The organism is Youxingia wuxianensis, from assembly GCF_014385085.1.
GTDB lineage: Bacteria > Bacillota > Clostridia > Oscillospirales > Ruminococcaceae > Youxingia > Youxingia wuxianensis.
This window is the reverse complement of record NZ_JACRTD010000001.1, coordinates 342,517-400,187: the sequence shown is the minus strand read 5'-3', so window position 1 is coordinate 400,187 and position 57,671 is coordinate 342,517. Positions and strand designations below refer to the sequence as shown.

General features: G+C 44.3%; 62 protein-coding genes and 1 riboswitch (2 of these 63 only partly in view). Of the genes, 24 read left to right on the top strand and 38 right to left on the bottom strand.

Annotated features, from left to right (window positions below):
* The 13 genes from yhbY to H8705_RS02020 form a co-directional block, all read left to right on the top strand.
* Positions 1-200, top strand: partial view of a ribosome assembly RNA-binding protein YhbY gene (yhbY, locus tag H8705_RS02080; protein WP_262394196.1) — the 3' portion only. 91 nt of this gene lie to the left of the window's left edge; the window shows 200 of its 291 coding nt (coding positions 92-291); the start codon falls outside the window, past its left edge; the stop codon is at positions 198-200.
* Positions 200-820, top strand: a complete 621-nt coding sequence (gene nadD / locus H8705_RS02075; protein WP_262394195.1) for a nicotinate (nicotinamide) nucleotide adenylyltransferase — start codon at positions 200-202, stop codon at positions 818-820. The genes yhbY and nadD overlap by 1 nt, the downstream gene beginning before the upstream one ends.
* Positions 813-1,379, top strand: coding sequence for a bis(5'-nucleosyl)-tetraphosphatase (symmetrical) YqeK (gene yqeK, locus H8705_RS02070; RefSeq protein WP_262394194.1), 567 nt, complete (start codon positions 813-815; stop codon positions 1,377-1,379). Before nadD ends, yqeK begins: the two co-directional genes overlap by 8 nt.
* An 11-nt stretch (positions 1,380-1,390) precedes the next feature.
* Entirely contained in the window at positions 1,391-1,741 is a 351-nt protein-coding gene (gene rsfS / locus H8705_RS02065) for a ribosome silencing factor (RefSeq protein WP_262394193.1), read from the top strand.
* A gap of 32 nt (positions 1,742-1,773) precedes the next feature.
* Complete coding sequence (gene leuS, locus H8705_RS02060; RefSeq protein ID WP_262394192.1) at positions 1,774-4,179, top strand: leucine--tRNA ligase; 2,406 nt, start codon at positions 1,774-1,776, stop codon at positions 4,177-4,179.
* A 127-nt stretch (positions 4,180-4,306) separates the two neighbouring features.
* On the top strand, positions 4,307-4,483 hold the full coding sequence (gene rpsU / locus H8705_RS02055) for a 30S ribosomal protein S21 (RefSeq protein WP_006875892.1): 177 nt from the start codon (positions 4,307-4,309) through the stop codon (positions 4,481-4,483).
* 120 nt (positions 4,484-4,603) lie between these two features.
* Positions 4,604-5,092 carry a YqeG family HAD IIIA-type phosphatase gene (locus tag H8705_RS02050; RefSeq protein ID WP_262394191.1) on the top strand — a complete coding sequence of 163 codons (489 nt, stop codon included), beginning with the start codon at positions 4,604-4,606 and terminating at the stop codon, positions 5,090-5,092.
* 10 nt (positions 5,093-5,102) lie between these two features.
* Positions 5,103-5,972 (top strand): TIM barrel protein, encoded by an 870-nt coding sequence (locus H8705_RS02045; protein ID WP_262394190.1) that lies wholly within the window; start codon positions 5,103-5,105, stop codon positions 5,970-5,972.
* Complete coding sequence (aroQ, locus tag H8705_RS02040) at positions 5,969-6,400, top strand: type II 3-dehydroquinate dehydratase (RefSeq protein ID WP_262394189.1); 432 nt, start codon at positions 5,969-5,971, stop codon at positions 6,398-6,400. The genes H8705_RS02045 and aroQ overlap by 4 nt, the downstream gene beginning before the upstream one ends.
* 3 nt (positions 6,401-6,403) lie before the next feature.
* Positions 6,404-7,474 carry a M24 family metallopeptidase gene (locus H8705_RS02035; RefSeq protein ID WP_262394188.1) on the top strand — a complete coding sequence of 357 codons (1,071 nt, stop codon included), beginning with the start codon at positions 6,404-6,406 and terminating at the stop codon, positions 7,472-7,474.
* 145 nt (positions 7,475-7,619) lie between these two features.
* The gene (efp, locus tag H8705_RS02030; protein ID WP_262394187.1) at positions 7,620-8,177 is read left to right on the top strand and encodes an elongation factor P; all 558 of its coding nucleotides are present in this window, start codon (positions 7,620-7,622) and stop codon (positions 8,175-8,177) included.
* A 39-nt stretch (positions 8,178-8,216) separates the two neighbouring features.
* The gene (locus tag H8705_RS02025; protein WP_262394186.1) at positions 8,217-8,672 is read left to right on the top strand and encodes a CD1247 N-terminal domain-containing protein; all 456 of its coding nucleotides are present in this window, start codon (positions 8,217-8,219) and stop codon (positions 8,670-8,672) included.
* Between the two features lie 95 nt (positions 8,673-8,767).
* Positions 8,768-9,283 carry a Gx transporter family protein gene (locus H8705_RS02020; RefSeq protein ID WP_262394185.1) on the top strand — a complete coding sequence of 172 codons (516 nt, stop codon included), beginning with the start codon at positions 8,768-8,770 and terminating at the stop codon, positions 9,281-9,283.
* A 3-nt stretch (positions 9,284-9,286) separates the two neighbouring features.
* On the opposite strand, the gene H8705_RS02015 is transcribed toward H8705_RS02020, so the two are convergent.
* The 5 genes from H8705_RS02015 to asd form a co-directional block, all read right to left on the bottom strand.
* A complete protein-coding gene (locus H8705_RS02015; protein WP_262394184.1) occupies positions 9,287-10,057 on the bottom strand; it encodes a DeoR/GlpR family DNA-binding transcription regulator in 771 nt (256 codons plus the stop codon).
* A gap of 129 nt (positions 10,058-10,186) precedes the next feature.
* Entirely contained in the window at positions 10,187-10,660 is a 474-nt protein-coding gene (locus H8705_RS02010; protein WP_262394183.1) for an ACT domain-containing protein, read from the bottom strand.
* Between the two features lie 19 nt (positions 10,661-10,679).
* The gene (gene dapB, locus H8705_RS02005) at positions 10,680-11,429 is read right to left on the bottom strand and encodes a 4-hydroxy-tetrahydrodipicolinate reductase (protein ID WP_262394182.1); all 750 of its coding nucleotides are present in this window, start codon (positions 11,427-11,429) and stop codon (positions 10,680-10,682) included.
* 24 nt (positions 11,430-11,453) lie between these two features.
* Positions 11,454-12,341: a 4-hydroxy-tetrahydrodipicolinate synthase gene (dapA, locus tag H8705_RS02000; protein WP_262394181.1), complete on the bottom strand. Its 888-nt coding sequence runs from the start codon at positions 12,339-12,341 to the stop codon at positions 11,454-11,456.
* Between the two features lie 25 nt (positions 12,342-12,366).
* Positions 12,367-13,446, bottom strand: a complete 1,080-nt coding sequence (asd, locus tag H8705_RS01995; RefSeq protein ID WP_262394180.1) for an aspartate-semialdehyde dehydrogenase — start codon at positions 13,444-13,446, stop codon at positions 12,367-12,369.
* Between the two features lie 147 nt (positions 13,447-13,593).
* A riboswitch (Lysine riboswitch) is annotated at positions 13,594-13,773 on the bottom strand.
* A gap of 110 nt (positions 13,774-13,883) precedes the next feature.
* On the opposite strand from asd, the gene queA reads away from it, so the two are divergent.
* The 8 genes from queA (at position 13,884) to H8705_RS01955 (ending at position 20,153) form a co-directional block, all read left to right on the top strand.
* Positions 13,884-14,909 carry a tRNA preQ1(34) S-adenosylmethionine ribosyltransferase-isomerase QueA gene (gene queA / locus H8705_RS01990; protein WP_262394179.1) on the top strand — a complete coding sequence of 342 codons (1,026 nt, stop codon included), beginning with the start codon at positions 13,884-13,886 and terminating at the stop codon, positions 14,907-14,909.
* Positions 14,910-14,920: 11 nt separating this feature from the next.
* Complete coding sequence (gene tgt / locus H8705_RS01985; protein ID WP_262394178.1) at positions 14,921-16,051, top strand: tRNA guanosine(34) transglycosylase Tgt; 1,131 nt, start codon at positions 14,921-14,923, stop codon at positions 16,049-16,051.
* Between the two features lie 85 nt (positions 16,052-16,136).
* Positions 16,137-16,448, top strand: coding sequence for a preprotein translocase subunit YajC (gene yajC / locus H8705_RS01980; RefSeq protein WP_262394177.1), 312 nt, complete (start codon positions 16,137-16,139; stop codon positions 16,446-16,448).
* Positions 16,449-16,511: 63 nt separating this feature from the next.
* Positions 16,512-16,910: a TIGR04086 family membrane protein gene (locus tag H8705_RS01975; protein ID WP_262394176.1), complete on the top strand. Its 399-nt coding sequence runs from the start codon at positions 16,512-16,514 to the stop codon at positions 16,908-16,910.
* 69 nt (positions 16,911-16,979) lie between these two features.
* Positions 16,980-17,123, top strand: a complete 144-nt coding sequence (gene scfA / locus H8705_RS01970; RefSeq protein ID WP_262394175.1) for a six-cysteine ranthipeptide SCIFF — start codon at positions 16,980-16,982, stop codon at positions 17,121-17,123.
* Positions 17,124-17,224: 101 nt separating this feature from the next.
* Positions 17,225-18,592 carry a thioether cross-link-forming SCIFF peptide maturase gene (gene scfB / locus H8705_RS01965; RefSeq protein ID WP_262394174.1) on the top strand — a complete coding sequence of 456 codons (1,368 nt, stop codon included), beginning with the start codon at positions 17,225-17,227 and terminating at the stop codon, positions 18,590-18,592.
* A gap of 11 nt (positions 18,593-18,603) precedes the next feature.
* On the top strand, positions 18,604-19,407 hold the full coding sequence (gene proC, locus H8705_RS01960; RefSeq protein WP_262394173.1) for a pyrroline-5-carboxylate reductase: 804 nt from the start codon (positions 18,604-18,606) through the stop codon (positions 19,405-19,407).
* A gap of 71 nt (positions 19,408-19,478) precedes the next feature.
* Positions 19,479-20,153 carry a stage II sporulation protein M gene (locus H8705_RS01955; RefSeq protein ID WP_262394172.1) on the top strand — a complete coding sequence of 225 codons (675 nt, stop codon included), beginning with the start codon at positions 19,479-19,481 and terminating at the stop codon, positions 20,151-20,153.
* A 36-nt stretch (positions 20,154-20,189) separates the two neighbouring features.
* Here the strand turns inward: H8705_RS01955 and H8705_RS01950 are convergent, their stop codons facing one another.
* From H8705_RS01950 to H8705_RS01935, 4 genes are all read right to left on the bottom strand, one after another.
* Complete coding sequence (locus H8705_RS01950; RefSeq protein WP_262394171.1) at positions 20,190-21,185, bottom strand: tyrosine recombinase XerC; 996 nt, start codon at positions 21,183-21,185, stop codon at positions 20,190-20,192.
* A gap of 97 nt (positions 21,186-21,282) precedes the next feature.
* Entirely contained in the window at positions 21,283-22,044 is a 762-nt protein-coding gene (locus H8705_RS01945) for a DUF6873 family GME fold protein (RefSeq protein WP_262394170.1), read from the bottom strand.
* Positions 22,045-22,066: 22 nt separating this feature from the next.
* A complete protein-coding gene (locus H8705_RS01940; RefSeq protein ID WP_262394169.1) occupies positions 22,067-23,257 on the bottom strand; it encodes an ABC transporter permease in 1,191 nt (396 codons plus the stop codon).
* Between the two features lies 1 nt (position 23,258).
* Positions 23,259-24,338, bottom strand: a complete 1,080-nt coding sequence (locus H8705_RS01935; protein ID WP_262394168.1) for an efflux RND transporter periplasmic adaptor subunit — start codon at positions 24,336-24,338, stop codon at positions 23,259-23,261.
* A 149-nt stretch (positions 24,339-24,487) separates the two neighbouring features.
* Between H8705_RS01935 and H8705_RS01930 the strand changes: the two genes are divergently transcribed.
* Positions 24,488-24,655 (top strand): hypothetical protein, encoded by a 168-nt coding sequence (locus H8705_RS01930; protein ID WP_262394167.1) that lies wholly within the window; start codon positions 24,488-24,490, stop codon positions 24,653-24,655.
* Here the strand turns inward: H8705_RS01930 and radA are convergent.
* From radA to miaB, 17 genes are all read right to left on the bottom strand, one after another.
* Positions 24,629-26,008 (bottom strand): DNA repair protein RadA, encoded by a 1,380-nt coding sequence (gene radA / locus H8705_RS01925; RefSeq protein ID WP_262394166.1) that lies wholly within the window; start codon positions 26,006-26,008, stop codon positions 24,629-24,631. The two genes, H8705_RS01930 and radA, sit on opposite strands and share 27 nt — an antisense overlap.
* A 21-nt stretch (positions 26,009-26,029) precedes the next feature.
* Positions 26,030-26,800, bottom strand: coding sequence for an N-acetylmuramoyl-L-alanine amidase (locus tag H8705_RS01920; protein ID WP_262394165.1), 771 nt, complete (start codon positions 26,798-26,800; stop codon positions 26,030-26,032).
* A gap of 205 nt (positions 26,801-27,005) precedes the next feature.
* Entirely contained in the window at positions 27,006-27,830 is an 825-nt protein-coding gene (locus H8705_RS01915; protein ID WP_262394164.1) for an HAD family hydrolase, read from the bottom strand.
* 11 nt (positions 27,831-27,841) lie between these two features.
* A complete protein-coding gene (locus H8705_RS01910; RefSeq protein WP_262394163.1) occupies positions 27,842-28,759 on the bottom strand; it encodes an RluA family pseudouridine synthase in 918 nt (305 codons plus the stop codon).
* Entirely contained in the window at positions 28,752-29,261 is a 510-nt protein-coding gene (gene lspA, locus H8705_RS01905) for a signal peptidase II (RefSeq protein ID WP_262394162.1), read from the bottom strand. Before lspA ends, H8705_RS01910 begins: the two co-directional genes overlap by 8 nt.
* Positions 29,262-29,336: 75 nt before the next feature.
* Positions 29,337-32,138 carry an isoleucine--tRNA ligase gene (gene ileS, locus H8705_RS01900; protein WP_262394161.1) on the bottom strand — a complete coding sequence of 934 codons (2,802 nt, stop codon included), beginning with the start codon at positions 32,136-32,138 and terminating at the stop codon, positions 29,337-29,339.
* Between the two features lie 45 nt (positions 32,139-32,183).
* On the bottom strand, positions 32,184-32,930 hold the full coding sequence (locus H8705_RS01895) for a DivIVA domain-containing protein (protein ID WP_262394160.1): 747 nt from the start codon (positions 32,928-32,930) through the stop codon (positions 32,184-32,186).
* Positions 32,931-32,957: 27 nt separating this feature from the next.
* Complete coding sequence (locus tag H8705_RS01890) at positions 32,958-33,725, bottom strand: YlmH family RNA-binding protein (RefSeq protein WP_262394159.1); 768 nt, start codon at positions 33,723-33,725, stop codon at positions 32,958-32,960.
* Positions 33,725-34,174 (bottom strand): cell division protein SepF, encoded by a 450-nt coding sequence (locus tag H8705_RS01885; RefSeq protein WP_262394158.1) that lies wholly within the window; start codon positions 34,172-34,174, stop codon positions 33,725-33,727. Before H8705_RS01885 ends, H8705_RS01890 begins: the two co-directional genes overlap by 1 nt.
* 35 nt (positions 34,175-34,209) lie before the next feature.
* Positions 34,210-34,929, bottom strand: coding sequence for a YggS family pyridoxal phosphate-dependent enzyme (locus H8705_RS01880; protein ID WP_262394157.1), 720 nt, complete (start codon positions 34,927-34,929; stop codon positions 34,210-34,212).
* The gene (locus H8705_RS01875; protein ID WP_262394156.1) at positions 34,910-36,133 is read right to left on the bottom strand and encodes an HlyD family efflux transporter periplasmic adaptor subunit; all 1,224 of its coding nucleotides are present in this window, start codon (positions 36,131-36,133) and stop codon (positions 34,910-34,912) included. Before H8705_RS01875 ends, H8705_RS01880 begins: the two co-directional genes overlap by 20 nt.
* Positions 36,134-36,156: 23 nt before the next feature.
* Positions 36,157-36,405, bottom strand: coding sequence for an RNA chaperone Hfq (hfq, locus tag H8705_RS01870; protein ID WP_262394155.1), 249 nt, complete (start codon positions 36,403-36,405; stop codon positions 36,157-36,159).
* A 68-nt stretch (positions 36,406-36,473) separates the two neighbouring features.
* Positions 36,474-37,418, bottom strand: coding sequence for a tRNA (adenosine(37)-N6)-dimethylallyltransferase MiaA (miaA, locus tag H8705_RS01865; RefSeq protein WP_262394154.1), 945 nt, complete (start codon positions 37,416-37,418; stop codon positions 36,474-36,476).
* Entirely contained in the window at positions 37,418-39,349 is a 1,932-nt protein-coding gene (gene mutL / locus H8705_RS01860) for a DNA mismatch repair endonuclease MutL (protein WP_262394153.1), read from the bottom strand. The genes miaA and mutL overlap by 1 nt, the downstream gene beginning before the upstream one ends.
* Before the next feature lie 20 nt (positions 39,350-39,369).
* The gene (gene mutS / locus H8705_RS01855) at positions 39,370-41,973 is read right to left on the bottom strand and encodes a DNA mismatch repair protein MutS (protein ID WP_262394243.1); all 2,604 of its coding nucleotides are present in this window, start codon (positions 41,971-41,973) and stop codon (positions 39,370-39,372) included.
* A gap of 56 nt (positions 41,974-42,029) precedes the next feature.
* On the bottom strand, positions 42,030-42,434 hold the full coding sequence (locus H8705_RS01850; protein ID WP_262394152.1) for a YlbF family regulator: 405 nt from the start codon (positions 42,432-42,434) through the stop codon (positions 42,030-42,032).
* Positions 42,435-42,474: 40 nt separating this feature from the next.
* A complete protein-coding gene (gene miaB, locus H8705_RS01845) occupies positions 42,475-43,893 on the bottom strand; it encodes a tRNA (N6-isopentenyl adenosine(37)-C2)-methylthiotransferase MiaB (protein ID WP_262394151.1) in 1,419 nt (472 codons plus the stop codon).
* 142 nt (positions 43,894-44,035) lie between these two features.
* On the opposite strand from miaB, the gene H8705_RS01840 reads away from it, so the two are divergent.
* Positions 44,036-44,650 (top strand): GNAT family N-acetyltransferase, encoded by a 615-nt coding sequence (locus H8705_RS01840; protein ID WP_262394150.1) that lies wholly within the window; start codon positions 44,036-44,038, stop codon positions 44,648-44,650.
* A 63-nt stretch (positions 44,651-44,713) separates the two neighbouring features.
* Here H8705_RS01840 and H8705_RS01835 read toward each other — a convergent pair whose 3' ends face one another.
* The 7 genes from H8705_RS01835 to pyrE form a co-directional block, all read right to left on the bottom strand.
* Positions 44,714-45,916 (bottom strand): FprA family A-type flavoprotein, encoded by a 1,203-nt coding sequence (locus tag H8705_RS01835; RefSeq protein ID WP_262394149.1) that lies wholly within the window; start codon positions 45,914-45,916, stop codon positions 44,714-44,716.
* Between the two features lie 74 nt (positions 45,917-45,990).
* Positions 45,991-46,149, bottom strand: coding sequence for a rubredoxin (locus H8705_RS01830; protein WP_262394148.1), 159 nt, complete (start codon positions 46,147-46,149; stop codon positions 45,991-45,993).
* Positions 46,150-46,233: 84 nt separating this feature from the next.
* Positions 46,234-49,068 carry an excinuclease ABC subunit UvrA gene (gene uvrA / locus H8705_RS01825; RefSeq protein WP_262394147.1) on the bottom strand — a complete coding sequence of 945 codons (2,835 nt, stop codon included), beginning with the start codon at positions 49,066-49,068 and terminating at the stop codon, positions 46,234-46,236.
* An 18-nt stretch (positions 49,069-49,086) separates the two neighbouring features.
* Positions 49,087-51,057 carry an excinuclease ABC subunit UvrB gene (uvrB, locus tag H8705_RS01820; protein WP_262394146.1) on the bottom strand — a complete coding sequence of 657 codons (1,971 nt, stop codon included), beginning with the start codon at positions 51,055-51,057 and terminating at the stop codon, positions 49,087-49,089.
* Positions 51,058-51,343: 286 nt separating this feature from the next.
* Positions 51,344-52,060, bottom strand: a complete 717-nt coding sequence (locus H8705_RS01815; protein WP_262394145.1) for a hypothetical protein — start codon at positions 52,058-52,060, stop codon at positions 51,344-51,346.
* A 96-nt stretch (positions 52,061-52,156) separates the two neighbouring features.
* Positions 52,157-52,837, bottom strand: a complete 681-nt coding sequence (locus tag H8705_RS01810) for a JAB domain-containing protein (protein WP_262394144.1) — start codon at positions 52,835-52,837, stop codon at positions 52,157-52,159.
* 14 nt (positions 52,838-52,851) lie between these two features.
* Positions 52,852-53,442, bottom strand: a complete 591-nt coding sequence (pyrE, locus tag H8705_RS01805; protein WP_262394143.1) for an orotate phosphoribosyltransferase — start codon at positions 53,440-53,442, stop codon at positions 52,852-52,854.
* A gap of 139 nt (positions 53,443-53,581) precedes the next feature.
* Here pyrE and H8705_RS01800 point away from each other — a divergent pair, with 139 nt between their 5' ends.
* Positions 53,582-54,547: an RluA family pseudouridine synthase gene (locus H8705_RS01800; RefSeq protein WP_262394142.1), complete on the top strand. Its 966-nt coding sequence runs from the start codon at positions 53,582-53,584 to the stop codon at positions 54,545-54,547.
* A gap of 65 nt (positions 54,548-54,612) precedes the next feature.
* Here H8705_RS01800 and H8705_RS01795 read toward each other — a convergent pair whose 3' ends face one another.
* The 5 genes in view from H8705_RS01795 to H8705_RS01775 are tightly spaced (at most 28 nt apart) and all read right to left on the bottom strand, a layout consistent with a single transcriptional unit that may run on beyond the window.
* Entirely contained in the window at positions 54,613-55,299 is a 687-nt protein-coding gene (locus H8705_RS01795; protein ID WP_262394141.1) for a cyclase family protein, read from the bottom strand.
* Between the two features lie 15 nt (positions 55,300-55,314).
* Complete coding sequence (locus tag H8705_RS01790; RefSeq protein ID WP_262394140.1) at positions 55,315-56,232, bottom strand: ketopantoate reductase family protein; 918 nt, start codon at positions 56,230-56,232, stop codon at positions 55,315-55,317.
* 28 nt (positions 56,233-56,260) lie between these two features.
* Entirely contained in the window at positions 56,261-56,713 is a 453-nt protein-coding gene (locus H8705_RS01785) for a YhcH/YjgK/YiaL family protein (RefSeq protein ID WP_262394139.1), read from the bottom strand.
* Positions 56,714-56,728: 15 nt separating this feature from the next.
* The gene (locus tag H8705_RS01780; RefSeq protein WP_262394138.1) at positions 56,729-57,490 is read right to left on the bottom strand and encodes a hypothetical protein; all 762 of its coding nucleotides are present in this window, start codon (positions 57,488-57,490) and stop codon (positions 56,729-56,731) included.
* Between the two features lie 21 nt (positions 57,491-57,511).
* On the bottom strand, positions 57,512-57,671 hold the end of the coding sequence (locus H8705_RS01775) for a hydantoinase/oxoprolinase family protein (RefSeq protein WP_262394137.1). It continues 1,967 nt past the right edge of the window; 160 of the gene's 2,127 nt are visible here — the last part of the coding sequence; its start codon lies off the right edge, out of view; it ends in the stop codon at positions 57,512-57,514.

Sequence of the window (57,671 nt, the reverse complement as noted above, 5' to 3'; positions counted from 1 at the left end):
CTTTAGTAAAACAGGTAGACGATGCCCTCACCGCGCGGGAACTGATAAAGATGCGGGTATTGGAAACCGCGCCCCAGAGCAGCCGTGAAATTGCCGACGAGCTGGCTCAGGCTACCAACTCCCAGGTGGTCCAGGTGATTGGGACAAAGTTTGTCCTTTACCGGCGCAATACAAAAAAACCGATTATAGAGCTAAAGTAATGAAGATCGGTATCTTTGGGGGAACGTTTAATCCTGTACACAACGGACATATTAATCTTGCCCGCGCCTATTTAAAAGCATTATCTCTGGATAAACTTATTGTAATCCCGGATAATATCCCTCCTCATAAACCTTATACCGCACTCGTCAGCGGACAGGATCGGTATGAAATGTGCCGTCTGGCCTTTTTAGATATTCCTCTTTGCCAGGTAAGCCCTATGGAACTCAACCGTTCCCATAAAAGTTATACTGTGGATACGTTGGAGGAGCTTCATAAGATTTATCACAAAGATCAGTTATATTTCATTATGGGGGGAGACATGTTTCTTACCCTGCATCGATGGTATCGTCCCCAGCGGATTTTTGAGCTGGCGGTCATGTGCGCCGGGGCAAGGGAGCAAAACCAAAGAGAAGCGCTTTTAGCATACGCGGAAAAAATTCAGGCCATGGGGGCAACTTATAAAATTGTGGAGATTGAGCCTGTGGTAATTTCTTCAACTCAGGTGCGCGATGCAGTTTCAAAAGGAAAAGATATTTCCGCCTTGGTGCCGCGGTCGGTAGCGGGATATATCAAAGATCACAATCTATACCAAAAGCAGGTGGACAGCCTTGATGCATGATCTTGACAAGCTGGATAAGCTGGTAAAGGAAACCTTGTCGGAATATCGGTATTATCATACGGTATGTGTAGTAAAGCAGGCAAGAAAGCTGGCAAAACAATATGGCTGTGATGTACAAAAAGCAGCCGTCGCCGCTTATCTTCATGATATTTGCAAAGAGATGAACCCAGCAGAGCAGTTGCATTGGATAGCAAAGTTTGGTATAATCCTAGACGATATACTGCGGGATCAGGCAAAGACCTGGCATGGTATGGCGGCCTGCGGTTATATTAAGGAGACTTTGGATATCCAGGATATGGATATTTTAAACGCAGTGCGTTATCATACAATTGCCCGGGGAAAGATGAGCCTTTTGGAAGAGATTATCTATATGGCAGATCTGACCAGTGACGATCGGGATTACGAAGATGTAGAGCATTTTCGCTTATTAGCAAAAACCAACTTAAAGCAAGCGATGAAAGAAGCGCTGGCATACTCTGTGGAAAGCTTGGTTTCCATGGAACAGGGAATTTGCCAGGATACGATAGACGGATATAATTACTATATAAAACTAAAATAGGAGGCTGTATAATGACATCTTACGAGATGGTTTTAAAAGTAGCAAAGCTATTGGATGATAAAAAAGCAGTAGATATTAAAGCTTTGGAAATAAAGGATTTGACTACTATCGGCGATTATTTCGTAATTGCCTCTGGTACTTCCAATATTCAGGTCAAAGCCCTGGCGGACGAAGTAGAAGAAGGACTTTCTAAGCTGGGGTATGAACCCCGGCGGATTGAAGGATATCAAAGTGCTATGTGGGTTGTTTTGGATTATTATGACGTGATCGTTCATATTTTTTATGAGCAAACCAGAGAGTTTTATTCGCTGGAACGCTTGTGGGCGGATGCCCCCACGATCCAGCTGGACCTTGATAAATAATTTGGCGACTTAAAAAGCAGGGAGTGTACAAATTGAAGTACGATTTTGCAGCAATTGAGAAAAAATGGCAGGACATCTGGGATGAAAAAAATGTATTTGCGGCCCACAACGACTATTCTAAGCCTAAATACTATGCCTTGGTGGAATTTCCTTATCCTTCGGGACAGGGACTCCATGTAGGCCATCCCCGCTCTTATACCGCGTTGGATATTGTTTCCAGAAAACGCCGTTTGCAGGGGTATAATGTTCTTTATCCCATGGGGTGGGACGCTTTTGGCCTGCCTACGGAAAACTATGCGATCAAAAATCACATCCATCCGGAAATCGTTACTAAGCAAAATGTAGCCCGATTTAAGCAGCAGCTTAAATCCTTAGGATTGTCCTTTGACTGGACGAGGGAAATTAATACAACCGATCCCAGTTATTATAAATGGACTCAGTGGATTTTTTTACAGCTGTTTAAGCATGGCCTTGCTTATAAAAAAGAAATGTCGGTTAACTGGTGTACCGGCTGTAAAGTGGTTTTGGCCAATGAAGAGGTCGTGGGCGGCGTATGTGAACGCTGCGGAAGCGAAGTAGTTCATCGGGTCAAAAGCCAGTGGATGTTAAAGATTACTGAATATGCCCAGCGGTTGATTGACGATCTGGACACAGTAAATTATATCGATAGGGTAAAGGTCTCTCAGCGCAACTGGATAGGCCGTTCTACCGGCGCGCAGGTAGATTTTGGCACTACGGCAGGGGATTTGCTGACAGTGTTTACCACCCGCGCGGACACTCTGTATGGGGCTACCTATATGGTTATTTCCCCGGAGCATCCATATATTGATGCTTGGGCGGATAAAATCCAGAATATGGACGAGGTTCGCTCGTATCAAGAGCAGGCCGCTAAAAAGTCTGATTTTGAGCGTACTGAGATGGCCAAAGACAAGACCGGTGTGCGGCTTCAGGGCGTCAACGGAATTAATCCGGTTACCAACGAAGAAATTCCTATCTTTATCTCCGACTACGTACTTATGAGCTACGGTACCGGCGCTATTATGGCAGTACCGGCCCATGATACCCGCGACTGGGAATTTGCAAAAAAATTCGGTTTGCCAATCGTCGAAGTGGTCAAGGGCGGAAATGTAAATGAAGAAGCCTTTACAGACTGTGAAACTGGTATAATGGTCAATTCAGGCATGCTGGACGGACTTTCGGTAGAGCAGGCGAAGGAAAAAATTATCAAATGGCTGGCAGAAAACGGAAAAGGGGAGCCTAAGGTAAACTATAAGCTTCGCGACTGGGTATTCTCCCGCCAGAGATATTGGGGAGAACCGATTCCTATTGTTTACTGCGAACATTGCGGTTATGTGCCCATGGAGGAAAAGGATCTTCCTCTTACTCTTCCGGAAGTAGAAAGTTACGAGCCTACCGGCGACGGAGAATCTCCTCTGGCGGCGATTACCGACTGGGTAAACACTACCTGTCCTAAATGCGGCGGTCCGGCCAAACGGGAAACGGACACTATGCCTCAATGGGCAGGGTCCTCCTGGTATTTTATGCGTTACTGCGACCCGCACAACGACAGCGAACTGGCTTCCAAAGAAGCGCTGGATTATTGGCTGCCTGTAGACTGGTATAACGGCGGTATGGAGCATACCACCCTGCATTTGCTGTATTCCCGCTTCTGGCACAAATTTTTATATGATATCGGCATTGTCAGCACCCCGGAACCCTATGCTAAACGTACGAGCCATGGAATGATCCTTGGGGAAAATGGGGAAAAAATGAGTAAATCCAGAGGCAATGTTGTCAATCCGGATGAAATTATCAAGGAATACGGCGCGGATACGATGCGCTTGTATGAGATGTTTATCGGCGACTTTGAAAAAAGCGCGCCTTGGTCCCCAAGCTCTATTAAAGGCTGTAAGCGTTTTTTGGAAAGAATTTTCAACCTTTTGGATATTTTAAAGGATGGGGAAAGCTATTCCAAAGATTTGGAGAGCAGCATTCACAAAACCATTAAAAAAGTTTCAGAAGATATCGAAAATTTAAAATTTAATACTGCGATCGCCGCTATGATGACTTTGCTCAATGAAATTTCTGATCAGAAAGCGATCAATAAGGCGGAGTTAAAAACCTTGCTGATCCTTTTAAATCCCTTTGCCCCTCATTTAACAGAAGAAATGTGGGAAATCGGTGGATTCGGCGGAATGCTCAATGAACAGAAATGGCCTGTTTATGATGAAAGCAAATGCAATGACGCACAGATCGAAGTAGCAATCCAGGTGAATGGAAAAATCAAAGCTCGTATTCTGATGGATACAGACTGTACGCAGGAGCAGGCCCTTGCCTTGGCAAAGGAACAAGCGGCAGTCAAAGAGCTTTTGATTGGCAAAACTATTGTAAAAGAAATTTATGTCAAAGGTAAACTGGTTAACATTGTAGCAAAATAACTGAAAATCAGGTTATGACATCAAATAGCTTGACAAGTTACACAACTACATTGTATAATAAACTTTGTTATCCAAGAGTATTTTGGATAGTTACTCCAGCTTTTTGGCGTGGGGAGGGAATTAGTAAATGTCAGAAATCAGAATAAAAGACAATGAGTCTTTGGATAGTGCACTGCGTAGATTTAAACGCTCTTGCGCACGCTCCGGCGTACTTGCTGAGGTCCGTAAAAGAGAGCACTACGAGAAGCCGTCTGTAAAGCGCAAAAAGAAGTCTGAAGCTGCTCGTAAGCGCAAATTCAAATAATTTGTGACGGTAATGATTTAAGACAGGCAGGGAATGTTCCCTGCCTGTTTTTCATATTGTAAATACTGTCTTTTCGCGGTATAATTTATAAGTAATGTTTGATAGACAAAGGAGGCCTCCATGTCAATTTTCCATCCAAAATATGCCTTTCACCGGGTGTACGATATTCCCCCTCAATGGTTTTTAGACCATGGGATTTCGGTGGTGCTCCTGGATGTGGATAATACGCTGACTACCCACGACAACCCGGTTCCGGACGCTATGGTCCTGAATTGGATTGATCAGATGCAGCAAAAAAATATCCGTCTAATGGTGCTTTCTAATAATAGCGAAGCCCGGGTCGCCCCTTTTGCAAGCAGGCTGGGTATTGGATATATCGCCAATGCCGCAAAGCCTTTGGCCGGGGCTTTAAATCGCGCTCTGGCTCAGATGAAAGTGGAAAAAAACAAGGTGGCGCTGGTGGGGGATCAGATTTTTACCGATATTTTGTGCGGTAATTTTTCTAATGTGCTTTCTATTTTGGTGGAGCCCATAGAATTGGAAAGTTTTCCGTTTTTCAAGTTTAAAAGAAAAATGGAAAAGCTGGTACTAAAGAATTTCAAAAGATAGGGGACTGTGAATGTCAAATATCAGATTTGGGCCGGCGGGAAGTTCAGACAGCTTTTTCGCCATGGGATATAAACACACGCCGCAGATGCCGGAGTACTTGGAAAGAATGGGCCTCAACGCCTATGAATATCAGTGCGGGCGGGGAGTAAAAATTTCTCAAGAAAAAGCGGCTCAGCTAAAAGGGCTGTTTTCCGAAAAAGGGATTGCCCTGAGCGTACATGCGCCTTATTATATTTCCATGTCCAGCATGGAAGAGGAGAAGCGCATAGGCAGCGTTAATTATGTGCTTCAGAGCGCCCGGGCAGCAGCGGCAATGGGCGGGAGTCGTGTGATTATTCATACCGGCTCCTGTGGAAAAATCAGCCGGACAGAGGCCCTGGAATTGGCGCTTGACACTACAAAAAAATGTATAAAGGCTCTGGATGCAGAAGGACTATCCCACATTCGAATGTGCCCGGAAGTAATGGGCAAATTAAACCAACTTGGAACCTTAGAGGAAGTGCTGGAAATCTGCAAATTGGACGAGCGTATTTTGCCTTGCGTAGACTTTGGCCATCTTAACGCCAGAACCTACGGCGGCCTAAAAGGACCGGAGGATTTTGACGCGGTATTTCAAAAAATTGAAAAAGAAATCGGCGTCAGCCGGATGAAAGAAATTCATATTCACTTCAGCAAAATTCAATATACCATTCCAGGAGGAGAAAAGCTGCACCTGACTTTTGAGGACACCCAGTTTGGGCCCTCATTTGAGCCCCTTGCGGAGATATTGGTAAAAAAAGGATGCGTACCGACCATTATTTGCGAATCCGCAGGCACCCAAGCGGAGGACGCGGCAGCGATGAAACAAATGTATTTAAATGCAGGAGGGACCCTTATATGAAAAAAGTATTAGTCATTCACGGGCCAAATTTAAATTTGGTGGGGGTTCGCGAGCCGAATATCTATGGCAGCGAAGGTATTGAGTATATTAACGATTGTATTTTAGCACACGGAAAAGAACTGGGATTGGAATGTGATATTTTCCAATCCAATCAGGAAGGCGCAATTATCGATAAGCTGCACCAAGCAAGGGAAATATACGACGGTATTGTTTTGAACGCCGGCGCATATACCCACTACAGCTACGCTATCCGTGATGCTATTTCCGCTATCCGGCTTCCTGTGGTAGAGGTGCATCTTTCCAATATTCACGCAAGGGATGCGTTCCGCCATACGTCGGTCATTGCCCCCGTATGCGCGGGAGGGATTTACGGCTTTGGAAAAAACAGCTATCTTCTGGCGCTGGACGCTTTAAAGGAGCTGAAATAAGAAATGATCGGAAGAATAGAGCAATTAGTTAAAAATTTACCCCAGGAGATCGACGCAGTGCTGATTACTTCTGAGGTAAACCGGTTATATTATACAGGTCTGCAGTCTTCTGCAGGAACGCTTTTAATTACCAAAGATGGGCAGAGCTATTTTATTGTTGACTTTCGTTATATTGAAAAAGCCAAAGCAATAATCAAGAACTGCCAGGTAGAGCTGCAGAGTAAGCTGACTGGACAATTAAATCAATTAATCAGCAAACACAATATTAACAAAATTGCCCTGGAAACTGATTATCTCAGCGTCAGCGAATATCTGCGGATGAAAGAACAATTAAAGACACAGTTGGTATTGGACACCTATGTAAATCAGCAGATAAAATGCCAGCGGATGATCAAATCCCAAAAAGAAATTGACCTTATCCGGCAGGCTCAGAAGATTACCGACGACGCGTTCGCCTATATTTGCGGCTATATTAAGCCAGGAATGACCGACCGTCAGATTGCCGGAAAACTTCTGGATTTTTGCTACTGCCACGGGTCCCAGCGCCCGGCTTTTGATTTTATTGTGGTATCCGGGAAAAATTCTTCCATGCCTCATGGGGTCCCCACAGATAAGGTGGTAGAGGAAGGGGACTTTATTACCATGGACTACGGCTGTACCATCGACGGCTACTGTTCGGATATGACCCGCACCGTGGGGATAGGGAAGATAAGCGACGAACAGAAGCTTATATATGATACGGTGCTTGCGGCTCATAAAGCGGCTATTCTCGCTGCGAAGGCGGGAGTAAGCTGCCGACAGGTTGATAAAACTGCCAGGGATATTATCCAGCAGGCGGGCTATGGAGCCTGTTTTGGACATGGTACCGGCCATTCTTTAGGGATCGAAATTCATGAATCACCGGCCTTTTCCACCGCGGATGAAACTATATGTGAGCCGGGAATGGTCATGACGGTGGAACCAGGAATTTATGTGGAAGGAAAGTATGGCTGCCGTACGGAAAATATGATAGTAATTACCCCAGATGGATGCGAGAATTTGACAGCATCTCCCAGTGATTTGATACTTTTATAGGAAAAAGACTTGCAAATTTAGTCATTTTAATATAGAATTAGAGTGTTAAAATTTTATGCGAATTTTCCAACTGCGCTTTGTAAGCGCATAAAATTTATTATTCTATGCGCCGGACAATGGCGGTATATATTTTGGAGGTTAAACTATGATTTCAGCGGGCGATTTTAGAAATGGCGTTACATTTGATATGGACGGCAAAGTTGTACAGGTTATTGAGTTTCAGCATGTAAAACCAGGTAAAGGAGCCGCTTTTGTCAGAACCAAGATCAGAAACGTGATCAGCGGGGCGGTAACTGAAGTTACTTTCAGCCCTACCGACAAGTATCCCACCGCTTATGTGGAAAGAAAAGACATGCAGTATCTTTATAACGACGGAGACCTGTATTATTTTATGGACAACGAAACCTATGAAAATATTCCCATTAACAAAGATACTTTAGGGGATAATTTTAAATTTGTAAAAGAAAATATGGATGTAAAAGTACTTTCTTATAAAGGCAGTGTATTTGGTGTTGAGCCTCCGTTCTTTGTAGAACTGCAGGTCACCCAGACAGATCCTGGCTTTAAAGGAGATACCGCTACCAATGCTACTAAACCTGCTGTGCTGGAAACCGGCGCGGAAATCAAGGTTCCACTTTTCATTAATGAAGGAGATATGATTAAAGTGGATACCCGTACTGGCGAGTACATGGAAAGAGCATAATATTTCTTTTAATAAAACCAATATAAGGGAGGTACTATTATGACTATTACTGAAAGAGCCGCGTACATTAAGGGGTTGGCGGAAGGTCTTGGTATTGACGATTCTACAAAAGAGGGCAAGATCATCAACGCTCTTATTGGCGCGATTGATGATATGGCGCTTACCATCGCTGACCTGGAGGCCACTGTTGATCAAATGGCAGAACAGGTAGACACCATCGACGAGGATCTGGGAACTCTGGAAGAGGACTTCTATGAACTGGATGATGAGTGTGATTGCTGCTGTGATGACGATGAGGACGAGGACGAAGATTATTTCGGCGAAGATCTTTATGAAGTTTGTTGCCCTACCTGCGGCGATGTCGTTTGCATTGATTCCGATATGCTGGAGGAAGGACAGACAACCTGCCCGAACTGCGGTGAACTCTTAGAGTTTGATCTGGAAGACGACAACTGCAGCTGCTGTGACCACGATGGCTGCGACTGTGACAAATAAGAATTTTCAGCATCTAAGTACAATTGGAAAACACCTCGCAAATGTGCGGGGTGTTTTCAGTATTTCAGATTTTATAATGATAGGCGGAACATGCTATGGCATTTCTAAAAAAATACCGAGCTTCTAAAGCAGCTTTTTTAGGGCTGCTATTTGCTCTTTCCATGATACTCAGTCTGGTAGAGAGCAGTTTATCCTCTTTTATCCCTGTGCCTGGAATAAAGGTTGGACTTTCCAATATCGTCACTATGTACTGCCTTTTTTGCCTGGGAAAAGAGGAGGCCTTAACCATTACCGTCCTCAAATCGTTCTTTGTGCTTTTGACCAGGGGCGTTACCGGGGCTGCCATGAGTTTTTGCGGCGGGATGTTATCCCTTGGAGTGATGCTGGCGCTTTTATATGTCAAAAAGGCAAAATTAAGCTATCTGTTTATCAGCATCTGCGGCGGGGTGGCCCACAATGCCGGACAGCTTTTAATGGCTGGAGTGCTGCTTAAGAATACCTTAGTGGGGTATTATTTTCCCATCCTCGCTTTATCCGGTATTCTTATGGGGATCGTTACAGGCATTCTTTTGAGATATCTTATGCCCCATCTTAATAAGATACTGCGATAGCTTTTATATTGGTTCACAACATTCAAACAACTGGAACTGCCTGTCTTTAGACGCCTGTTTCCAGCGTTCAGGAAGGCGGATATCAGTTATCACCGCATCAACTTTATCCAGGCTGCCAATCGTATGAAAAGAAGTTCGATCAAATTTTGTGCTGTCCGCAATTAAAAAGGTGTTTTTGGAGTGATCCAGTACTGCGCTTCTCAGCTGGGCCGTGGTCTCGGAAGTATCCGTCAGCCCATGTACAATATCCAGGGAAGCACAGGAAAGAAACGCCGTGTCCAGATGGTAGTTGGAAAGTCCTGTCAGCGCTCCCCGGCCACAAAAGCATTGATATGCAGGGGAGTAGTTTCCTCCCAGGGAAACTAACCGAATATTTTGGAACGCGCAAAGGTAGTTTATGACTTTCAAGGAATTGGTAAGGACAGTAAGATGCATACTTTGAATCTGCTCGCAAAGAGAAATTGAAATATTGCTGGAATCTAAAAAGATACAATCTCCATTTTTAATAAACTGTGTGCATTTTTTGGCGATTCTCTGATATCCAGATAAATTAGAGGTTTGTTTTAACTCCTCCTCCAGTTGTGTGACTGAACCCTCCTCAATATATGCTCCTCCGTAAGTACGAGTTAGAAAGCCATTTTCCTCCAGCAGCTTTAAATCACGCCGAATTGTCTCTTCTGTTACTTCAAATTGTTGTGATAGTTCAGTCACGGTAATACTCTTTTGTGTTAAAAGTATATCTTTTATTTCATTTCTTCGCGTAATCGCAAGCATTTCTGTCATTACCTTTCGGAATTTCCAAATTTTACCTTTATTATACTGTAAAACATCTTTTTTATCAATATAACTAAAAAAAGGCACGGTATTTTTACCGTGCCTTTTCTGATAGTTTTTCCAAATGGATTATTCGGCTTTTACATGGAACATTTCTTCCAAAGATTTTACAGCCGCATTACAGTCCGCCTGCGTAACTAAAAGGGAAATATCCACTTCGCTGGTGGTAATCAGCGTGAGCCCCACCTGCGTGCTGGCAATGGCGGAAATCGCCGCTGCCGCAACCCCGTGCATCTCCCGCATTTCCTGTCCATACAGCTGAATTTTACAGTTTCCACTGCTGACCATGGGTTTTAACTGGGCATGGGTTTCGCGAAATTTATTTATCAGTTCCAGCACTTTGATCAACTGGTCGGCAGGCAGGGAAAAGGAGAGGTCAATATAATGACCCTGGGGAGCAGTTTGACTGATCATATCAATATTAATATCCGCCTTGGCAAAATCGGCAAAGATATCAGCGATCAATTTTAAATCAGCATACACTTTATTAAAGGTTACTAACGTAACATCTTCGGTAACTGTAATTTTTGATACTCCATTCATCAGAAAAGCCCCTTTCTATTTAAACAATATCCCCCATGTCATAAAGTCCCGCGGACTTTCCACAAAGGAATATCGCAGCGTTAATACTACCGGTAGCGAAAATTTCTTTGCTCATCGCCGTATGGGAAAGGGTAAGCATCTCATCATGCCCCGCAAAGAGGATTTCGTGCTCTCCGACAATCGTGCCGCCTCTTACCGCATGGATGCCAATTTCATTTTTAGAACGTTTCTTCCGTACTGCGTGACGGTCATACACATACTGCGGTTCTTCCTTCAACACAGAGGAAACCGCGTCCGCCAGCATTAATGCCGTACCGCTGGGCGCGTCAATTTTTTGATTGTGGTGTTTCTCGATAATTTCAATATCAAACTGGTCTCCCAATACCGCCGCCGCTTTTTTCGCCAGCTGGGCAAGCAAATTGACTCCCAAAGACATATTGAACGAAAAAAACAAAGGCACCTGTTTGGAGCATTCCTTGATTTGTTCTATCTGCTCATTGGATAAACCGGTAGTAGCGATAACCGCTGGAAGTTTTTTATCCACACAATAGGCAAGCAGGGAAGCCAGCGCGCTGGGGTGAGAAAAATCAATCAGAACATCCGCCTGCACCGGACATTCTGCCGGGGCAGCAAATACAGGAAATCCATCGAAAGATTCCGGGTTTTTATCAATCCCCGCCACTACCGTGCAATCGTTTCTTTCCCGGATACAGGAAGAGATTTTTTTCCCCATTTTCCCATTACAACCTGAAATTATGATCCTTTTCATTTAAACACCATTTTCTATGACAAATTAGATGACGCCAACAGCTTTCATCTGGTCTTTTAATTTCTCTTTTAGTTTATCATCCATATCCACCAAAGGCAAGCGGCATTTTCCCGCGCGATAACCTATAATATTTACCGCTTCTTTGACAGGGATCGGATTAACGTCGGAGAAAAGAGCGTTGATCAGCCCCATAAATTTAATCTGAAGAGCTTCGCTTTCTTTTACCTTTCCCTCAAAATACCACTGGCAGATATCGTGAGTTTGCCTGGGGGCCACGTTGGAAAGTACTGAAATGACTCCTTTGCCGCCTAAAGAAAGAATCGGCAGAATCTGATCGTCGTTACCGGAGTAAATATCCAAATTATCCCCGCACAAATATCGGGTAGTAGCAATTGCGGATAAATTTCCACTGGCTTCTTTGGTAGCTACAATATTCGGATGCTTAGAAAGTTCATAATAGGTTTGAGGAGTAATATTCAGTCCCGTGCGGCTGGGCACATTGTAGAGTACCACAGGCAGATCTGTAGCGTCCGCCAGGGTAGTAAAGTGCTTGATCAGTCCGGCCTGGGAAGTCTTATTGTAGTAAGGCGTTACATGAAGAAGGCCGTCTGCGCCGGCCTGCGCAGCCTGTTTTGACAGCCACAGGGCATAATCGGTATGGTTGCTGCCTGCACCCGCAATGACCGGTACACGGCCTGCCACGCGCTCTACCGTATAGCGAATTGTTTCCACATGTTCTTCATCCGTAAGGGTAGACGCTTCCCCTGTGGTGCCGGAGATGACAATACAATCGGTGCCGTTTTCAATCTGCCAGTCAATTAAAGTGCCCAGCATTTCCCAATTTACAGACAAATCGTCATTCATTGGGGTGATGATCGCAACGCCGGCTCCTGTAAAAATCGTTTTTTTCATAAGGGAACCTCATTTCTTCATAAAATTAATCCAAGTAACCTTTCGCGGCCAACAGCTCTGCCATCAATACGCCGCCGCCTGCCGCACCCCGCAAGGTATTGTGGGACAGGCAGACAAATTTATAGTCGTACTGAGAATCCTCGCGTAAACGTCCAATGGATACCGCCATTCCATTTTCCAGGTTGCGGTCCAATTTTGTCTGAGGTCTGTTGTCCTCCTCAAAATAATGGAGGAACTGTTTTGGGGCGCTGGGAAGGGAACAGCTTTGCGCTTCCCCGGAAAAGGACGCCCATTTTTCTTTTATTTGCTCAATCGTAGGTTTCTTCTCAAAACTTACGAAAACCGCCGCCATATGTCCGTCGGAAACAGGCACACGCAAACACTGGGCCGTAATGGAAGGAGATAAGGCCGGAACAATCTGTCCGTCCACAATATTTCCCCAGATTTTTAGCGGCTCTATTTCGCTTTTTTCTTCTTCGCCGCCGATATAAGGGATCACATTATCTATAATATCCGGGAAGGTTTCAAAGGTTTTTCCCGCACCGGAAATGGCCTGATAAGTACAAACCAGGCATTTACTTACTTTATATTCTTCCATCAGCGGATGAAGGGCAGGGACATAGCTCTGCAAAGAACAATTGGATTTTACAGCGATAAAGCCCCGTTTGGTACCCAAACGTTTTCTTTGGTGTTCAATTACCTGGGCGTGATGAGCGTTAATCTCCGGTATGATCATAGGTACGTCCGGAGTATGACGAAGGGCGGAGTTATTGGAAATTACCGGACATTCCGCTTTGGCGTAAGATTCTTCCAAAGCTTTAATCTCATCTTTCTTCATATCTACCGCGCAAAATATAAAATCAACCTTCGACGCTACCGTATTTACATCAGAAGCGTCCAGGACGATCATCTTTTTTACCTTTTGAGGCATAGGAACACTCATTGCCCAGCGATTTCCTACCGCTTCTTCATAAGTTTTTCCCGCGCTGCGGGGAGACGCTGCTAAAGCGGCAATATGAAACCAAGGGTGATTTTCCAACAACGTAACAAAACGCTGACCCACCATACCGGTAGCACCGACTACCGCTACATTATACTGTTTCATTTCACATAACATTCCTTTCACAAACCAAAATATAATAAAAAAACCGGTTGAAAACCGGCATGAATTGCAATATAATAGAGAAGATATTGTGACGGATAGCACAAAGGCGCATGGACAGACGGAGTCCATGACATTTCGTTCATTCCTGCCACCTATAGCTCTCCATCATTTTTGCAAAATGATGACAGTCATACGTCTTTTAAACGTATGCCCAGAAAACTGCTTGCCAGACAATTTTCTTCGGCGTCCAACCCTTTCACCAGTTATCAACGACCTTGGCAATCTCACTTCTGGCTACTTTTGTAAAGACGCTCCTCTACCGGTTTGGCTTACTTGATTATATTATCATCCGTATCCGCTTATGTCAACTAAAAAAGGGCAAACTTTCTGAAAATATCCTTTATTTTACCAGAGGTTACAAGTTCTAGGAGGCTATTGTGAAAAAATCCGACTTTTTTTATAATCTACCGGACGAGCTGATCGCTCAAACCCCCATTGAACCTCGGGATCACTCCCGAATGCTGTATATGAACCGAAAAACCGGGGAAGTTCAGCACGGTCACTTTTATGATATTATAGACTATCTTAATCCAGGAGATACTCTCGTAGTCAATAATTCCCGCGTTCTGCCTGCAAGGCTATATGGAATTAAGGAACATACGGGAGGGGCTATGCAGTTTTTGCTTTTAGAGCAGAAGGAGAAAGACGTCTGGGAAGTGATGGTAAGGCCGGGAAAAAAGGCCAAAACCGGCTCCCGGTTTCTATTCGGGGAGGGACTGCTCCTCGGGGAAATCCTGGGTACCACCGACGGCGGCAACCGCTTGGCTAAAATGTATTATGACGGCAATTTTTACGATATCTTGGAAAAAATCGGGAATATGCCCCTGCCGCCTTATATCACTGAAACCTTACAGGACAATGAGCGGTACCAGACGGTCTATTCCAAGCAGTTGGGATCTGCGGCGGCACCTACGGCGGGGCTGCATTTTACCACCCAGCTGATGGACAGGCTGAAGGAAAAGGGGATCGCTATCGCTGAGGTTACCCTGCATGTGGGAATCGGCACCTTCCGTCCGGTAAAAGTGGAGGAGATTACCCAGCATCATATGCATTCAGAGCATTATTTCCTTCCAAAAGAAACTGCGGATCTTATCAATGAAACCAAAGCGCGGGGAAACCGTGTCATTGCTGTTGGAACCACCAGCTGTCGTACTTTGGAATCTGTAGCGGCAAAGGAAGGCTGTATCTGCCAGTCGGAAGGATATACCGATATTTTTATCTACCCTGGATTTAAATTTCAAGTTCTGGATGGGCTGATCACTAACTTTCATCTTCCGGAAAGCACCTTAATTATGCTGGTCAGCGCTTTCGCCGGATATGAGCATACTATGCGCGCCTATGACGTGGCTGTGAAAGAAAAATACCGTTTCTTCAGCTTCGGCGACGCTATGCTGTTATTATAGGAGGAACCTTATTGTTTACACTGATTAAAAAAGAGGGCAGCGCCCGAAGAGGAAAAATGGATACCGTCCACGGGACAATACAAACTCCAGCATTTATGAATGTGGGTACTTCCGCGGCTATCAAAGGAGGAATTTCCTCCTTTGACCTGGTGGATTTAAAATGCCAAGTGGAACTGTGCAACACCTATCATCTCCATGTCCGTCCAGGGGACGATGTGATTCAGGCTATGGGCGGACTTCACAAGTTTATGGGCTGGAAAAAGCCTATTCTAACCGACAGCGGCGGATTTCAGGTGTTTTCTTTGGCAAAGCTTCGCAAAATTAAAGAGGAAGGGGTATTCTTTCAATCCCATGTGGATGGAAAACGGATTTTTATGGGTCCGGAGCAGAGTATGCAAATCCAGTCTCATCTGGCATCCACTATTGCTATGGCGTTTGATGAATGTATTGAAAATCCCGCCCCTTATGATTATACTTTAAAATCCATCCAGCGCACCACCCGGTGGCTGGCTCGCTGCAAGGCGGAAATGAACCGGCTCAACTCTCTGGAAGATACGATCAATCCCCACCAGCTGCTTTTTGGCATCAATCAAGGGTCCACATATAAGGACTTGCGTATCCAGCATATGCAGGAGATTGTTCAAATGGAGTTAGACGGCTATGCCATCGGCGGGTTGGCGGTAGGGGAAACTGCCGAGGAAATGTATGAGATTATCGAAGCGGTAGAGCCGTATGCGCCGGCGGATAAAATCCGCTATTTAATGGGAGTTGGGACCCCCGTCAATATCATTGAAGGGGTTTACCGGGGAATTGATCTGTTCGACTGTGTAATGCCCAGCCGGAACGCCCGTCATGGAACCTTATTCACCTGGTCGGGCATTATTAATATCAACAACGCCAAATACCTTACCGATTCATCGCCTCTGGACAGCCAGTGTGACTGCCCGGTATGTCAAAATCACAGCCGGGCATATCTGCGCCATCTGTTCCGTGCCAATGAGATGCTGGCTATGCGCCTTGGGGTAATGCATAATTTATATTTTTATAATACCCTGATGGAAAAAATCCGGGATGCTTTGGATAATAATACTTTTGAAGAATTTCGTCGTCATTGGGTACCCATCCTATCCAAACGTATTTAATGAACTTTTAATATGAAAATACTTGCAACAAACAGCCTTTAACGCTATAATAATACAAGTATCTAATTTTAACGGAGGTGCTCTTATGTCCCCAGAGACTACTGCCATGCTAGTGCAGTTTGGCCCCTTGGTATTAATTATCATTGTATTTTATTTTATGTTGATCCGTCCGCAGAAAAAGCGTGAAAAAGCGGTTCAGCAGATGCGTGCCAACCTGCAGGTGGGCGATGAAGTAATTACACAGGGCGGTATTATCGGTACTGTTGTTACTGTTCGCGATGATTTTGTTGTGATCGAAACCGCTTCGGACAGAAACAAAATCAGAATTGCTAAATGGGCTGTCCAGGCTAACAACACTGCTCATGAAGAGGCGGCCGCCGCGAAAAAAGAAAAATAATCCCTGTAATATTGAGATACTCCCTTGAATATTCTTTAGTAAGGATTGAAGGGGGAGTTTTCAATGAAACAGCCTGATGTTCATGGTGCAAAGCGTTTTATCCGTCCGATTACATATGGAATAATTGCAGGCGCAATCGCTTGTTTTTTGCTTCTTATTATCATGTCGGTGATTATGGGATTTAAAGATATGCCGCAGGCGGTAGTATCGGTGGTATCTCTCATCACCTTTATTTTCGGCGGTTTTACAGCAGGGTTTGTCAGCGCCGCTTATTCCCGAGAAAAAGGATTGCTGTTAGGACTTGTGTGCGGCGGGTGTCTATTCTGCATTTTAAGCCTTGCCAATCTCGCGTTTGACGGATCCGGATTTGGTATCATCGCTTTGAGTAAATTAGCGGCGGTACTGTTTGCATCCGCTTTAGGCGGAGTTGTCGGAGTAAATAAAAGAAAAAAATTCAAGTAATTGAATTTTTCTGCTGGCTATGTTATAATTTGCAGTAGAAATTAAGGATCAAAGAAAGAGGTTATACCAATGAAACATGTTAAAACATTAAACAACGCCAATTTGAAAGAATCCGCAGTAAAGGGTGGTTGCGGCGAATGCCAGGCTTCCTGTCAGTCCGCTTGCAAAACTTCCTGTACGGTGGCTAATCAAAAATGCGAGCATAAAAAATAAAAATGATAATGTAAGGCAGTGAAAACTGCCTTCTTTCATTTATTTTCATGTGAGGGTGGTTGAAAAACTGCCCTATTCTTTCGTTAGGAGTTTTATTGAGAATGATACATAAGTATACATCCAATGGATATTTTATAGTTTTAGACGTTAACAGCGGCGCTGTCCATGTAGTGGACGAACTGTTTTATGATATTCTGGATTATCTTTCTGAAGATAACCTGCCGCAGACCTGTCCAGCAGAGGCGTTGAGTGCCCTTCAGGAGAAATATCCCCAAAAAGAGATTATAGAAACCTATGAGGAAATTCTAGCTCTCCATGAAAAAGATTTGCTTTTTTCCAGCGATGATTATGAAAAGTTTGCCTCTATGATGACTCCTTCTCCGGTAAAGGCCATGTGCCTGCATATCGCCCATGACTGTAACCTGAGGTGCCAGTACTGTTTTGCGGATACCGGGGAATATATGGGACATCGCCAGTTGATGTCTTTCGAGGTAGGAAAGGCGGCGATTGATTATCTGATTAAATATTCTTATGGCCGCCACAATTTGGAGCTGGATTTCTTCGGCGGGGAACCGCTGATGAATTTTGATGTGGTCAAACAAGTAGTGCAGTATGCCCGTTCGCTGGAAAAGGAGCACAATAAGTTGTTCCGATTTACTATCACTACCAACGGACTCTTACTGGATGACGATAAGATTGATTTTATTAACAAAGAAATGTCCAACGTGGTCCTTTCCATCGATGGACGCAAAGAAGTAAACGACCGAGTTCGTGCCCGGGTAGACGGCAGGGGCTGCTATGACAGCATTATGCCTAAATTTCAACACCTGGTACAAAAGCGGGGACAGGATCAGTATTATGTTCGGGGAACCTTTACCAAATATAATAAAGATTTTGCCAATGATGTACTGCATCTCAACGAGATGGGATTTGATCAGATTTCAGTAGAACCGGTAGTAGCGGATCCAAAGATGCCCTACGCTCTTACCCAGGAGGATCTGCCGGAGGTATTCGCTGAATACGACCGTCTTTCCAAGATAATGATCGAGAAGGATAAAAAAGGGGAGGGGTTTAATTTCTTTCACTTTATGATCGATCTTGATCAGGGCCCTTGCGCCATTAAGCGTCTGAGGGGCTGCGGCTGTGGCAACGAATATGTTGCTATAACGCCCGATGGAGATGTTTATCCCTGCCATCAATTTGTAGGGCATGAAGAGTGGAAGATGGGAAATGTGTTTGATCAGTCCCTGGATTTTGAGCGTAAAGCTCAGTTTGCCAAAGCTACTGTTTATGGAAAAGAAGAGTGCAAAAACTGCTGGGCAAAATTTTATTGTTCCGGCGGATGTAATGCCAATAGTATGCAATATCAGGGGGATATTTTAAAGCCCCACAAACTTTCCTGTGAACTGGAGAAGAAGCGTGTGGAGTGCGCTATTATGATAAAGGCGGCGGAAGCCGACCTGGTTTAGGAGGGAAAAAGATGGAGTATACGATCGGTTTTATTGGGACTGGGAACATGGCAGGGGCAATTATCAACGGAATTGTTGCTTCCCACATGATTTCTCCTTCTCAGATAGCTTTATATGACATCAACAAAGAAAAACTAGAGAGTTACCGTTCTCAGGGATTTGCTGTCTGTAAATCCATTGAAGCTCTGGTTTCTCAGTGTAAAAATGTTGTTCTTTCTATAAAACCGCAAAACTTTACTGACGTGCTGGCACAGATACGTCCTGCGGTGAATAAAGAGACTGTCTTTATTTCTATCGCCGCCGGAATCAGCGCCCAATTTATCAAGGAAAATTTGGGATATGATGTAAAACTAGTCCGTGTGATGCCCAATACTCCGCTTCTTCTTGGCTGCGGTTCTTCCGCTATAAGTAAAATTGATCCGGTAACGGAAGAAGAATTTTCTTTTGTTAAAAAAATATTTGCTTGCGCTGGACAGGTAGAAACTATCGATTCAGAGAAAATGAACGAGGTAATTCCTCTTAACGGCAGCAGTCCCGCTTATATTTATCTGTTTGCTAAGGTATTTGTTGACCGGGCGGTTTCTTTGGGATTTGATGCAGATACTGCCAATCGACTGTTCTGCAATACCTTGATTGGTTCGGCAAAAATGATGCTCGAAAGCGGAAAAACCCATCAGGAATTGATCGATATGGTAACTTCCCCAGGCGGAACTACCTTCGCCGGCCTGAAAGCACTGGAAGAAAATAACTTTAACAAGGCGTTAATTCAGTGTTTTGACGATACGATCAAACGAACTTATGAGCTTGGACAATAAACGGGAATAAACCTACAACTTGTCTCATATCCTGTAAAGAAGAGAATTTTAAATTAAAGGATTTGAGTGCTGTGGGATTTCATGTAGTAGACTTAGAAAATTTAAAGACCGCTAAAAGGGCTGTGCCGGGGGATTTTCGGCAAGGCGTCTCTTCGCGGTCTTTTTTATTTTATTTTCGTTCCAATTTATGGATGATTATACTAGGAATATTATTTTTACTGGGAGTTTTTATCGGAACAATTCTATTAAGCAAATCGGATCTTTCCACCATTGAATCCCTCAAAATTATCCTGGGCGGATATGTTGAAAAACGCAGAGTGCAATCTTTTTCCTCCATCGCTTTATCCACATTTCTTTCTACTTTTTTATTGTTGGCTCTGCTGTTTTTTTGTGGTTTTTGTACCATCTCTCAGCTAATTATTGTCCTTGTTCCTCTATTCAAAGGGCTGGGATATGGATTTTCTATTGGAATGATCTATTTAGAGCATGGTGGGGAAGCCATGAAGTATGTAGCATTGCTCATTTTACCAACTATGTTCCTATCCACTGCATTGCTCCTCAGCGCCTGCAAAACTTCATTAAAACTATCCATACGCTTATTCCGAGCTTCCATTTCTAGTCAATCGGAAGAAGTGCGCACCAAAAAATATTGCGTAAAGTATTTTATCTTTACATTAATGTGTATCATCATAGCGCTGCTAGACGGGGCTATTACCACTAGCTTAAGCGGTTATTTAATTCTATAAATCCCCAATGGCGGCCAGGCGGCCGGACAGATCCTATCACTTTTTCTTTTTTGCCGGAGAAACCTTAGTCAGCGGTGATTTATTGGCTGCGTTTTCCATCTGTTTGTCTGAAATATGAGTATAAATCTCTGTGGTAGAAAGGCTCGTATGACCCAAAATTTCCTTTAATACCCGAATATCTACCTCTCCATGCTGATACATTAGGGTAGCGGCAGTATGCCGCAGCTTATGAGGAGAATACCCTTGACCGTCCAATCCAGCTTGTTTGAGGCAATAAGTAATGATCTGCTCCACCCGGCGAGGAGTGATACGCGTACCTCGGGAGGACAAAAACAGCGCATATTTATGTTCTGCGCTTTTAGGTTGGATGCGAACCGCTAAATAGGCGTCCAGCGCCTTTTGACATGCCTCATTAATATAAATCACACGTTCTTTGTTTCCTTTGCCCAGGAGCTTTATCGTATTCTCCCGAAGATCATAAGTATTAATCCCTACCAATTCAGAAAGCCGCATGCCACAATTTAAGAATAGGGTAGTGATGCAAAAATCCCGTTCATAGAATTTAGAACTTGAATCTATATGCGTAAGAAGATCCAAACTTTCTTCTAATGTTAAATATTTGGGTACCGATTTTTTCACTGATGGAACCTCCAGGTTTTTTACTGGATTTTCCGTCAGCTTATTTTCTTTTACTGTAAGATAATTAAAAAAAGATCGAATAGCGGATACTTTTCTAGAACGGGTTTTTGCATTATTTTGCCGTTCGCTCAAAGTATAATCTAAAAAGCGGTAGACGTCGGACAGGGTAACTGTGGAAATCGTATCCAGTCCCACGTCCTGGATAGAAATCTGATGAAAGTAATCCGGATCATTCACATTTCCATGATCAATTTTAACGGCTTTAATATAGCGCAGAAAAGTGCGCAGGTCAACATAATAAGCGTCAACCGTTTTTCTGGATCGGCCTTTAATCGTAAGCATATAAAATAGAAAATCTGAAAGTTCCTGGGGACAATCACTATAAGCGGCCATAACGCTTTCCTCCTGTTTTCTCTTCCCTTAATTTCGCTAAATTTTTATTTAGCGAAATTATCTCTATGTTTTATTGTATCCGATTTTTCTCTCCCCGTCAAGTCGTCCTCTCAACTTTTTCTTCCAGAGGCAGGATTGATCCTATATCCAACAGCGGCCCGTTGGTTAACTCAATAATATTCATGCGGCGGCGATGAATAAAGCTTTTTATTTTTTCTGCGTCCGGATGACTATTTAAAGAGCCGGTAAACGCTATTGTATTTTTTCCCAGCAGTCCGCTGCATCCTCCGATAAACCCCCAAGGATAGCCTGGTAATTGGATATGTCCTTCTGAAATCAGCAAAATATCCAATCCCAGCTTACTCAACACACGCTCTATTCCTTTATCGGACGTTATTCCTGAGCGTTCGTCTACAACGCACAGATTGCATTTGCTATACCCCTGGCTCACCTCTACGATCTCTATCCCCTGCTCCCTACAATGATTTGTTATTTTTTTGTCAATTATCTTGGAGTTACAAATACATTTTTTCCCCAGAAATACCGCGTTTAACTTTACATCCTGCGGATAATATTTTCCCGGCGGGTCCGAGTCCTCCGTTAAAAATCCCAAACCGGTAAGGGCTTCTCTTAGCTCTTCCCTTCCCGGAAGAAGTAACATCTTTCCTTGTCCCAAATAGCAAATTTGCATGTCCCCATGACCTTGTAAGGGCTCTGGCAAACGGATATCCGGCTTTATAGGGATCACCTGTATCCCCAAAGAGGTCAGGGCCTTTATTATCTCTATGTATTGTGCGCCTATTGCGCACGTGGTTACTTCATGCAAAGGTAGATTGCTTTTTTCTATCCATTGCTTCATAAATAAAGTCTCTCCATATTTTTTATTCTGTTCGAAATGCGTCTACCGGCCGCAGCTTTGCCGCTAAAGTGGCGGGATATACCCCAAAAATCACACCGATAGCTACTGACATTACTATACTGACGATCATCATTTGAAAATCTATGGTCATTGGGATAGATAGAAACATACAGCCGGCCCATACAAGTCCCATTCCAGTTCCAACTCCTATTATACTTCCAATAAGCGAGATGGTAAACGCCTCAATTAAAAATTCTGTCATAATAATTCCTTTGGTGGCTCCGATAGATTTTTTTATTCCTATTTCTTTCGTTCGCTCGTTGACCGATACTATCATTATGGTCATAATCCCCAGCCCGGCTACTACCAGAGAAACCGCCGCGATTGATGACAGTACCATTGTAATGATGTTTAGCATATTATTTAATGTATCCTTTTGTTTAGAAATATTATCCGTTTTAAATCCCCGCTCAATATTATATTTACGGTTCATAAAGGCAGTCAAATATTCCGAATCGCTTTCAATATGTTCCTTGTCCTTTAGGGTTACGGCTATCTGGCTGAAAGTATTGTCCCCCATATATCTTTGTACTGTAGTATATGGAACGTAAATAAATGATGGGATCATATCCCCCACCATGGTTTGTAAGATATTTCCCCCTGAGGCTGCGACTCCTACAATCTCCAAGGTTACATACTGCCCTCCCAGCATCAGCTCCAATTTTTTACCTACAATGTTATCCCTCTTATAGAATACCTGTGCCGTATTATAATCCACCACACAAACATCACTGCCGCTGGCAATATCATTTTTATTGATCATTCTGCCATACTTCTGTTCTAAAGAAATTACCTGATCCTCGGTATCGTCTACCCCCCAGACTACAGTATTGGCGATTAATCCCCTCATTTTTACATTGGTGTATTGCACTACGATTGGGACTGCCTCTTTTACCGGACCTGCCTCCCGCAGACTTTCCAAATCTTCCTCTGTCATTTTTATATCGGTAAATTTGCTGTCTGTACTAATGGTAAGGCTTCCCAGTCCCAGAGAACTTAGTTCCTTATTGATAGTTTCTTTCCCAATCGCTCCAATGGATCCTATAAGAACAACGGAAGCTACGCCGATGGAAATTCCAGATATGGTTAGAATACTGCGAAATTTTTTTCTCCCTAAATTTCGGAAACTGCAAATCAGACTATCCAACAACATCTTATCCACCCTTTAAACTGACCATTTGGCCTTCTTTTTCGATTTTACTGCTATCTGCAATAATAATGTCCTTTTCTTCCAATCCTTCTACTACCTCAACCCCATCGCTTAATTCCATTCCGGTAGTAATATCTCGCCGTACCGTTCGGGACCCTTGTACCGCGTATACATATTCGATGTCATTTTCGTCCTGCTGTACGGCTTCATAAGGAACCGTCAGAATATTTTTTTGCTGATCGGTAATAATTTCCGCTCGGGCGGAAAAACCGGATTTTAAGTCCCGGTCAGGGTTATCAATTTTAATTTCCACATCTACTACCGTCTCCTGCGATACGCTTCCTACCATTTTTCTGGCTACCGGATAAATCTTGGACACATAGCCGCTGTATTGTTTTCCTGAAAACCCGGTACCTTTAATGATACAGGGATCCCCCAGCTTAATGGAAGAAATATAGCTTTCCCCTACGGTGACTTTTGCAATATAGTTGTTTGCGTCTGCAATACTTATTACTGGCGTCGCTGTACGCGAGAGCACGTCAGTTTTAATAGAAAGCTGTGTTACTACTCCATCCATGGGGGCGGTAATCACTTCTGGAATATAAGCCAGCGTATTGGGAGTCAGCGTTTCCTGGGAAATCTCACTGGCGGAAGCATAAGCGGCGATCACCTCTTCCAAAGAACCCCCGGTCAGCCCAGAAGAAGAAAAAGCGGAATACAGATCAAGAAGCGAAGATACGTCTTCTGAAGGGATATTCTGCAAAATCATACTAGTGGGAATACTTTGTTCTACCACACTTTTCGTAAGTTTAGTATCAATAATTGCCAATACTTGGTCCTTTTGCACTTCATCCCCTACGCCTACATTAATATCACTGGCAATTACAGGGGTTTCCAGGTAGATTTCTTTTACATTTTGCGATTCAATCGTACCGTTGCAATTAACACGTTTTTCATAAAGAGAAAGCCTGGGCGTTACGTACTCTACCAACGGTATTTGAGCCGCTGTCATAACCGGCGCTGCAGTAATTGCGGCGGCAGACCCAATGCTTAATAAAAGTGCTAAAATTCGTTTTCCAATCAAAAAAAAACCCCCATACCAGGCAAAACTTCCTTCGTAATATCGAATTTAGTTTTTGCGGATGAGAGATTTTTATACTAATATTGGGGATTATGGTTATACTTTATTTTGCGGCATAAAGATAACAATTGTTTTTGAGGGAGTGTAAAGCTATGGAACCCAAAATGCATTTAATCCCCTGTGACAAAGAGTGTTACTATCAACAACAGGGCTATTGTACCTTAGACGACATTTCCTATCTTACCAACTGTGAAGACAGCGGCTGTGGATATTTTACCCGTACCGACCCATACTTAACGGATGACAGCGATCGCTTGTGACAAATTGGATACTCCAAACAGGTTGATATCCGGCATTTGACTGGTATCAACCTGTTTTAAATTTGATCTCGGCAAAATACAGCTTTTAAAGCCCAGGCGGTAAATTTCGCTTACCCGCTGCTGGACATTGGTAACCGAACGGATTTCCCCCGCCAGCCCAATCTCGCCAAAAGCGGCGATTTCATCATCCATACATTTATCCAGCAGATTGGAAACAAGCGCCAGCGCTACCGGCAAATCTGCTGCAGGCTCGTCCAAGCGCAAGCCGCCGACTACATTTACATAGGCGTCTAAATTTCCAAAGAAATAGCCGCACCGTTTTTCCAGCACCGCGATTAAAAGCGCGGCTCGGTTATAATCAAAGCCGGTAGACATCCTTCTGGGGGCGGGAAATCCAGTTTTGGATACCAGTGCCTGCACTTCTGTTAAGATAGGACGGGAACCTTCCATTACACAGGCTACACAGGTCCCAGAAACGTTTTCCGGCCGCCCGGAGAGTAACATCATAGAAGGATTGGGAACTTCCCTTAAGCCATCCTGTGCCATCTCAAATACGCCAATTTCATTGGTGGAGCCATAACGATTTTTGACCGCCCGTAAAATACGGTAACAATGGTTCCGATCCCCTTCAAAATACAACACTGCGTCCACCATATGTTCCAACACTTTGGGTCCCGCGATTGCGCCGTCCTTATTTACATGACCTACGATAAAGATGGGAATCTCCATAGATTTTGCGACGCCGATTAAAATCTGGGTGCATTCCCTTACCTGGGCGATACTGCCGGACGAAGAGGTTAACGCCGCTAAATTCATCGTCTGAATAGAATCGATCATCACTATATCCGGAGAAACGCTCCGAATCGTTTCCAAAATACTTTCAATATCCGTGGTCGCGGCAATATATAAATGATCACTGTTTACCTTCAGCCTATTTGCCCGCAGCTTTAATTGACGGGCGGATTCCTCCCCGGATACATATAAAATTTTCAGCCCCGCACATAGATATTCGCAGATCTGTAAAAGAAGCGTAGATTTTCCAATCCCCGGATCGCCGGATAAAAGCATCACTGATCCGGGTACAATTCCTCCGCCTAACACCCGATCCAATTCATCTACTCCGGTTTTATACCGCTGGCTGTCATCAGAAGAAATTTCCGAAAGCCTCGCCGCATGAACTGGTACCGCTGTCCCCGCAGCGGCTGCCTTAGCCTTATTGGAGCTTACCTGCTGACGCACCTGCTCTGTCAAGGTATTCCACGCCCCGCAATCAGGACATTTCCCATACCATTTGGAAGTTTCATAGCCACATTCGCTGCAGATAAATACGGTTTTATTTTTTGTAACTGCCATTTTAATCGTCCTTTATGTAAATTATTCTATTCTCTGTGCTTCTTCGCTTTCAGACGAAGTTTCCAGCGGCGCCTCATATTCCAGTCCTAAATACTCCATTGTCCCGGCAAAGATGGTGAAGGCTACCTTCTGCTGATATTCCGCATCGATCAGCTGATATGCTTCCTCCGGATTGGACAAAAAACCACATTCGACCAAAAGCGCCGGCATAGGAGCGTTATAAATTAAAAATACGCTGTCTCCGGTCTTTTTATATTTACGGGTATTCTCCGGCTGCAGCATTTCAATAAACCGCCTTTGCATAATCTCTGCAAAAGGCTCGCTCTTCTCATTTTTCGGACCGTAAAAAATCTGCGCCCCGTTGAATCGGGACTGAGTAAACTTATTTTGATGAATACTGAGCAGAATGGCATTTTCATAGGAACTGGCAATAGCCAATCGGTTATGCAGATCGGAGTTTTTCTTTTTGCGCAAGGTTGTATCCTCTTGACGATGAAGGGAGATATCACTATCTCTGGTCAGCACAGCATCAAATCCATTCACTGTAAACAGATCGTACAATTTTAACGCAATTGATAGGTTAATATCTTTTTCTACTATCCCATCAACCCCCACGGCTCCCCCGTCAAAACCACCATGGCCAGCGTCAATTACAATCGCGGGAAGCTCCTTCGCCCCTTCCTGCAAAATCACCGGTGAAACTGCTGTAATTGCGGCATAACTGCGACATACCCACCATCCAGTAAGCAGACATATAGCCGCCAATACAGCGGCGGTCAACGGCTTTTTCATCCATATCACCTCTCTGCTGAAAGCATATGAGGCGCGTCTGTTTTTTATAACCCCGCCAATGGTTTCAAAAGGCTTTCATACTTTCCTTTTGGGGCAACACCCTTAAACTAAATTTTGCTGCAGTAAAAGCAGTTTTTCTATTTTTTATTATACCATACTCCTTAAAAAACGCCCACTGTTTTTTACAGCAGGCGTCTTATTCTTTCTACTCCAAACAAGTATATTTCTTCTCCAAATATTCCACCAAATCCGCCAACGCCCCATCGTCACAGCTGCCTACCACCAACTGACAAATCTCTTTTATCTGCTGGGGCGCATTGGCCACCGTTACGGGGAACGCGCCGCATTTGAGCATAGGAACATCATTATAGTAGTCGCCGATCACCACTACATTTTCCAAAGGAACCTTACATTTCTCGCAAAATGCCAAAACACCATTTCCTTTGCTGGTGCCCTTTGGGATCATCTCCAAAAAGAACTCACTGCTGCTTACAAATTCCACATCTGTCCACCCTTGACTTGAAACAAACTGAAATACCTCCGGCATTTTTTGTGGCGGCATCGCTAAATTCACCTTAAAAAATTCCCCGGATAACTCCTCCAGCTTACCATCTTCTACGGGCACATTTCTTTCCCGGGAGTATCCCCGGAATAATTCGCCATGAGCGACTGCGTACATATGTTTTAATGTCATAGGTACTACCGCAATTTCTGGAAACTGCTGCATGATCACAAGAAGATAAGTTTTGAAGGTTTGCGGCAGTGTATTGGAGTAAACAAGCGTTTGGGTTTTATAATCATATACCGCCCCTCCATTAAACAAAATACAAGGGGCGTTGATCATGGGAATCTGATCAAAAAAATAAGTGATAGAGGATACCAACCGTCCTGTGGCCAAAGCAAACCTTCCTCCCGCTTTTGTAAAGCGCTCAAGCGCCTGCAAATTCCGCGGCGGAATAATCCCATTGTCCGGCAAAAGTGTACCATCTACATCGCTGATAATCACTAAATCAGACAACCTTTTTTTCATATTCTCCTCCGTCAAGTAAGTTTAACACTCTTTAAAAAGTCCGTATAATATGGCGGCAGTTCGCTGGTAAATTCCATATATTTTCCAGTTGTAGGATGGACAAAACCGATGGTCCTTGCGTGCAGACATTGTCCATTTAACTGGGTAATCACCTTTTTAGGGCCATATGCCGGATCTCCCGCGATAGGATGGCCTACGAAGGCCATATGTACCCTAATTTGATGAGTTCTACCTGTCTCCAAAGTAAACCGCAGATGAGTAAATCCTTTTAAAGGTTCTAAAACCTGATAATGGGTCACCGCACAGCGGGAATTTTTCTCTGTCACACACATTTTTTTCCGATCCGCAGGATTTCGGCCGATGGGGGCGTCTATCACGCCGCTTTCCTGGGAAAACCTTCCATATACCACACCGTTATAAATACGTGTAAAGCTATGAGCCTTTATCTGTTGTCCTAAGTGGGTATGAGCGTGATCATTCTTCGCTACGATTAAAAGTCCGCTGGTATCTTTGTCGATGCGGTGGACAATTCCCGGCCGGATAACGCCATTAATGCTGGAGAGCCGGCCCTCGCAGTGATAAAGCAGAGCATTTACCAGCGTGCCGTCATAATTGCCCGGCGCCGGATGAACCACCATCCCCTTGGGTTTATTTACTACCAAAAGGTCGTCGTCCTCATAAACGATAGTAATCGGGATATTTTGAGCCGCTATGTCCAAAATCTTCGCCTCTGGCAAGATCACCGTCACATTATCTTTTAACCGCAGCTTGTAATTTTTATTTACTGGCTTTCCGCCTACCAGAACAAATCCATCCTCACAAAGCTTTTGTACTCCGGAACGGGTCATCTCCTCCAAAGTGTCTCCCAGCCAGCGGTCAATACGAAGGCCAACATCCAATGGATCTACAAAAAATTCTCGTTTATCCAATCTGCTCACCATCTTGTTGAGATGTTTGGGGCGGTTCTTCTTTTTTCTTTCTTCCTTCAAAAAACAGTAGATATATCATCAGCATTATGGTACCAACCACCACGCAACAATCCGCAAAATTAAATACCGGAAAATTAAACAACGGCGTTATATCAAAATAATCCACTACAAATCCCCGATACATCCGATCAATTAAATTACCTGCGCCTCCCGCAATAATAAGACCAACGCTCCAAATGACAAGCTTATTTTTAAATTTCCCCATCAATAAAGCCACTATAGCCGCCACAAGAACAACCAGCGTAATAATAGACAATATTCCTACCCGTCCCTGGAGAATACCAAAAGCTGCGCCTCGGTTTTCTACATAAGTCAACTGCAGCACCCCGGGAATTACAACCACCGACGATGTTCCCACAAGAGCGCTTAAGGCCCATAATTTTACGAGCTGATCCAATAGTATAAATAGCGCTGATGCCACTAATACAAGCGATACCGTCATACAATTTCCTCCAAACGGAAACTTTGCGGTGCTCAAAGAGACTTTAAGCACCGCAAAATGAATTTTATCATAAATTTATCCTATAATTTGAGCGCAGCGGGCACACAAATCAGGATGCTTTGGATCGGACCCAACTGTATCGCTGTACATCCAGCACCTTGGACATAATTGCCCATCCGCTTTTTCTATCGAAACAGATAATCCTTCCACATTGCCTTTATATTGTCCATCCGTTCCCTTTTTAATCTCAACCTGGGAAACAATAAACACCGTTGCAAGCGCTTCTTTTACCTTCGTCAAGAAGTCATACAATTCTCCCTCACAAGAAAGCACCACTTTGGCTTCTAAGGATTTACCGATGAACTTTTTATTTCTGGCTTCTTCCAACGCCTTATTGACATCGTCACGAACTTCATGGATATGATCCCATTTATACATAAACTCCGCGCTTACTAATTCTTTCTTCGCCTTTGGCACCTCATTAAACATCACAGATTCGCTATTGTAATTAGGATCCTGAGGCATATATTTCCAAATTTCTTCGGCAGTGAAACATAAAATTGGTGCAAACAAAAGCGTCAACCCGCGAAGAATAGTATAGATAGTAGTCTGTGCCGCCCGGCGGCCTTGGGAAGATTTACCTTCCACATACAAACGATCTTTGATTACATCCAAATAGAAGTTGGACATATCAATCGTACAGAAATTGTGAAGAGCATGATAAATAATATGAAACTCATAATTATCATACGCCTCTTCCAATTTTGCAACCAGTTCATTAAACTTCGCCAACGCCCATTGATCCAACTCGGTCAAATCTTCAAAGGAAACCATATCCGTTTGAGGATCAAAGTCGCTGATGTTGCCAAGAATGTATCTGGCGGTATTCCTGATCTTACGGTATACTTCCGAAAGCTGCTTTAGAATATCCTTGGAAATACGGATATCCGCATGATAGTCGGAAGAAGCAACCCACAAACGAAGGATATCCGCACCATACTGGTCAGTAATCTCAGAAGGTTCCATCCCATTGCCCAAAGATTTGGACATTTTTCGTCCTTCCCCGTCTACTACCCAGCCATGAGTACAAACCGACTTATAAGGGGCAACCCCTTTCCAGGCAATAGAGGTAAGAAGCGAGGACTGGAACCAGCCTCTATACTGATCGGTGCCCTCCAAATAAAGATCGCACGGCCATTTCAAATCAGGATTATCATATAAAACAGAAGCATGTGTCACACCGGAATCAAACCAAACGTCCATAATATCCGTTTCTTTGGTAAATTCCGTTGCGCCGCAGTATTTACATTTTGTTCCCTTTGGCAGGATATCCTCGGCCTCGGTAGTATACCAGGCATCAGAACCTCCCTTTTCACGGAACAGCTTGCTTACCGCCTGGATGCTTTCTTCATCCACATGATATTTCCCACATTTCTTACAGTAGAAAATCGGTATTGGTACGCCCCAAGTGCGCTGACGGGAAATACACCAGTCACTGCGGTCCTTTACCATTCCAACCATACGATTTTTTCCCCATGGCGGAATAAATTCTACATCATCCAAGGCTTTAATCGTTTGATCCTTGATATCGTCAATAGAACAGAACCACTGTTCTGTAGCCCGGAAGATAATCGGGTCCTTGCAGCGCCAGCAATGAGGATACTGGTGAATGATCTTTTCTATAGCGAAAAGGCTTCCCAATTCTTCCAGCTTTTTAGCGATTGCTTTGTTGGCGTCGTCAGTAGTGAGCCCCGCAAATTCCCCTGCAAGCTCGGTCATATTACCTAAATTGTCTACCGGTACAATAGTTTCAATCTCCGGATAATGTTTAGTGCATACCTCAAAGTCCTCTACGCCGTGACCAGGCGCAGTATGAACGCACCCTGTGCCGCTTTCCAAAGTAACATGATCTCCTACAATGATCGGAGATATCCGCTCCATAAAGGGATGGCGGTATTGGCAATATTCCAGCTCTTTTCCCTGGGCACTTCCCAAAATTTCATAATTTTCAATTTTGGCTGCTTTCATTGTAGAAGCAACCAGTTCTTTGGCCATAACATAATATTCCCCATTGGCCAAAACAACACAGTATTCATATTCCGGCCCAAGACAAATGGCCATATTCCCAGGCAAGGTCCAGGTAGTGGTAGTCCAGATAACAAAATAAGTTTTGTTTAAGTCGGCAGCGCCCATTCTTGCCAAAACGCCGTTTCGATCCTGAACCGCATTAAATTTTACATAAATGGAGTAGCATTTATCTTCCGAATATTCAATTTCCGCTTCCGCCAACGCAGTAACACAAGTCGGGCACCAATAAACCGGCTTTAATCCCTTATAGATATATCCCTTGTTGGCCATCTCGCCAAAGATTTCAATCTGGCGGGCTTCAAACTCCGGACGAAGAGTCAGATAAGGGTTGTCGTAATCCGCCAATGTTCCCAAACGCTGGAATTCTTCCTTCTGATTTTCCACAAACCGAAGAGCAAAATCACGGCAGTGATGACGCAGCTCAATAGGAGATATATCGGCGGTAGCTCCCAGCTCTTTGAGCGCCTTTAACTCAATCGGCAGACCATGTGTATCCCAGCCCGGAATATACGGAGACTGATATCCGCACAAATTTTTACGGCGGACAATAATATCCTTTAATACCTTATTTAAGGCCGTACCCATATGAATATTGGCGTTTGCATAAGGCGGGCCGTCATGAAGTACAAACAAAGGCTTGCCCTTGTTGTTTTCTACCATTTTATAATAAAGTCTCTGTTTTTCCCAATTGGCAACCATTTCCGGTTCTTTTGCAGGAAGGCCGGCTCGCATGGAAAATTCCGTGTTTGGCAGATTTAACGTTTTGCTGTAATCCTGTTGTTGGGACATTGGTCTGTGTCTCTCCTTTAACCGTCACAAGACGATTTTGTTAATTTATTTTTTGCGCTTCTCATCATCGCGCTTGATGTCAAACTCTTTTCCAAATTTCAGCGGCCCAAACCGTGATTCACGGGCAGGAGGCTCGGAAGAAAATTCTTCTTCCCTATGGTATTCTTCCTCTTCTGTATAGCTTAAATGGGAGTTTGCCACTGGAATTGGAGTATCATACTCATCTACATATTCCTCCTGACGGGCCGGTTCCTCATAAACAGGCGCCGGTTGCTCATACACCGGCTCTTCCGCTTCAGGGGACGCCTGCACCGGCTCTGCCGCCTCCGGCGGATTTACGCTGCTTTCGTCTGCAGGAATATTGCTGATCATTTCCAGATGCTGTTTATACATCAGCTGCAGCCTGCTTTTAAAGGTTGCAACTTCTCTTTGCAGTCTTTGATAAGATGTTCTTTCTTTTTCTATGACAGTTTTAGAACTTTCAACGATTTCCGCCGCCTTTTGGTTGGCCTCATCAATAATCATCTGCGCTTTTTCCTTTGCGTCGCGCACCACGCTGCCGCCCAGCTTCTGGGCGCCTAAAAGCGCCGCCCGCAGGCTTTCTTCATCCTGTTTATACTCTTCCAGCTTGTCGGCCAGAACCATAATCTTTTTTTCCAGGTCACGTTTGTCAGCAATCAAATTGTCCATCTCTTCGGCTACTTGATTGAGAAAGCTGTCAACTTCCTCGATCTTATACCGATTCATTGATTTTTCAAATTTCTTGTTTGCAATATCATTTGGAGTCAGCACAAAAAAACCTCCCCTGTTTTTAAGCTTCTAACTATATTTTTTACAAAGAATTTGTAATCTGCCTTTTTTTGTGACCTTTTCTACCTGTACAAATAAATACTTGCCAAATCCCCGGATGCTTAATATATCTCCCTTTTCCACCATGTAAGACACCTGCTCCACCGGCGCGCCTCCAACGCTCACCAGCCCGCCTTTTATCAGCTGGGCAGACTTTTCCCGGCTTTGACCGGTAACCGCGGATGTCAAACAATCCAGGCGCAGGGAGCTGACGTTCAAATATAAGTCCACATATTTATAAGCGGCGGGCAAAATCTGCGGCAGTCCTTCGGACACCTTTACTCCCCATCGTCCTACCTTCTTCAGTTCTGAAAGCACCGTCGCTGACGCCGTATTTGTTAAAAAGAAAACCGCCGTCCCTTCCTCCACCAGAATATCTCCCACTGCCTCCCGCTTTATTTCAAGCCCCATCAGAGATCCTAAAATATCCCGATGACCCACCGGATCTTCCTTTCGGAAATGAAGAGTAACCGGAGAGATGGGAAACTGTTCCTGCGCCAAAGGATCATAAGGAGGAAATACTCCTAGCATCATCCGCTCGGCCTGAGCATAACCACCCCAGAACAGAAAATTATCATATCCGCCGGCACAGGCAACCTGCTGAGCGATATGATATTCCCGTAAATCCAAAAAACCGGAAAACTTCGCGGTATATTTCTCATTGGCAATTTCAAATAAATCGCCAATATGAGCCGCGAAGATCTTTTCCTGTTTATCCTGAAATTTGATTGGCTTCATTAAAAGAATACGCCGCTGCTTTCCAATTCGTCCAACAGATCTCCCATGATATCCACATTATAGGGGGTAATAATATAAGTGCTATTAGCTACCCGCTTAATCTGTCCGTTATTAGCGTAAGCCACACCGCTTAAAAAGTCGATCAACCGGCGGGAAACGTCCTTATTGGTAGACTCCAGGTTTAATACTACGGTACGTTTATCGTTGAGATGATCAGCGATTGAGCTGGCGTCATCAAACCGCTCCGGCTTTACCAGAACCACTTGAAGCTGAGTAGTAGCATGAATATTTACTACTTTGTTTCCTCGTCTGGGAGCTTCCCCATGAACCGCTACTTCTTCCTTGGTTTCCTGCGCGCCGCCGTCATTGGAGATGAAATCCACTTCATCGTCATAGTACTCATCCTCAGGAATTCCAATAAAATTTTTAAACTTGTCCATCATTCCCATTTAATAGCACCTCTCAAAATTCTTGATAAATCTCTTTATTTAGAATAATTTCTTCTTCCAAAAATCGCGCTTCCAATTCTTACAATATTGGAACCATGTTTAATTGCCAACAGGTAATCGTCGGACATCCCCATCGACAAAAAATTCATATTAATATTATCTATTTTTTTATCCCTAATGTCAATAAATAGTTTATACAAATTGGAAAAATACCGCTCTTTTTGGGCCTCTTCTGAAGAAATGGGAGGAATTGACATTAAACCCTGTACTTTTATCCGGTCAAAGGGCGCCAAAGAATAACAAAATTCTTCCAATTTCTCAGGCGCAACCCCGGATTTTGTGTCTTCTTCACCAATATTCACTTCAATTAAACAATCTATAGTGCAATCCCGGAGGGTACATAATTTCTGGAGTTCTTTTGCCAAGGACATACTTTCTAAAGATTCAATCATGCTTACCTTGTCGATGACCTGACGGGCCTTATTGGATTGCAGATGCCCAATAAAATGAATATCTACCCCATTTTTATTGTAGCTGTCAAATTTTGAACAGAGTTCTTGTGCTTTATTTTCTCCAAGCAGGGTAATTCCCGCCGCAATTGCCTGGTTTACCCTTGCGGGTTCCACGGTTTTGGTCACCGCCATCAAGCGGACGTCTTCCCGCTTTCTGTGATAACGGAGACACTGATTCTCTATACTATCTGTAATATTTCTTATAGTCTCAGAAATTGACAACTCATTTAAGCTGTTTGTCATTATAAAGCCCGGTCCCTTCTATTACAACTTCATCAAACTGCTCCAGCGGTACACTGTACTCCGTATCATTTTCCCTGCAGAGCACAAACCCTTGATCCTCATGGATCACCGTTACCGGACGAAATACAAGCTTGTTTCCAAGCACCGTATATACGCCTTTCTGGGCTCCCATAAAACGGATCGCTGAACTGCTCACCCTCAGCCCTGTGACATTTTTAAAGTTTACATCCGCCTGCGTAACCCGCAGATTGATATAAACATCATTGATATAATCGCATTTAAAGATCACTACATTACCAAGTTCCGGATCTGTATTGATATAAGAAATGACCGCTGGCACCGGCTCTGCTCCCACAATATTAAAGTCCAAAGTCACGCTGGCACCCAGTTTAAAATTGGTTATATCTTCTTGAGGAACAACCGCCGCATAATACCAGTACTGGTAGGTCATAAGCTTTCCTATTTTATTGCTGTCCACTTCCTGTGGAGAATTGATAAATTCGCTTAGCTTGTCCGCTGTCAGCTCGGAAAGAGCGTCAATGTCAAAGGCATCTTCCAACCCATCAATTGCGCTCACAAAATAACCCGCTTTGGGGGCGTCGATGGTCCTGGGGGGATCTTTAATCATATTTTTTAAATATTCTTCCTCTGTGGAAAGATGCTCAATTGCGTCATTAAAATCCGTCTGTTTTCCTGTAGCGATCTGCTTAGTGTTCATCAGTACCAATAACTGATCCGAGGAATCCTTCAAATCAGTAAGCACTTGAGAGTTTACCAGATCAATTACATTTCCAAGTTCGCTATAAATCTGCCTGTTAAGCACATCCGTATGAGCAAAGGAAGTGGTTCCCGGATCCTGCGCTTTTTCCAGCATCTCTCTTTTATTTTCCAACTCCCGCAGTTTGCGGACATTTTCCGCATCCTGTCGGTTGTCATAAATTTCAGCGATAGGCGTTCCTTTAGAAACTTTGGTACCATTGCTGTTTAAATAGGTGGCTATTCCATCGTCGATAGTATCTTCCAAAACCTCTTCTTCCCGTATCGCTACGCCGTTTACCCGAAGGTTTTCAGAGACCGTATAAGAGTACACTGTTTCGGTTTTATACTGGCCTTTTACAAACCGGTACACCTGGACCGCCGCATATACCAGTAAAAAAAATGAAAGTATTCCCAATACAACCCTCTGTGTAACTGTAGTTTTCATATTCAACTTCTCCGGTTAAAAGATTATTCCACGCCATCCTTTTCTGCATCAACAGAATCCAAGATACTGATTGACTTTGACGGAGTAATCGTAGAAATAGCATGTTTGTACACCAAATTCTGTCTTCCTTCACAATCCAAGATCACTGTGAAAGAATCAAATCCTCGTACAATCCCTTTAAACTGAAAGCCGTTGGTCAGATAAATCGTTACCGTAATTTTCTCTCTTCTTGCCTGATTTAGAAAAACATCCTGTAAATTAAGCTGTTTCATAATTTCCTCCCTTAGTCATAAGACAAAATGAATAAAGCAAAATCATCTCGGCCTATCTTATAATTATATCATAAAATATTCTCACTGTGTACTATCTTTTGCGCCTGGTTTACAATATCTTGTGGGAGTTCATAATCATCCACATAAAGCCAGTGAATATTTTTCTCCCGCCGAAACCAGGTAAGCTGTCTCTTGGCATACCGCCGAGTGGCCCGCTTTAAGTTTTCAATGCAGGTCTGCAGGCTCTCGTTTCCTAAAAAGTACGGCTCCAGCTCCTTATATCCAATGGCCTGACAGGCAGTCCCACAATAAATTCGTCTGATTTCCCGCGCTTCCTCCAATAATCCTGCCTCTATCATTAAATCTACCCGGTGGTTAATTCTTTCGTACAGCTTTTGCCGATCTCGGAAATTCAGTCCAATCATACAAACCTGATACCGCCCCGGAACCAATCGGGAACGGCGCTGATGCTCACTCATTGGCACTCCTGTAAGCTCATAAACTTCCAAAGCGCGAATTACCCGTCCTTCATTATTCGGGTGCAGTTTTTCTGCAAGCTGAGGATCAATTTCCTTTAATTGCTCGTATAAGTACTGGGACCCTTTCCTTTGGCAAAGAGCAGTCAGCTTGCTGCGCACCTCAGGGCTGCTTTCAATTTCAGCAAAGGTAATATTTTCCACCACAGAGCTGATATACATCCCTGTTCCCCCAGCCAAAATAGGCGTCTTTCCTCTTTGCGCGATCTCTTCAATACAATTATGCGCCAATGGCACATAATCCGCCACTGAAAAAGAAGTATCATCCGGCGCGACAAAATCGAGCAGGTGATGTGGTATCCCCTCCATCTCCTGAAATGTCGGTTTCGCCGTAGCAATATCCATCTTCTGGTAAATCTGCATGGAATCCCCGGAAACTACTTCCCCATCCAACCGCTTAGCAAGTTCTACTGCGAGCGCGGTTTTTCCACAGGCCGTAGGCCCAACGATTACAATCAATGGAATATTTTCTGTCATCAGCCCAACCTACCAAACTTTTTTTCAATCTCATGCCGGCTCATTCGGATGGATATCGGTCGTCCATGGGGACAATGTTTTAAATCTTCCCCTTCTTCTAACAGGCGGATCAGTTCTTCCAAATGAGGGGCCGGGGTTTTATCATGGGCTTTTACCGCCGCCCGGCAGGCTATGGTATGATACATCTCCTCCAGCTCTTTTGAAAACAGCTGGGTATTTCCTCCTGCCAGCTTTCCGGCAAATTCCACTACAATATCTTTTATATCCGTGCCTATAAGCACGGGAGCCACTTCCCGGACAACCACCGTATTCCCTCCGAAGTCCTCCACTGTCAACCCCGCCTCATGAAGCAGTTTATCATTGGAGAGAACCGCCGCATGCTCCTGCGCAGAAAGCTGAACCGAAATCGGCGTTATTAAAAGCTGCCGATCCCCTTCAATGCCGCTTTTTTTCAACTGGTTAAAGAGAATCCGTTCATGGGCGGCGTGCTTGTCCACCAGGATCATTTCGTCCTCATGTTCCAAAACAATATAAGTACCAAATAATTCCCCTACCAGCCGGGCGTTTTCATACATGTTTTGTGCATACGCCTTCTGCGGCGGAATATCTTCCCGCTGGCAGCGAAGCTCTATAGGGGAAGTCACAGCTTCTTTTTCGATCTCCCGTTCAAGGACTGGCATCATAGGGCGATAAACCGGGATGTCCGCGTACCCGCCGGAAATCCCCGGACTTTTCACCTGTACGGCGACCTCTTCTGAAGGCGTGGATATTCCCTCCCTGGCTTTCAGCGGAGGAGAACTGGTCTTTCCTGTGGGCGCCGCCAACTGGGATACTGCCCTGCGGTACTCCACCGCGCTCAGCCGCTGCTGTTCGGGAGCAGTCTTCCCCTGCTCTGCGACGAAAGGGTTGTATTTCAATTCATCCGCTTTTATCTGGGGCTGAATGTCCTGTGTCCCCAAAGCGGTTTTACATCCATAATAAATTAAATTGAAGATACTTCTTTCATCTGCGAAACGCACTTCAATTTTTGCCGGATGAACATTTACGTCCACTGCATAAGGCGGAATAGTAACGTTCAGAACACAGGAGGGAAACCGGCCCACCATAATGCTGTTCCGGTAGGATTCTTCCAGCGCCGCCATACATGTTTTGGAACGGACGTACCGGCAGTTAATAAAGAAATTCTGCATAGAACGGGAGGAACGAGCGATAGACGGCTTGCAGATCAGTCCATCTACCCTATTGATCCCTTCCATATAGGAAACATGGATAGCGTTATCCGCAAACTCCTTGCCAAGTACACACCGCACAGCAGATAACAATTTTCCATCTCCCGGAGTCTGCAGCTTTACCATACCGTCCCGGAGAAACTTAAAAGCCACCTGCGGATAAGCAAGCGCCGCTTTTTCAATCGCTGCGGCTACGCTGTTTCCTTCAGAGACGTCTTTTTTCAAAAACTTCATTCTGGCAGGCGTATTATAGAACACATCCCTTACGGTTATGGTGGTTCCTACCGGGCACCCAGCGTCATCCAGATAGGTTTCTTCTCCATCAATACGGTAGAGGGTGCCTGTCACATCCGCCTGTGTCCTGGTCAGCAGGTCCACCCGGCACATAGCAGCAATTGAAGCCAGCGCTTCCCCGCGAAAGCCCATCGTACGGATGTTCCCCAAATCTTCCTCTACACGCACTTTACTGGTGGCATGACGCAGAAAGGCATTGGCAACATCTTCCCGCTCAATACCGCTTCCATTGTCAGTTACACGGATATACTGCACCCCGCCGCCTTTTATTTCTACCGTAATATTTTTTGCCCCGGCGTCTATGGAGTTTTCCACTAATTCCTTTACGATGGAAGCCGGGCGTTCCACCACTTCGCCAGCGGCGATCAGCTCCGCTACCTGTTTTTCCAAAACATTAATTTTTCCCATGCTTCCACCTCCAAAACAAACTATTCTTTCAGCAGTTTTTTCAATTCGTATAATCTGTTGAGCGCCTCAATCGGAGTTAAGGTATTTACATCGATTTGGCGCAGCGCTTCCTCCACTTCTGATGGCAGGACCGTTTCAAAAGATATCTGAGAAGATACTTCCTGGGGCTTTCCTTTTTTCTTTACAGGATCTACCGTTTTTCCATCTTCCAGCTGCTCCAGTACCTGGTGCGCCCGCTTAATAATCCAATCCGGCACCCCTGCCAGTTTAGATACCTCAATACCGTAACTATCGTCCGCTCCGCCCGGTATAATTCGGCGCAAAAAGATAATATCATCCCCCCGCTTTTTGCAGGCGATGTTATAGTTTTTCACCGAAGAAAGCTGCTGCTCCAACTCGGTCAATTCGTGGTAATGGGTAGCAAACAAAGTCTTCGCTCCCACTTTATGCTTGTCCGCAATATATTCTATCACAGCCCGAGCGATGCTCATGCCGTCAAATGTCGAAGTTCCCCTGCCAATTTCGTCAAGAATAAGCAGGCTTCGGGAGGTCGCTTCCCTTAAAAGATGGGCCACTTCGGTCATCTCCACCATAAAAGTAGATTGACCGGACGCCAAATCGTCCGAGGCTCCTACTCGAGTATAAATTCCGTCCACCACGCCAATATCAGCGCTAACCGCCGGTACAAAACTTCCGATCTGCGCCATGAGCACAATAAGGGCTGTCTGCCGCATATAGGTGGATTTTCCCGCCATATTCGGCCCGGTAATAATGGCAATTTGCTTGTCAGAATTATTGAGGACAGTATCATTGGCCACAAAAGGCGCCCCGTTCATGAGCAGCTCCACTACTGGATGCCGTCCCTCTTTAATAATAATATCGCTGGAGAAATCCACCTGAGGCCGGCAGTAATTGTTGTTTGCCGCCACAGCAGCAAAGGATGCGTATACATCCAGCCGCGCAATCGCCGCGGCAGTGGTTTGTATCCGGTTCAGGTTAGCGGCAATCTGAGCACGCACCTGTTCAAAAAGGCTGTTTTCTAAGATTAAAATCTTTTCTCCTGCAGTAAGGATTTTTTCTTCCAGCTCTTTAAGCTCCTGAGTAATATACCGCTCGCAGTTGGCTAACGTCTGCTTTCTGATATAGGTTTGCGGCACCAAATCCAAATAGGATTTGGTCACCTCAATATAATAGCCAAACACCCGGTTATAACCGATTTTCAAGTTTTTGATACCTGTTTTTTCTTTTTCCAAGGTTTCGATATCTACTAAGATCTGTTTTGTGTTATGTACCAAGCCCCGCAGTTCATCTAATTGGGCATCATAGCCGTCTTTGATCACACTGCCATCCTTTAAAAGCGCCGGGGGCTCTTCCACAATAGCGCTATCAATTAACCGGCTGATGTCCTCCAAAGGATCAATCCCCTGGCACACCTCGCACAAATAAGCTGACTGACACCCGCTCAAACGGCTTTTCAGCCCGGGAAGCGCCGTCGCCGTATACTGCAGGGAACGAAATTCCCTGGGGGAAGCATTTCCGTAAATAATCCTTGTCATCAGCCTTTCCAGATCAAATACACCGGAAAGCTGCTCTGTCACATCGCAGCGCAGCAGGGTGTCCGAGTATAGCTCCTCTACCGCGTTGAGACGTTTATTGATCATCGCCGGATTTAAAAGAGGCTTGTCCAGAAAGCTTCTCAAAAGCCGCTTTCCCATGGCGGTTTTCGTTTTATCCAGCACCCACAAAAGGGTGCCTTTTTTCTCGCCGGTGCGCATCGTCTGGACAATTTCCAGATTGCGCCGGGCAGTAATATCCAAAGTCATATATTGTTCTGGATTGACATACCCAATAGCGGTAATTCTTTCCAGCCCTTTTTGCTGGGTTTCATACAGATAAGCCAGCAGCGCCCCCAGCACCTGCACCGAAAGTTCCCGCCCTTCCAGGCCCAATTCCTCCGGCGCCTTGGAAAAATGCCTGGTTATTAACTCTCTGGAGGCCGCCGCCTGGAACTTATCGTCGTCCAATAAATCAGCGATACAGCCCAGTTTATCTTTAATAAACCCGGTTACTGTTTTCTTCTCCAGAAGTCCCCCGTTAAAAATAATTTCACTGGGACTATATCGTCCCAATTCATTCACCAGCTCGTTTTCCCCATCCTTTTCAAACTGGGAAACAAACAACTGTCCCGTAGAAATATCCGCGCAAGCCAGTGCATACCCCTCTTCTCCGGAAAAAACACAGGCAATATAGTTGTTGGTGTCGTCGCTTAACATATTGCTTTCAATCAAAGTCCCCGGCGTGATGACACGTATTACCTCCCGTTTCACCATACCTTTGGCTTCTTTTGGATTTTCTACTTGTTCGCAGATAGCGACCTTAAAGCCTTTCTTAATCAGCCGGGCAATATAGGCGTCGCAGCTGTGATACGGCACGCCGCACATAGGCGCCCGTTCCTGCTGGCCGCAGTCCCGGCCGGTTAAGGTCAGCTCCAGTTCTTTGGACGCTACAATAGCGTCGTCAAAAAACATCTCATAGAAATCACCGAGACGAAAAAATACGATATGACCCGGATGTTTCTCCTTTACCGCAAAATACTGCTGCATCATGGGAGATAAGTTCTGCATATTTATTTCCATTGGCGTGTCCCTCCCGGTAATTTCTGTCATTGTCCGCGTGAATATTAGTGGCAGCCGCCGCAGGAAGAACAGCTTCCTGTACAGTTAGCCTGCTCTTCAATCAAGTCCGGGTCCTCTCCGTTGACACTTCCCCGTAAAATCTGCATGATAAAGTTCATCAGACTGTCAATTTCATTTTTCACCTGATTATAGTTAGCCATATTCTCATTGCTCATAACCTGGCCATAAATCTCTTTGATCTCATCATTTAAACGATTAATCGCTTCCTGATCTTTTTGCTCTTTATTAAGCTCGTTGTTCAGATCAATTCTTTTTAAATTGAAATCTCCAATCAATTTCTGAAGCTGCTGATCGTTGTCATTCTGCTGTTCTCTGGCCCGAAGCAAAAGATACCTTTCATCCTGCTGAATAGCCTTTCCCAACTGTCTCGCCGCTAAAATTACATCCATATTTCTAACTCCTTTAACTTTCAATCAATTTATTTTCACATCAAACTAGCTTTCCAAATACGGCCCAGTTTAATGCTTTTTCTACTTGCACATCGACAAAACTGCCAATCAGGTTTTCCTCTCCTGAAAATTCAACAATGTCTCCCGACACATTTCTTCCCGTGAGATATCCATCTCCAGATTTGCCTTTTCCTTCCGCCAATACTCGCAGTTTTTTTCCGATCAGCGCTTCTTGCATCTCCTGTCGGATGTTTGACTGCTCCGTTAATAATTGCCGAAGCCATTTGGATTTTTCCTCTTCCGGCACAGGGTCTTCCATCTTGGCGGCTTTTGTGCCTTCCCTAGGCGAATAAATAAAGGTAAACAGCGCGGTATAACGCACCTTTTTTATCAGAGCTAAGGTATCTAAAAATTCTTCGTAGGTTTCCCCAGGAAATCCCACAATAATATCGCTGGAAAAAGTAATTCCCGGAATTGTTTTTCTGGCGTAATCAATCAAAGCCAGATAATCTTCCACCGTATATTTACGGTTCATCTCCTTTAATACCCGGTTGTTTCCGCTTTGTACCGGAAGATGGATATGATTGCACACTTTTTGGCAGGCGGCAATAGTGTCGATCAGTTTTTTGGTGCAATCCTTGGGATGGCTAGTCATAAAACGAATCTGAAAATCTCCTTCCACAGCGTTAATCTGGGAAAGCAGATCAGAAAAATCGATCTCTTCTTCCAATCCCTTGCCATAAGAGTTGACATTTTGCCCAAGAAGGGTAATTTCTCGGTACCCCTCAGCGACAAGCTTTTTTACTTCACACAAAATGTCCTGGGGTTTCCGGCTTCTTTCCCGTCCCCGCACATAGGGTACCACGCAATAGGTGCAAAAATTATCGCAGCCGTACATAATGGGCAGACTGGCCTTAACCGAACCAATACGTTTTACCGGCAGTCCTTCCACAATACTTCCGTCGCTATTCTCAATAGAAAACATCCTCTTGGAACCAGTGAGCCGCTGATATAGAAGCTGCGGCAGGGTGTGCATTGCATGGGTGCCAAATACAATATCTACATAGGGATAGCTCTTTTTAATCTTATCTGCCACTGCGGACTGCTGCATCATGCAGCCGCACAGTCCAATGATCATGTCCGGGCGCTGCTCTTTTATCGGTTTTAACGCTCCTACATGTCCAAACACCCGAAAATGGGCGTTTTCCCGGACTGCGCAGGTATTATAAATTACTAAATCCGCATTCTCAACAGTATCAGTAAATCCATACCCCATTTCATAAAGCATCCCCATAATTTTTTCTCCATCGCTGACATTCTGCTGACAACCGAAAGAATGAACATATGCCAATAAGGGACGGGGATATCGTTTTATCAAAAGTTCTCTGGTTTTCTCCGCATATTTTTGCTGCGTTTCCAGAATATCTTCTGAGATTATTTCCCATTTTGTCTGTGACAAAACCAAGCCTCCTTTAATTATGCCATATATCAAATAATTATACCATTTTTCCCTCTTTTTTTCAATAGTTGCAGCGCCTTGAACAAAGGTGTTTCTTATGGTAAGATAAGGGCAAACAAACGAGGATGAGAGGGATAAAAGTATGCAACAAAAAGCGGAAAATACTCCCAGGCTTGAAACCCCGCGCTTAATTTTACGCCGGTTTTCACCTCGGGACGCAGAGGCGCTTTTTTCCCTTTTAAGCGATAAAGAAGTCAATCGGTTTCTTCCCTTATTTCCTTTGGAAACCCTAAACCTGGCGCAAGATTATTTACAGGAACACTATCTCGCCTTCTATGAAAAACCGATTGGCTACCGATACGCTGTCTGTCTAAAAACCGACGATGTCCCCGTCGGCTACGTAAACATCAGTCAGGATGACAGTTACGATTTGGGTTATGCCTTAAAAAAGGAGTGTTGGCACAAAGGAATAGCCACCGAAGCGTGTACAGCCGTAGTCCAGCTACTTGCTAGCTCCGGCATCCCCTATCTTACAGCCACCCACGACGTACACAACCCAAGAAGCGGTCGGGTGATGGAAAATATCGGCATGACCTACCGGTATTCTTATCAAGAGCTGTGGCAGCCCAAAAATACCCTGGTAACCTTCCGTCTGTACCAGCGAAATTTTCATATGCCTTCAAATTGGACATATCCAAAGTATTGGGATATCTCTTCGGTACATTTTGTAGAAGATAAAAACGAAACCGGCGGCTGAAAAGCCGCCGGTTGTTTTTTCTTATAACCGCATCAGACAAACCGAAATTTGGGCTGCCAGTTCTTATAGTGTTCTGGCAAATTCTTTTCCCAGTTCCTTGGCTTTTTTCAAGTCCTCTTCCGAAGGCACAAAGGTTACCTTCAGCCCCTCGCCAAATACGTTCATTTTCAGTCCCTGCAGCCGAGCGATTAGGTTGGGAACCCCTTCCCCGCTCCAACCATAAGAACCGAATACCAGCACCGGTTTTTTCTGATTGTTTACCGCGTCCACATGACTGAGCAGCATCCACGCCGGCGGAACCGCATCCCGGTTGATGGTGGGACTTCCTAAAGCAAAAGCGTCGCTGCTGTTAAGCAGCTGTGCCTGGGCGCCCAGGTCATGATCGATAATATCATACAGATCACATACCGCGTCGGATTTCTCCTCTAAAATGCCGGTTTTAATTGCTTCGGCAAGTTTACGGGTATTTCCGTAAGCGGAGGTATAAAAAATAGGAACTGTAAGTTTTTCATTTTTGGCCGGCTGGCTCCAAGTTTCATACATTTTGCGCACATACTCCAGGCGGCCGTTTTTGGTGATAATCGGGCCGTGACTGGTGCAGAGCAGCTCAATGGGCAGATCCTTAATTTTTTCCAAGCCTGCCAGCACATACGGCTTAAACGGCCCAAAAATAGCGTCATAATATCCTTTAAACGCAATCTCATATTTTTCAGGATAAGCCATATTATAATCAAAAGTATACGGCTCACAGTAGTGCGCCCCTAAAAAATCGCAGCTGAAAAGCGCTTTTTCCTCTGCTACCCAAGTAAACATGCTGTCCGGCCAATGTAAAAAGGGAGCGCTGATAAACTTTAAAGTTTTATTTCCTAAAGAAATTTCATCTCCGTTTTTCGCTACTTGGATTTTTAGATCCGGCTTATTGGTAATATTCTTCAGATAAAGCGCCCCCGCCTGGGAAGCGACTATAGTCGCGTTAGGACAATATTCCACAAGCTGAGCCAAGCAGCCGGAATGGTCCGGTTCGTTGTGGTTTAAAATAATGTAATCAATTTCAGAGAGTTCTGCGACCTGTTTAATATTATTTAAATATTGTTCCAAAAACGATTTATGACAACACTCAATTAACGCAGTTTTTTCCGATCCTTTCAGCAGATAAGAATTATAGGAAGTGCCATAATCGGTTACCATTACAATATCAAATACCCTCATATTAGGGTTAAAAATACTCACAGAATATAAGTCGTTGGTGATTTTTACTGAAGACATCGTATAACTTCCTCCTATTTTACTGTCTAAAAACATGTGACCATTTGAGAAAATCAAACGGTCACATAAATCAATTACGCCTGTTCAAACATATCTTTGCCTACACCGCACAAAGGACAGACAAAATCCTCGGGAACATCTTCCCATTTGGTTCCAGGAGCAATTCCAGCTTCTGGGTACCCCTCTTCTTCGTTATAAACAAACCCACATACAGTACATACATATTCAGCCATAATAATACTCCTTTATCATAAATTTATCTTTTAATTGAAATATACCACATTAGTATATTACTGTAAAGACCCTTTTCTAAAAAATTACAGCATTTTTTTCAAATATTTTCCTGTATAGGAACCTTTTACCTTGCAAATTTCTTCCGGCGTCCCACAGGCAACAATATTCCCGCCCTCGTCGCCGCCTTCCGGTCCAAGATCGACAATATAATCGGCAGTCTTGATCACTTCCAGATTATGTTCAATCGTAATTACCGTATCTCCGCCGTTAACAATTGTCTGAAGCACGTCGATCAGACGGTGCACATCCGCGGTATGAAGCCCGGTAGTAGGCTCGTCCAAAATATAAACTGTTTTGCCAGTGGGACGTTTGGACAGCTCCGTAGCCAATTTTACCCTCTGCGCTTCCCCGCCGGAGAGGGTGGTTGCCGGCTGACCAAGTTTTACATACCCCAGCCCCACATCAAAGAGAGTTTGGATTTTACGCTTGATTTTTGGAAGATTCTCAAAGAAGCCCAGCGCTTCCTCCACCGTCATCTCCAGCACGTCATGGATAGATTTGCCTTTATATTTTACCTCCAAAGTTTCCCGGTTATACCTTTTTCCTTTACAAACTTCACAGGGAACAAAAATATCCGGCAAAAAATGCATCTCGATTTTAATAATGCCGTCGCCTTCACAAGCTTCGCACCTTCCGCCCTTCACATTAAAGGAAAAGCGCCCGGATTTATATCCACGCATTTTCGCGTCGTTGGTCTGGGCAAACACTTCCCGAATATCGGTAAATACACCGGTATAGGTCGCCGGATTAGAGCGAGGGGTTCTTCCAATAGGAGACTGATCAATATCAATTACCTTATCCACCAGTTCAATTCCTATAATATCCTTATGTTTCCCCGGTTTTATTCGAGAGTTGGTAAGTTCATGAGTCAAGCGTTTATACAGCACCTCATTGATTAAAGAGCTTTTTCCAGAGCCGGAAACCCCTGTTACTACAGTAAATGTCCCCAAAGGAATTTCCACATCCACATTTTTCAGATTATTTTCCTGCGCGCCTTCAATTCTTAAAAATTTACCGTTTCCCTTCCGGCGCGTCTTCGGAACCTCAATCTTTTTTTCGCCGCAAAGGTACTGGCCAGTGATGGACTCTTTGCAGCTGATAATATCCTCCAGCGTCCCTGCGCATACCACTTGTCCTCCGTGAATACCGGCTCCCGGTCCTACGTCTACAATGTAATCCGCACTGCGCATGGTATCCTCGTCATGCTCCACCACAATCAACGTATTTCCCAGATCCCGCAATCGTTTCAGGGTAGCGATCAATTTGTCATTGTCCCGCTGATGGAGTCCGATGCTGGGTTCGTCTAAAATGTACAGAACTCCCATAAGAGAGGAACCAATCTGCGTTGCCAGCCGGATACGCTGACTTTCTCCTCCAGAGAGAGTTCCTGCAGAACGCGCCAGCGTCAAATAACCCAAACCTACACTTTTTAAGAAGCCCAATCGTTCCTTAATCTCTTTCAGCACTTGATGGGCAATCATCTCATCCCGCTGAGAAAGCTGAAGGCTATCGATAAAATCCAGCGCCCCTACCACTGATTTCTTACAAAAGTCGCTGATATTAATCCCGCCTACCGTTACGGCGAGCACTATATTATTCAGCCGTTCTCCATGGCAGACCGGACATTCCACACTGTTCATCCAGGTGGTTATCTCATCCCGCATCCAACTGCTGTTGGTTTCCCGAAACCGCCGTTCCAAATTGTTGATAATTCCCTCAAAATCCGTATAATACGTCCCTTTTGTGGTTCCGTTTTCCCGGTGCATCTGAAATTTTTCTCCCTTGCTGCCGTACAACAGAATATCCACAACCTTCTGCGGAAGATCTTTTATCGGTGCATCCAAGGAAAAATGATAATGAGCGGCCAGACCTTCATAATACATCTGTGCGATTCCGCCCTCCGCATAATACCAGCCGCTGGCCCGAATAGCGCCTTCTCGGATGGTCAGACGCTTATTGGGAATTACTAAATCCGGATCCACTTTCAAAAAAGTTCCTAACCCAGTACATTTTTCACAAGCGCCGTAAGGCGCGTTGAAGGAAAACATACGAGGGGTGAGTTCTTCGATGCTGATATCATGTTCCGGGCAGGAATAATTCTGGGAAAACAGCAGTTCTTCCAGCAGTTCTTCCAGCTCTTCTCCACAGTTTATCAGTACCAGACCGCCGGAAAGTCCCAGGGCAGTTTCCAGAGAATCCGCAAGTCTGGAACGGATATCCTCCTTGACTACTAGGCGGTCTATAATAATCTCTATCGTATGTTTCTTGTTTTTATCCAAAGTAATCTCTTCCGAAAGATCATACACATTTCCATCTACCCGCGCACGAACATAACCGGATCGTCTTGCTGCGTCCAGCTCTTTGATATGCAATCCTTTTCTTCCGCGGACAACAGGAGCTAAAATTTGAATTTTCGTCCCTGGAGTCAGCTCCATCACCCGATCCACCATTTGATCCACCGTCTGCTGCTTGATCTCCCGGCCGCAGATAGGACAATGGGGAACCCCTATCCTGGCGTACAGAAGACGCAGATAATCGTAAATCTCCGTTACTGTCCCTACAGTAGAACGGGGATTTTTCGAGGTGGTTTTCTGATCAATGGAAATTGCCGGAGAAAGGCCTTCAATGCTGTCCACATCCGGTTTCTCCATCTGCCCTAAAAACTGCCGGGCATAACTGGATAAGCTCTCCACATATCGCCTCTGCCCATCTGCGTAGATTGTGTCAAAAGCAAGGGAGCTTTTCCCGGAGCCGGAAAGACCTGTAAAGACAATCAGCTTGTCACGTGGAATTTCCAGGTCGATATTCTTTAAATTGTGCTCACGGGCGCCTTTAATCACTATTTTGTCTAAAGCCATACCATCGTTTCCTCTATTTTATTTTTCTTCTTTTAATTTTGATATTTTATCCCTCAGATAAGCCGCATGTTCAAATTCAAGCAGTTTCGCCGCGTTTTTCATTTCCTTTGTCAATTGGGAAATAAGTTCTTCCCGTTCTTTTTTGGACAGCTTTTTGCCGCGCCGCCGTTTTCCCTCTCCATCTTCCTTGGCGGAAATCTCCAAAATCTCACGCACATCTTTTTTGATGGTCTGGGGTACAATTCCATGTTCCTGATTGTATGTCAACTGTATTTCCCGGCGGCGGTAGGTTTCTTTTATCGCCGCCTCCATAGAAGGCGTTACCTGATCCGCATACATAATAACCTTTCCCTGGGCGTTTCTGGCGGCGCGTCCCACCGTCTGCACCAAAGAAGTTTCACTTCGTAAAAACCCTTCCTTATCAGCGTCTAAAATCGCCACCAAGGAAACCTCAGGAATATCCAGTCCCTCACGGAGCAGGTTGATACCCACCAGAACGTCAAACTCTCCTAAACGCAAATCGCGAATAATCTCCATTCGTTCCATGGTGTCAATATCATGGTGCATATAACGAATTTTGATCCCTATATTTTCCATATAGTCGGTTAAATCTTCCGCCATCTTTTTGGTCAGAGTAGTGATAAGCACTCGTTCGCCTTTTTCACTGCGCTGGTTGATTTCAGAGATCAAATCATCGATCTGTCCCTCAATGGGACGCACTTCTATCTCCGGATCCACAAGGCCGGTAGGACGGATAACCTGTTCTACAATTTGAGTGCTTTTTTCCCGCTCAAATCCTCCCGGTGTGGCGCTGACAAATACCACTTGATTAATTTTTTCATAAAACTCATCGAAATTCAGCGGTCGGTTATCATATGCCGAGGGAAGACGAAATCCATAATCGATCAAATTCTTTTTTCTTGCGTGATCCCCCCCGTACATCCCCCGCACCTGAGGCAAGGTTACATGGGATTCATCAATAAACATAAGAAAATCTTTTGGGAAATAGTCCATCAAGGTATAAGGGGTACTTCCGGCCGGCCGGCCGGAAATGACCCTGGAGTAGTTTTCAATTCCTTTACAGAACCCGATTTCCGTAAGCATTTCAATGTCATAATTTGTCCGCTCAGAAATTCTCTGCGCCTCTATCAGCTTTCCATTTTCCTTGAAAAATTTTACCCGTTCATCACATTCACTGCGAATTTCCTCCAGTGCTGTCACCATCTTATCCGGCGGTACAATATAATGGGAGGCAGGATAGATAGCGGCGTGAGTTACCGAGTTTTTTACTTCTCCCGTGAGGGTATTAATCTCAGAAATCCGATCAATTTCATCCCCAAAAAATTCCACTCGAATAGCAGTGTCGTTATTATATGCGGGGAATATTTCCACTACATCCCCTCTTACGCGAAATTTGTTTCGCACAAAGTTAATATCATTGCGTTCGTACTGCAATTCCACCAGTTTTTGCAGGAACTCATCCCGTTCTTTTTTCATCCCTACCCGCAGAGAAATCACCATATTTTTGTAGTCAATCGGGTCTCCCAAAGTATAGATGCACGAGACGCTTGATACAATGATGACATCCCGGCGTTCCGCCAAAGAGGAAGTGGCAGAGTGCCGCAGCCGCTCAATCTCATCGTTGATCGCTGAATCTTTTTCTATATACGTATCCGTGTGGGCAATGTACGCCTCCGGCTGATAATAATCATAATAACTGACAAAATATTCTACGGCGTTATTGGGAAAAAAACTGCGAAATTCGCTGCACAGCTGTGCCGCCAGGGTTTTATTATGAGCTAAAACCAAAGTTGGGCGGTTGAGCTTTTCAATAACGTTGGCCATAGTGAAGGTTTTCCCCGAACCAGTAACACCTAATAATACCTGTTCTTTATCCCCCTTCAGCACACCGTCTACCAGCTTATTGATCGCCTCCGGCTGATCTCCCGTGGGGCGATAATCCGATACCAATTCAAACTTATCCGGCATAACTCCACCTCCTTCTCTTGTGTTAGCGTTATATCTAAAATCATGTTATCACTTTTGTTTATATTGTCAAGATTTTGCTTTTTAATACAATAAGAACAAATGTTCTAAACTCGTTCTATTATACTACTCTTTTGTCCTCTTCGTCAAGTATTCATAGAAAGTTTATCACGTAAAATTCCGGCGATAAAATGAAAATTTTATCGCCGGACATTTTTATGAAGCTCACAAATATTTTTCTGAAATGTTTGTAAAAGCAATCGGAGGCGCCGCCCAAAATGAGCGCCGTTTATTCGGCCTGGGACAGGCTTACAGTTTTCGCAATCGCCTCAACCTGTTCCCGCTCAATAGTATCGGGCATAAATGCTATACCAATATAAACTTTTAACTTTGTATCATAAGAAAGAATCCCCAACGTTTTAAACGTCGGCACAGAGGGCATGGCGCCGGGATGCTGATCAATCTCATCCGGGTCCATATACTCTATCTCTACCAAACCAGTTTCCGAGGTATCCGTTGTCTTTATCGCGGTATACGGGTCCCAGATAGCGATCGAAGACAGTCTCAGTTTCGGATAAACGGTTTGATAATATTGCTCCTGCTCTATCTCTTCTGTATAGGGCTCAAAGATATCAAACCCAATATACCCGACCAGCTCTTCCTCTTCATAAATATACACTGGTGTATATAATTCTCCGATAGGAACGGTTTCTTCTTGTTTGGACTCTTTGATTGTCCAGTTTTTTGGAAAATCCACCGTTACCTTAAAACTGGCCGTGCTGTTGAGCTGATCATAATACTCTAAACCTTGTGGATTATCAAGTTTGTACGCGGGAAACAAAATTGTGTTTGTAATAAACGAGCCGTCTTTCTCTATTTGTGAAAAGGTATCTGCACTTGTTTCACCGTGTTCCATTTCCTCCGCCTCTGGCAGCATACCGTTTCCACAAGATGTTAGTATAAGTACAAAAATAAGTAAAAATACAGTGAAACAACTTTTCTTCATTTTCTTTCTCCCAAAACAAACAGAAATTCTTCCTATAGCGCCTGTTCTCATCCATCACGCCACTCCTTCAAGGAAAGCCTTCTTCTCTGAATGTAGTCATCCCCAGGAGAAAAAGCCTGAATTTCTAAGGGACACATAGTCCGTGCCTGCCACAATAATATGGTCTATTAAATTGATTTTTACCGCATTGAGCGCATCATATACCGATTTGGTAGCTGTAAGGTCGGCATTGGAAGGCAGCGCCAATCCGTTGGGGTGATTATGGGCAAGCACCACCGCAGCGGCACTGCACCGAATAGCAACTTCGATAATATTTCTTACATAAATCGGAGCAGCATTGATTGTCCCTTCAATAATAAAATCGTTATAGATCACTTTTCCTTTGTTATCCAGACAAACCAGCAGCACCTGCTCTTTGGTTTTTCCTATAAATTTAGGAAGTACAAACTGTCCCATTTCATCAAAGGACTGAAGTACCACTCCGTTTTGATTCTGCAGATCCATATAATACCTTGAGATTTCCGGTATCAGCTTTATTAAGGTAGCGCAGTTGTTTCCCATCCATTTGACTTTCATCAAATCCTCATAACTAGCGTCAAATACGCCCGATAAGGAACCAAAATGATTGATCAGCTGATGTGCGATTTCATTGGTGTCCCGCTGAGGTACGGCAAAAAACAGCAAAAGTTCCAATACGTTATGAGGTTCGAAGCCGTCTAATCCATCCTTAAGAAATCTTTCCTTCAGTCGTTGCCTGTGGCCATCATGGACCCCCATAAGCTCACCCCATATTATTTTGTTCCCGGTAGTTTTCTGCTGCCTGGTTTTACTAAAGGAATCTTCCCCTCTTTACACAACGGACAATCCTTCTCTTCCCAGGCCGCCACATCTACCGGATATACCGAACGGAAAGGAACGCCAAAATCAACCTTGCCATTGCTGCGGTCGACTATAGAGCCAATCCCCACAACGACTCCCCCTGCATCCTTTACAAGCTGCGCAACTTCTTTGACCGAACCGCCGGTAGTTACAACATCTTCCACCAGCAGACACCGCATCCCCGGAGTCACTGCAAACCCGCGGCGCAGAGTCATTTTACCGTCTTCTCTCTCCGCAAAAAAGTTTTCACATTCAAGGCTGCGGCTCACTTCATACGCCATCTGCACCGCGCCCATCGCAGGACCGATTACCACATCTACCCTGTCATCAGCAAACTGCTGTGCCAATGCCGCGCAAAGCTCCTCGCTGTATTTCGTAAAACGGAAAATTTTCGCACACTGCAGATATTTATTGGAATGTTTTCCGGAGGTTAAAAGGAAGTGCCCTTCTAACAATACCCCGGCTTCTTTTAAAATTTCCTCCACCCGTTCACGCGTAATCATCCATGTTCCCTCTCTTTATTTAAATTTTCGACTACATTTCTTTTTATTATAGCAAAATCAGTACGATTTGCAAATAGATTATATCATTTTTCTATCATCTGTGATATACTATTTTCACACTATGCAATGAGGTTTTTTTATGAAAGAATTGATTATTAATCAAAATGACGCCGGCCAGCGGATAGACAAATTTCTTACAAAATCTCTTCCCTTGCTTCCCCAGGCGTTATTATATAAATATATCCGCTTAAAGCGCATTAAACTCAACGGCAAGCGCTGTGAAATCTCTACCCGCCTTATGGAAAATGATCGGCTGTGCCTGTATATTAATGATGAGTTCTTCGGCTCCGGTCAGGAGAAAAAACTCTTTTTATCTGCACCGCTTTCCCTGAACATCGTTTATGAAGATGAAAATATCCTTTTGGTGGATAAAAAGCCCGGCCTAATTGTCCATGAGGATGATAATTGCCAAATCGATACTTTGATCAATCGAATTCTCCATTATCTTTATGAAAAAAACGAGTATGATCCCTCTTTGGAAAATAGTTTTGCTCCCGCCCTTTGCAATCGGATTGATTTGAATACGGGAGGGATTGTGATCGCTGCGAAAAACGCAGCTTCTTTGCGGATTTTAAATGGGAAAATCAAAGAGCGCCAGATCAAAAAGCAATATCTGTGTATCGTCCACGGCAGTATGCCTAAAGCAAAGGATACCCTCAAGGGGTATCTGAGCAAGGATTCCGATTCCAATATGGTTTCTGTTTACACTTCCCCGCATAAAAATTCCAAAACCATCCTTACCCGGTATCGGGTATTGCAGTCCAACGGTCGTTTTTCCTTGCTGGAGGTGGACTTGCTTACTGGGCGGACTCATCAAATCCGCGCCCACCTCGCTTCTATCGGGCATCCCCTTTTAGGAGATACCAAATATGGCTTTAATCGGGACAATAAGGGGACTGGATATAAATATCAGGCTCTTTACTCTTACAAGGTTACGTTTGATTTTACTACTGATGCAGAGCATCTGAATTATCTCAAAGGCAGATCGTTCCAAGTACCCAGGGTTTGGTTTCAGGAAGATTTTATTGATGGAAAAATTAAATAATAAAACGCCCGCACTAATTTTAGTGCGGGCATTTTTTGGGGGGTAGGTAAAAAAAGAGAGCTTATCTAATCAGAAAAATCCTGTAACCCTTCGATGGCATAAGCGCGGACGGGACAGGAATCCAATCCTTTAATCGGCAGAGGAGCATAAGACATAAAAAACACGTCGCTTGAGAGCTCTTCCAGGTTTTTAAGCACTTCTAAAAATATAATATCCACTTCCATCAGCACGTCATGGAAAGCGCAGACATCCTCGTAATTATTCTCAATAGAAACCCCATCGCCAAAGCCTACGCACTTTACATTTTTGGCCTTGAACCATTCGGCCGCCTCCCGGCAGATAAACAGACGTTTATCTTCTTTTGTGTTGGTTTTTTCAGTAAACGGCGGCAGCTTATAAGGAGAGTCTATAATGACAATATCTCTGTCTTTTATCCTGCCTGCACAGGCCTTTTCCAGATCCTCAGGCATTATATGGCTGTTTGGCGCCAGATGATCGATGGTTACATAAATCGCCCGGCCCATAAAACTATCTAAGGGCATCCCCTGCACATCCGTCCACTCATCTCTGTGATGATAGGGACATTCTACATGGGTGCCTAAATGACTTGTAAGATCCATAATCGTATGAAAGTCCGGAATTGGCCCTCCTGTATTAAATCTTGTCAGTCCGCAGCGTCTGGTTTCCGTTTGCGGGTCAAGAGCCTTTGTTAAATCCACTACTTTAAATTTCCCCAGCTGATATGTACTCATGTTTCCATTCCTCCTTCAGTTTATCTCTACCTTGTCCTCCAATGCATGAACCATTTCTACAATAAACGCATGGCTTGGCGCAGGAACACCGTTTCGCTTTGACGCGCGCACCACAGAACCGCTGATAGTATCCACTTCTGTTTTACGGCCGTCCCGCAGGTCGGCATAAATGGAAGTATATCCGTTGGGCGCCTTTGTAAGGAGAGTTTTTACTTCCTCAATTATCAGGTCCTGATCAAATCCCATGCCATCTCCGTTAGCCACCGCAACCGCTTCTTCCAGCAGGCGGCGCACCAGAAACCACCCATGCTCACTGTCCTGTAAAAATCCCATTCTTACCTGAAGCACCCCAGTCAGCACACTGACCGAAACATTGGTAAAAAGCTTTCTCCAAATCAATTTCTGGATATTATCAGAGATTTCCGTTTCAAATCCACAGGCGGTAAAACTCTCCGCGATGGGCCTTAGTGCTTTTTTATCCCCTGTGAGAAGGCCGATGCAGGTTTTTCCTGTTCCCCCGTGATGAACCATACCCGGTTGGAGCAAAGAAGCGTTGTGCTGTGTTGTACCAATAATAATATGGTCTTGTTTTACAAATTCCTTTAAAACCTCTTCATGCCCACAGCCATTTTGCAGGGTCATTACATAAGTATCCGGCCCAATCAGATTTTTGCAGCTATCCAAAGCGTCTCGGGAAAACATTGCTTTGACAAAAAGAATAATCAGATCCACCGGCATTATTTCACAGGAGGTGATATATGCTTTGGGAAAGAACAGCTTTTCCGCTCCTGCCTGTTTAATACATATCCCATCTGTACAAATTTTATCCACCTTTGCCTTATCCGTATCCAGCAGTACTACCTGGTTGTGCTGGGACAGATATCCGCCGTACAATTCCCCCATCGCACCCGCGCCAATTACCGCTATTTTCATGTCATACCTCCTGAAAAGGAATTTCGCTTTACAGCTTTATTTTAACTACAATTTTTCTTACAACGCAACCGTCTCCCACACTGCACCTGGGTTTGTGAGCGTCCTCAGGGGCCACCACAATAAAATCTCCCGGCAGGAGAACCACCCCGCCGCTTATCGTTGGTTCTTTATAGAAAACAACGTCGTTTTCTTGATCCTTCTCTCCATCGGAAACCAGACCTTCCCGGCGGGCAAGTCCAAAGTATTCCTGACCGCTGAGTACGTATTGTACATCAAAATGATCGTCATGGGTTTCAAAACGGGCGGTGTGCGCGGGTACGCTATGGTACTCCTGAACCATAGCGTACACTCCTTCACACAATGGAATGGTCCCTATTTCTAATTGGTCCAAATCTTTTCTGGAAAGAAATTCATATGCTGTTTGAAACTTTTCATCCAAATAATTATATTTTTTCGCAAGCTCGATTCTCGTACCGTACATATCTCATTTCAGCTCCTATTCTTTTGTTTCTAAGCCCATCCATTCTTTGGTAAGACGCATCATCTCGTGATAAAGATAACAGCCCGCCTGCTTGTCATATAGATATACGAAAAAACTATCCAAAACATAGGGAGAAAAGCTCAGCTTGGCAAGTTCCTTTGCAAACGCCATCCCCGCAATTTCCCCAAGACACACAATACGGGAGGTGTTCTTCAGTTTACCAATCTTCCAAAGCTCTAATTTTTCTGTTCGGGTGAAGATCGTTTTCTCATTCTCTTCCTCCAAATAGTGAAAAAGCTCATGGGCAATCAGTACCTCTTCCACCACCAGTTTTTTTAATATGCTTCCCAAGGCCTCTTCCCTAATCAATTCCTCCGCTTTATCCACACAGTCCATAAAAACGGTAATCTCATCCGGCGCCACAAACTGAGCGAAGGTTACATGTCCGCCATGTAACGGTTTTTGAGGAAACTTCAGTTTCAGCCCCAATTTTCCTGCAATTCCTCTGGGAGAAAGATTCCCATATTTTTCTCTTATTTTTTTAGCGCAGCTCTGCCCGCAGTCGATTGCCTTGCGAGTAAGCTCCATGCGCTTTTCCAAAGGTATTCTGCTTCTTAAGGGTTCCCTGGAGAAAGCGTAAGCGCCAAATGCTTCTTGTGGAACTTCAGTGAGATCCTGGAGCATTTTGCTTATTGCTACCATTTCTACCGATGGACGCTGATCCTGTGGTTTATTGGAAAAGCCCTGGGCAAAGCGTTTTAAAAAATCATTCTCCACGGTATTTTCTCCCCCATCGGATTATATCTTATTTCTAGTAGCTATGATGATAATCTCTTCCTCTGGTTCCAGGGAAGAAAGTTCCAGATCCATGATCATGAGATTCTGCTGCAAATCCACTGATCCCGCATAATCCATCATTCTAGCGCCAATACATAAATAATAATCCGGGCGCAGGATA

Excerpts from the sequence above, each read along its gene's own strand:
- ileS (WP_262394161.1), bottom strand. The coding sequence starts at position 32,138 with ATGTCCCAACAACAGGATTACAGCAAAACGTTAAATCTGCCAAACACG.
- miaA (WP_262394154.1), bottom strand. The coding sequence starts at position 37,418 with ATGACAGAAAATATTCCATTGATTGTAATCGTTGGGCCTACGGCCTGT.
- H8705_RS02050 (WP_262394191.1), top strand. The coding sequence starts at position 4,604 with ATGTCAATTTTCCATCCAAAATATGCCTTTCACCGGGTGTACGATATT.
- H8705_RS01920 (WP_262394165.1), bottom strand. The coding sequence starts at position 26,800 with ATGAAAAAGCCGTTGACCGCCGCTGTATTGGCGGCTATATGTCTGCTT.
- proC (WP_262394173.1), top strand. The coding sequence starts at position 18,604 with ATGGAGTATACGATCGGTTTTATTGGGACTGGGAACATGGCAGGGGCA.
- H8705_RS01810 (WP_262394144.1), bottom strand. The coding sequence starts at position 52,837 with ATGGGGGTCCATGATGGCCACAGGCAACGACTGAAGGAAAGATTTCTT.
- yqeK (WP_262394194.1), top strand. The coding sequence starts at position 813 with ATGCATGATCTTGACAAGCTGGATAAGCTGGTAAAGGAAACCTTGTCG.
- H8705_RS01815 (WP_262394145.1), bottom strand. The coding sequence starts at position 52,060 with ATGAAGAAAAGTTGTTTCACTGTATTTTTACTTATTTTTGTACTTATA.
- H8705_RS02035 (WP_262394188.1), top strand. The coding sequence starts at position 6,404 with ATGATCGGAAGAATAGAGCAATTAGTTAAAAATTTACCCCAGGAGATC.
- scfA (WP_262394175.1), top strand. The coding sequence starts at position 16,980 with ATGAAACATGTTAAAACATTAAACAACGCCAATTTGAAAGAATCCGCA.
- asd (WP_262394180.1), bottom strand. The coding sequence starts at position 13,446 with ATGAAACAGTATAATGTAGCGGTAGTCGGTGCTACCGGTATGGTGGGT.
- mutS (WP_262394243.1), bottom strand. The coding sequence starts at position 41,973 with ATGCAGAACTTATCTCCCATGATGCAGCAGTATTTTGCGGTAAAGGAG.
- pyrE (WP_262394143.1), bottom strand. The coding sequence starts at position 53,442 with ATGATTACGCGTGAACGGGTGGAGGAAATTTTAAAAGAAGCCGGGGTA.
- dapA (WP_262394181.1), bottom strand. The coding sequence starts at position 12,341 with ATGAAAAAAACGATTTTTACAGGAGCCGGCGTTGCGATCATCACCCCA.
- H8705_RS01830 (WP_262394148.1), bottom strand. The coding sequence starts at position 46,149 with ATGGCTGAATATGTATGTACTGTATGTGGGTTTGTTTATAACGAAGAA.
- aroQ (WP_262394189.1), top strand. The coding sequence starts at position 5,969 with ATGAAAAAAGTATTAGTCATTCACGGGCCAAATTTAAATTTGGTGGGG.
- H8705_RS01840 (WP_262394150.1), top strand. The coding sequence starts at position 44,036 with ATGCAACAAAAAGCGGAAAATACTCCCAGGCTTGAAACCCCGCGCTTA.
- H8705_RS02045 (WP_262394190.1), top strand. The coding sequence starts at position 5,103 with ATGTCAAATATCAGATTTGGGCCGGCGGGAAGTTCAGACAGCTTTTTC.
- dapB (WP_262394182.1), bottom strand. The coding sequence starts at position 11,429 with ATGAAAAGGATCATAATTTCAGGTTGTAATGGGAAAATGGGGAAAAAA.
- mutL (WP_262394153.1), bottom strand. The coding sequence starts at position 39,349 with ATGGGAAAAATTAATGTTTTGGAAAAACAGGTAGCGGAGCTGATCGCC.
- H8705_RS02015 (WP_262394184.1), bottom strand. The coding sequence starts at position 10,057 with ATGCTTGCGATTACGCGAAGAAATGAAATAAAAGATATACTTTTAACA.
- nadD (WP_262394195.1), top strand. The coding sequence starts at position 200 with ATGAAGATCGGTATCTTTGGGGGAACGTTTAATCCTGTACACAACGGA.
- uvrB (WP_262394146.1), bottom strand. The coding sequence starts at position 51,057 with ATGCCGGATAAGTTTGAATTGGTATCGGATTATCGCCCCACGGGAGAT.
- efp (WP_262394187.1), top strand. The coding sequence starts at position 7,620 with ATGATTTCAGCGGGCGATTTTAGAAATGGCGTTACATTTGATATGGAC.
- H8705_RS01915 (WP_262394164.1), bottom strand. The coding sequence starts at position 27,830 with ATGAAAAAAAGGTTGTCTGATTTAGTGATTATCAGCGATGTAGATGGT.
- H8705_RS01945 (WP_262394170.1), bottom strand. The coding sequence starts at position 22,044 with ATGAAGCAATGGATAGAAAAAAGCAATCTACCTTTGCATGAAGTAACC.
- H8705_RS01800 (WP_262394142.1), top strand. The coding sequence starts at position 53,582 with ATGAAAGAATTGATTATTAATCAAAATGACGCCGGCCAGCGGATAGAC.
- H8705_RS02010 (WP_262394183.1), bottom strand. The coding sequence starts at position 10,660 with ATGAATGGAGTATCAAAAATTACAGTTACCGAAGATGTTACGTTAGTA.
- H8705_RS01850 (WP_262394152.1), bottom strand. The coding sequence starts at position 42,434 with ATGGATGTAATTTTAGCGGCGAGACAGTTGGGAAAGGCTATTCAGCAG.
- radA (WP_262394166.1), bottom strand. The coding sequence starts at position 26,008 with ATGGCAGTTACAAAAAATAAAACCGTATTTATCTGCAGCGAATGTGGC.
- H8705_RS01950 (WP_262394171.1), bottom strand. The coding sequence starts at position 21,185 with ATGGCCGCTTATAGTGATTGTCCCCAGGAACTTTCAGATTTTCTATTT.
- H8705_RS01785 (WP_262394139.1), bottom strand. The coding sequence starts at position 56,713 with ATGTACGGTACGAGAATCGAGCTTGCGAAAAAATATAATTATTTGGAT.
- H8705_RS02025 (WP_262394186.1), top strand. The coding sequence starts at position 8,217 with ATGACTATTACTGAAAGAGCCGCGTACATTAAGGGGTTGGCGGAAGGT.
- H8705_RS01835 (WP_262394149.1), bottom strand. The coding sequence starts at position 45,916 with ATGTCTTCAGTAAAAATCACCAACGACTTATATTCTGTGAGTATTTTT.
- hfq (WP_262394155.1), bottom strand. The coding sequence starts at position 36,405 with ATGAAACAGCTTAATTTACAGGATGTTTTTCTAAATCAGGCAAGAAGA.
- H8705_RS01790 (WP_262394140.1), bottom strand. The coding sequence starts at position 56,232 with ATGAAAATAGCGGTAATTGGCGCGGGTGCGATGGGGGAATTGTACGGC.
- H8705_RS01930 (WP_262394167.1), top strand. The coding sequence starts at position 24,488 with ATGGAACCCAAAATGCATTTAATCCCCTGTGACAAAGAGTGTTACTAT.
- yajC (WP_262394177.1), top strand. The coding sequence starts at position 16,137 with ATGTCCCCAGAGACTACTGCCATGCTAGTGCAGTTTGGCCCCTTGGTA.
- H8705_RS01885 (WP_262394158.1), bottom strand. The coding sequence starts at position 34,174 with ATGGGAATGATGGACAAGTTTAAAAATTTTATTGGAATTCCTGAGGAT.
- scfB (WP_262394174.1), top strand. The coding sequence starts at position 17,225 with ATGATACATAAGTATACATCCAATGGATATTTTATAGTTTTAGACGTT.
- lspA (WP_262394162.1), bottom strand. The coding sequence starts at position 29,261 with ATGACGGTATCGCTTGTATTAGTGGCATCAGCGCTATTTATACTATTG.
- H8705_RS01975 (WP_262394176.1), top strand. The coding sequence starts at position 16,512 with ATGAAACAGCCTGATGTTCATGGTGCAAAGCGTTTTATCCGTCCGATT.
- H8705_RS01875 (WP_262394156.1), bottom strand. The coding sequence starts at position 36,133 with ATGAAAACTACAGTTACACAGAGGGTTGTATTGGGAATACTTTCATTT.
- H8705_RS01880 (WP_262394157.1), bottom strand. The coding sequence starts at position 34,929 with ATGACAAACAGCTTAAATGAGTTGTCAATTTCTGAGACTATAAGAAAT.
- H8705_RS01940 (WP_262394169.1), bottom strand. The coding sequence starts at position 23,257 with ATGTTGTTGGATAGTCTGATTTGCAGTTTCCGAAATTTAGGGAGAAAA.
- H8705_RS01795 (WP_262394141.1), bottom strand. The coding sequence starts at position 55,299 with ATGAGTACATATCAGCTGGGGAAATTTAAAGTAGTGGATTTAACAAAG.
- rpsU (WP_006875892.1), top strand. The coding sequence starts at position 4,307 with ATGTCAGAAATCAGAATAAAAGACAATGAGTCTTTGGATAGTGCACTG.
- rsfS (WP_262394193.1), top strand. The coding sequence starts at position 1,391 with ATGACATCTTACGAGATGGTTTTAAAAGTAGCAAAGCTATTGGATGAT.
- uvrA (WP_262394147.1), bottom strand. The coding sequence starts at position 49,068 with ATGGCTTTAGACAAAATAGTGATTAAAGGCGCCCGTGAGCACAATTTA.
- H8705_RS01890 (WP_262394159.1), bottom strand. The coding sequence starts at position 33,725 with ATGAAGCCAATCAAATTTCAGGATAAACAGGAAAAGATCTTCGCGGCT.
- H8705_RS02020 (WP_262394185.1), top strand. The coding sequence starts at position 8,768 with ATGGCATTTCTAAAAAAATACCGAGCTTCTAAAGCAGCTTTTTTAGGG.